This window comes from Bradyrhizobium sp. HKCCYLRH3073 (assembly GCF_051167995.1).
Classification (GTDB): Bacteria; Pseudomonadota; Alphaproteobacteria; order Rhizobiales; family Xanthobacteraceae; genus Bradyrhizobium.
Window position 1 is genome coordinate 283,523 of the sequence record NZ_JBNPUD010000006.1, and the last position, 57,671, is coordinate 341,193.

Genomic DNA, 57,671 nt, shown 5'->3' on the forward strand with positions numbered 1-57,671 from the left:
CGCGGGGCTCACCGCCGAGGGACCTCGCGCCCAGGTCTGCGCCGAGCTGCGCGACAGCGAGCTGCCGCGGATCCGGCAGTCGCCGGCCGATTTCGTCGTGATCGGGCAGGCATGGCAGTATTATCTCGATCTCGGTGATGGGCCGGCAGCGCGGACCCGCAACGCCGCGGTCGCCGGTCATCTCGCCGAGACCATCCGTCTGCTCGATCGGCCCGGCCGGCATTTCCTCGTCGTCGGCGGCCAGGTCCGTCCGGTGAATTGCGCCTTCGATCAGTTGCGCATGCTGCCGGGGCCGCGCTGGCACGCGCCCGCCAAGCCGTGCGATGCCGTGCCGAAGAGCGAGGCAATCGCGACCAACCGCGTCATCGACGCCGTCCTGTCGGAGGCGATCAGGCCGCTCGACAAGGTGACGCTGCTCAGGCCCTCGGAGGTCTATTGCGACCAGGATTGCCCGGTCGTCGAGGATGGCGTGTGGCTGTTCCAGGATGCCGGCCATTTCACCGTGGCCGGGGCCCAGCGCATGGGCGAGCGCGCCGCGCCGGTGTTCGCGAGGTTCCTGTCGGACGACTAGTTGGCGCTGTTCGCCGTCAGTTGCGGCGCGCTTGCGGCCGCGGCCAATGCAGGCGACGCCGCGACGATCCGTGGCCCTGCGAGCTCCGAACCCTGCGCCGTGAGATGGCCACCGTCCCAGGCGAGCGGCGCGCCGTCTGGGGTCTGGAGCGCGCAATCTCCGGCCGGGCACAGCAGCGCGAGCAGCGAGACGTAGTCGGTCCGCGCTGAATCCTTCAGCAGAACACGCATGAAGCCGTCGACCTCGCCGAGACCATCCAGCATGTGCCCGTCGGTCGAGACGCCGAAGCGCTTCGCGGCAATCAGCAGATGCGGCAGTGGGCGGTCGAACTGCGGGCTCGGCCCGACCACCACCACCTTGCTGCCGTTGTCCGTGATCGCCTTGATCGTGGCGAGCAGGCTCGCCTGTGCGGCCGGCGTCATCGCGGTGCGCGTCCAATTGCCCGAGAGAACGACGATGTCGGGTGTGAGCTCGCGCACCAGAAGTGGCAGCCGGCGGTTGAAATCCGCACAGGCGGCGGACTGGCCTGCTTCGGCGTGAGGAACGCATTGCGCGAGGCTGGCGCGCAGCAGCGAGGCCTGGGGCAGGGCTCGCTTCAGGCCAGGGATGAGGTGAGCAGCGTGGCTGTCGCCCCACACCAGGATGCGCGGGCGCGGGCCTTTGGCAAGGCACGACGGCTGCAACGCCTCGAAGGTCTGGCCCGGATCGAGGAAGCAGGTGCCGCTCTCATAGGCGGACTTATGATCGTAGCTGATGAATTGCGCCAGCATCCGCTCCTGCGGCGAGAAGCGGGCGGGAAATCCGGCAAGCCCGATGATCGCGAGTGAGGCCAGCAGCACGACCGATGCGCTCGCGACCAGCGCGCGCGCCGTGACCGGCGACTGCGCCTGCCTCGCCGGCTGCTCGATCAGATAGAAGCTCGTCAGCGCCATCGCGGTGCAGGCGCCGAGCAGCGCCAGCTTGTGCTGAATCGAGCTCGGCGGACCCCAGACCGCCGTCGCCAGCGAGACGACGGGCCAGTGCCAGAGATAGAGCGAGTAGGACCACAGCCCGACCGCGATCATCGGTTTGACCGCGGTCAGCACGGCCTTGCTCGGGGACGGGTTGGCCCAGATCACGGCGGCGGCGCCGAGGCACGGCAGCAGCGCGGCCGTGCCGGGATAGGGCGTGTGCGGCGAGAACAGGTTGACGGCGGCGCCGAGCGCGATCCAACCCAGTGCGGCCAAAGTGATCCTGAGCCACTGGCTGTGCGGCGCCGGCGGGGCTTCCATGGCCAGCAGCGCGCCCAGCGCGAGCTCCCAGACCCGGGCCGGCAACAGAAAGAACGCGGCGGCGGGCTGCAGCCGGGTCTGGATCACGCAGAGCAGGAACGAGGTCGCGCAGATCCCGGCGAAGCTCGCAAGCATCAGCGGCCGCCGCAGCGCGAAGGCGGCGAGCGCCAGCATGGGAAACAGCAGATAGTACTGCTCCTCGACCCCGAGCGACCAGGTGTGCAGCAGCGGCTTGGTGATGGCGGCGGCGTCGAAATAGCCCTGCTGCGACCACAGCAGGACGTTGGAGCAGAAGACGAGCACGGCCAGCGCCTGCTGCGCCACCGCCACCGCGTCCCCAGGCAACAGGATCACGCTGGCGGCGAGCAGGGTCACGCACAGCATCGCCAGGGCCGCCGGCAGGATGCGCCGGGCGCGGCGCCGGTAGAACGCCGCGAACGAGAACGTTCCGGTCTGCACCTCCGCATGAATGATCCGCGTGATCAGGAAGCCCGAGATGACGAAGAAGATGTCGACGCCGACATAGCCGCTGCGAAACGGCGAGATGTCGTAGTGGAACGCGATCACCGAGATCACTGCGAAGCCGCGCAGGCAGTCGATGTCGGGACGATAGCCGGTTGCGCTCAAGGGTTCTGTCCGGACGCTCGCATCTGGCGGCGGCCGTCAATTCCCGACGGTCACTGCACGCAGGCGACCCTGGTAGGCTCCGATTGCAACCGCATTGAGGGATTCCTGCGGCACCGTTGGTCGTGCAAACAGGACACAATGCCATCGAATTGAGATCGCAGCGGGAATCCGCGGCTTGCCTTCACAGACTTGCCTCAATGGCGTGATGGCCTTGCCGGAGTTCATGCGTCGAGCGAGCGTGTCATGCGTACATTGGGGCAGAAGGCCGGCCGGGCCGGATTGTTGTGCGGCGTTGTTCTATTTCAGGTTGTGGTTGGCGTTTCGCTTGCGCGAAGCGCCGAGCCCGGCGGCTCCTCACCACCCGCAGGCGAGGTGGCCAAGGATCAGGGCAAGGAGAGCGGGCCGTTCGGCGGATGCGAGCCGATCGGGTTGACGGCATCGGGCGAGCTGGTGTTCCCGCTGGACTGCAAGAAGCTGATCAAGAAGCCGGTCGAGGCGCCCGTCGCCGAGGACAAGACCCCAGCCGACGACAAGACCGCGTCGGTCGATCCCGCGCCATCCGTTCCGAGCCAGGCGGCCAGCGCCGACATTCCGGCCGGTCCCGAGGTCAAGCCTGCCGCGGCTGCGGAAGCGGTTGCGACGACACCCGCCGCGTCGGCTGAGCCGAAGCAGGCCGCAGTTACGGACAAGCAGGATGCGGTTCAGAAGGCTGCCGCAGCAGAGCCAGTCGCCGGCAAGCCTTCCCTGACCAAGCCGTCCGTGAAATCGCCATCGATGGCGGCGCCAGCGACCAAGCCGCCCTCTGCCAAGTCGTCCTCTGCCAAGCCGTCCTCTCCCAGAACGGCCGCGGCCAATCCGCCCGCGACGACGCCATCCCCAGCCGGGGCATCATCGGCCAAGCCGTCATCCGGCAAAGCGGCCCAGGCGCAGGCCGTTGTGGTGGCCGCCAGGGATGCTGCGGTCAAGGATGCCGGCAGGACATCGCGGATGGTCGCCAGCCGGCCGATGATCGTGATGGCAAGGCCTGGCACCGCAACCCCGGCCTCGGCCCGGCTGCAGGCGGAGGGCAGGCCGCGACTGCGCACGGCGGGACTGCCGGCCTGCGTCCAATTCCGCAGCTACAATCCGGCGACGCACAGCTATCGCGGCTTCGATGGCCACACCTATGCCTGCCGGTGAGCGCTGACGCTCGAGGGCCGGTGGGTCTGGAGGCCGGCGGCGAGTGACGTGACAGCCTGCCGCCCAAGGGCGGCAGCGAAGTCGGGCGGTGCGGCGCCAGAGCTGCTATAGAACGTGAGCCTTCATCTCCGTTCCTCGCTGCAGTTGCTTCCGATTCGACATGACAGAGCCTCAGTCCGACCTGTTCGAGATGCGCCGGCTGGAATCGCTCTCCAACACCATCTTCGGTGTTGCGATGACGCTTCTCGCCTACGACCTGCCGAAGCCCAATTTCGCGCATATGCCCGGTTGGATCGACCTGGTGCACACCTATTCCGGGCGGCTCGCCGGGCTGGTCCTCAGCTTCATCATCGCCGGCGTGTTCTGGATCAGCCACCACCGGCGGCTGGCCCGGCAGCCGTTCGCGGGCCGGCCCGTGGTCATCCTGAATCTGTTCTTCCTGTTGTCGATCGTGCTGCTGCCGGTGACCAACGGGCTCTACGGCGGCTACAGGCTGAGCAGCGCGGTGGCCGTCCTCTATGGCCTGCATCTGACGATCATTGCGTCGCTGAACGCCGCGCTGTGGTGGCTCGCGCTTCCCGGTGGCCGCCATGCCGAAATCGCCGGCGCGATCTTTCCCGTGATCGTGTTCGTGCCGGGCATCGTCATCGCGGCGATTGCCCCGGAGTACGTGCAGTATTTCTGGATGCTCGGCTTCGGCGGCTTCCTGGCGCGGCGGTTCGTCCGCAGCCCGCCGGCGGCGCTGGCCGGCGAGCAGGCGGAACTGCCGTAAAAAACGCGGCGGGCCGTGAGACCCGCCGCGCTTCCGTTCTTGAACTCGCTGGTCCAGGGCCGAGACCGCCCCGTTGCCGAGCCGCGATGGCGCTGAAACGCTGACGAATCACGCGCTCACACGTCGCTCATGAAGAGCCGCTCAGCGGGCGATCCCAGCGAGGTGACAGCGCTTGGTGAAAGACACTGGATCACCTCCTTTCGTTGTTGATGGTGACCGGAATATAGGATGGTCCGGGCCGCGAGGGTAGGGGGGCCGATTACGGAACCCACCAGCCGCCGCCGTCGTGCTGCGCTGCGGCTCGGGTCGCGGATTCCGCTCGATTCCGGCCGTTCCAACCGCGGATCCCGATGCATCCGCCTCCAGACCCCGTGGCGAAGAGGTTGAGAGCCGCCGCGGACCATGTTAGGGAACGCCCCGATGCGGGTGTAGCTCAATGGTAGAGCAGCAGCCTTCCAAGCTGAATACGAGGGTTCGATTCCCTTCACCCGCTCCAAGGCTTCCGCGGCCACTCCGTCATCCGACCAGAAGCGATCCTCGTCATGGGGCGCTCACGCGATGTCGCAGTCCCAATCTTCTGGGGACGTCGGTTTCCCTGGTCGTCGGTGCAGACTCCCCAGCCGGTCCGGCCGATCAGTCGCAAGCGACGCGATTGCCCATCCGCCGGCACGTCCTGCCGTCGCTGAAATAGGTCGTGTTTCCGATCGTATGCGCCGACGTGCCATCGCTGTAGTAGGTGTGATTGCCGATCTGCTGCGAGCTGCTGCCGTCGTTGTTGTAGGTGAAGCGCCCGATCTGCTGCGACGAGGAGCCGTCGTTCCAATAGGTATTGTTGCCGATCCGCTGCCCCGACGTCCCGTCGTCGCACTGGATCTGGTTGCCGATGAGCTGGCAGGTCTCGGCCTGAGCTGCTGTCGCCGCCCACAGGCCGAAAGCGATCGCGAGAACGTGGCGCATGAGATCGACTCCCGAAATTGCAACATCCAATCTCAACCCCTGTGCCAGCGCAACCGGAAACGATCCGTGATGATCGGCGCGGATCAACGTCCGGCGCCGCGTGTCCTGGTCTTGCCGGCGGCTCCGCCGACCCGGAACGCCCGCATCTGGCCGCTGAGAAAGCGCAGCAGATGGCTGGCGGCATGCGGCAGCTCGCGGCCGCGCCGGGTGATGACGCAGGCTTCGCTCGACGACAGCAGGCGGTTGTCGACCGGCACCGCGGCGAGCGAGCCGTCGGCAAGATCGGCGGCGATCGCGAAGGCGGGCAGGAGCGTCAGGCCGAGGCCGCCCTTGACGAAGTGGCGGAGCACGTTGATCGAGCTGGTGGTGAGCTTCGGCGACAGGGCGACGCGTTCGGCGGCCTCCGCCATCGCCACGACCTGACGCGTGCCGTAGCTCGGATGCATCAGTCCGAGCGGGTGGTCGGCGAGTTCGCGCAGGCGCAAGGGACGGCCGAGCCGCGCCAGCGCGTGATCCGGCGGCATGATCGCGCAGAGCGGCTGCCGGCTCGCCGTGGCCACGCGGATGCGCGGATCTGCTGATGGGTTGAACACCAGGCCGATGTGATAGCGATCCTCGGCGACCGCAAGGACGACCTCATTGGTGCCGGCGAGGTCGAACGACATGGTAAGGGCGGGATGGCGCTGCCAGAACCGGCCGAGCGGGCCGGACATCAGGTCACTCACAAAGCCCTCGCCGAGCACGATGTCGACATGGCCGCGCTTGAGCCCCTGCAATTCGCGCAGCTTGGCGACGGTGTCGGCCTGGTCGGCCTGCCATTGCCGGAAGCGCTCGACCAGCAGCGCGCCGGCCGCGGTGGCGCGGATGCCGCGGCTGAGGCGCTCGAGCAAAGTGAGGCCGAGCTCGTTCTCCAGCAGCGCGATCTGCCGGCTGATCACCGACGCGTTGACGTCGAGCGCTTCGGCGGCGGCGCGCACCGAGCCGAGGCGGATCGTCTCGTGCAGATAGTGCAGGCGGTGGTGATCGAGCAGGGCGGACATGGCCTCGGACAGTGTTGACTAGAGGTCAACACTAGCGGTGGAGGGCGCTGATGTCTGCCCCGGAATCGCGCGGTTACGCTGGCGGGGCAAATCGGGCAGGAGGCTTCGTGACCGCCGTTGGCATCATCGGACTTGGCAAGATGGGGCGCGGCATGGCGCTGACGCTGAAGGGCGCCGGCTTTGCCGTCACCGGCTACGACACGCTCGCCGCGACGCGCGCGGCGCTGGCGGCCGAGGGCATCACTGTTGCCGACGGCATCGGCGGCGTGATCGCCGCAGCCGACATCGTGATCCTGTCGCTGCCGACCGCCGGGATCGTCGCCGATGCCGTGGAAGGCCCCGGCGGCATCCTCGCGCATGCCAGGGCCGGCGTCGTCATCGTCGATACCTCGACCTCGCATCCCGAGACCTCGCGCCGGCTTGCGGCCGTTCTCAAGGCGCGCGGCATGGGCTTCGTCGATGCGCCCGTCAGCGGTGGCCCAAAGGGGGCGGCGACGGGCACCATGACCATGGTGATCGGGGCCGATGAGGACGACCTCGCGCGTGTGCTGCCGGTGCTGGAGCGGATGAGCGCCAAGCGCGTCCATGTCGGCGGCGTCGGCGCCGGCAACGTTGCCAAGATCGTCAACAATCTGCTCTGCGCCGCCCATCTGCTGACCGCCGCGGAGGCGCTGCGCATCGCTGATGCGGCGGGTGTCGATGCCGGGCGGCTGCTCGAAGGCCTGAATGCCGGCTCCGGCCGCTCCGGCGTCACGCTCGTCAACGTGCCCAATTGGATTCTCAACGGCGCCTTCGATTCCGGCTTCACCATGCAGTTGATGCGCAAGGACGTCAGGCTGGCGGCGCAGTTCATCGGTGAACTTGGACTGTCGCTGCCGATCGCAAGCGATACCGCGCGCATCTGGGCGGACAGCGCCGCGAGCATCGCCGACGCCGATGATTTCAACCGCATCGTCGAGCTGCAGCTCGGCCCGATGCCGAAGCCGTGAGCGTACCGCCATGACCCATTTCATCGATCCCCGCCTGCGCGCCGCAGCGCTGCCGTTATGGCCGGATCTGAAAGCCGTCGGCTCCCATGTCGGCGGCGACGTCATCGTCGGCGAAGGCGCGACGGTCTCGGTCAACGATCCCGCCACCGGCCGATTGCTGTTCACCTATGCCGATGCCGGCGCCGACGTCGCGGCCAAGGCGGCTTCTGCTGCCGTGGCGGGGCAGGCGGAATGGGCGAAGCTGACCGCCGCGGGCCGCGGCCGGGTGATGCAGGCGGTGGCGCGGGCGATCCTCGTCGCAGCCGAGCCGCTGGCGCATCTGGAAGCGCTGTCCGCCGGCAAGCCGATCCGCGACACCAAAGGCGAAGTCGCCAAGGTCGCGGAGATGTTCGAGTATTATGCGGGCTGGGCGGACAAATTCCACGGCGACGTCATCCCGGTGCCGTCGAGCCATCTCAACTACACGCGCCGCGAGCCGATGGGCGTGGTGCTGCAGATCACGCCGTGGAACGCGCCAGTCTTCACCGCGGGATGGCAGATCGCACCAGCGATCAGCATGGGCAACGCCGTGCTGCTCAAACCCTCGGAGCTGACGCCGCTGACGTCGCTGGCGCTCGCAAGCATTGCCGAACGCGCGGGCCTGCCGAAGGGCGTCGTCAACGTGCTCGCCGGTTTCGGCCACACCACCGGGCAGGCGGCGCTCGGCCAGCCCGCCGTGAAGAAGGTCGTGTTCGTCGGCTCGGTGCCGACCGGGCGGCTGATCGGTGAGGCCGCGGCGCGCAGGCTGCTGCCGTCGGTGCTCGAGCTCGGCGGCAAGTCCGCCAACATCGTGTTCGCCGATGCCGATCTCGAACGCGCCGCCGTCGGCGCGCAGGCCGCGATCTTCGGCGGCGCCGGCCAGAGCTGCGTCGCGGGCTCCAGGCTGTTGGTGCAGGGCGCGGTCTATGACCGCTTCGTCGATCTGGTCGCGCAAGGCGCGGCGAAGATCAGATGCGGCGATCCGCTGTCGGCGGACACTGAGATCGGGCCGATCAACAACGCCAGGCAATATGACCATGTGCTGTCATTGATCGCCGAAGGCGCAGCCGAGGGCGCGGAGATCGTCGCTGGCGCAGATGGCGTGGCGCAGGACGGCGGATATTTCGTCAAGCCGACCGTGCTCAAGAACGTCACCAACGCCATGGGCATCGCGCGCAAGGAGGTGTTCGGCCCGGTCGTCGCCGCGATCCGTTTCGACACCGAAGAAGAGGCGATCGCGATCGCCAATGACAGCGAGTTCGGCCTCGCTGGCGCGGTGTGGACCAGGGACGTCGCGCGCGCGCATCGCGTCGCAGCGCAGGTCAAGGCCGGCACGTTCTGGATCAACGCCTACAAGACCATCAACGTCGCCTCGCCGTTCGGCGGCTATAACAACAGTGGCCATGGCCGCTCCTCCGGCAGCGAGGCGCTGTACGAATACACGCAGGTGAAGAGCGTGTGGGTCGAGACCGCGGCCGAGCCGGCGGTGGCGTTCGGCTACGCGCCGGGCTTGCGCGACTGAGCAAGCATGGCATGATCGGTGCAAGAGCTGCGCGCCACGGAACGACCACTTAGTTCCGAAATAAGGAACGGAAACATGCCGCGCTTCGTCAACGTCGCCATTGGTCAGCTCGGCCCGATTGCCAAGAGCGAAACACGGACCGCGGTGGTTGCGCGACTGATGGCGTTGATGCGGCAGGCGCACGCCAATGGCTGCGACCTGATCGTCTATCCCGAGCTCGCGCTGACGACGTTCTTCCCGCGCTGGTACATGGCCGATCAGGCCGAGATCGATCAATATTTCGAGCGCGAGATGCCGGGGCCGGAGACGCAAGTCTTGTTCGCGCTCGCGAAGGATCTGCGCATCGGCTTCTGCTTAGGCTATGCCGAGCTCGCGGTCGAGGACGGCATCGTGCACCGCTACAACACCGCCATTCTTGTCGACAAGACGGGCACCGTCGTCTCGAAATACCGCAAGGTGCATCTGCCGGGACATGCCGAGCACGAACCGTGGCGCAAGTTCCAGCATCTGGAAAAGCGCTATTTCGAACCGGGCAAGAGCTTTGGCGTCGCCAACGCCTTTGGCGGCGTCATCGGCATGGCGATCTGCAACGACCGCCGCTGGCCCGAGACCTATCGCGTGATGGGCCTGCAGGGCGTCGAGATGGTGCTGATCGGCTACAACACGCCGGTGCATAATCCGCCGGCGCCGGAGCATGACGACCTTTCGCTGTTTCACAACCGCCTCGTGATGCAGTCGGGTGCCTATCAGAACGGCACCTGGGTGATTGGCGTCGCCAAGGGCGGCGTCGAGGAGGGCATCGACCACATCGCCGGCAGCTGCATCATCGCCCCTTCAGGCGAGATCGTCGCGGCCTGCGCCACCAAGGGCGACGAGATCGCGCTGGCACGCTGTGACCTCGATTTGTGCAGATCCTACAAGCAGACGGTCTTCAACTTCGACGTCCATCGCCAGCCGCACGCTTACGGCATGATCGTCGAGCGCAAGGGCGAGACGCTGATGGCCGACGGCTCGCCGGTGCGGAAGGCATGATGCGTTCGGCAATCGCGCGCAAGTCCGTAGCCCGCATGAGCGCAGCGACATGCGGGTTCACACGAGGAGTCTCGGAGAACCCGGGGTCGCTGCGCTCGCCCGGGCTTCGATAGGCTTGCGCCCCATGCCTCATTTGCGTTCAAATGAACGCGCTCCACACGCGTGGCATGGGCCTTGCTTACAATTTCGGCAATTGAACTTGGGCATGTTGCATCAGGAGAGAACATGGATCGCAGAACGGTATTGAAGGGATTGGCGGGCGCGGGTGGTCTGGCGCTGACGGGATTTGCGGCGCCGGCGATCGCCCAAGGCGCTGCCGCACGCACCTTGCGTTTTGTGCCACAGGCCAATCTCGCCAATTTCGATCCGATCTGGGGCACCCAATATGTCGTGCGCAACGCAGCCGCGATGGTGTGGGATACGCTGTACGGCATCGACGATCAGTTCGTGCCGCAGCGCCAGATGGTGGAATCGGAGGAGGTGTCCTCCGACGGCCTGACCTGGACCTTCAAGCTGCGTCCCGGCCTCAAATTCCACGACGGCGAGCCGGTGCTCGCCAAGGACGTCGTCGCGAGCCTCACGCGCTGGTCGGCGCGCGACCCGATGGGCCTGATGCTCAAGGCGATCCAGGGCGAGCTCACCGCGGTCGACGACAAGACCTTCAAATGGGTGCTGAAGCAGCCTTATCCGAAGATGCTGTTCGCGCTCGGCAAGGGCAACGCGCCGTGCGCCTTCATCATGCCCGAGCGCATCGCGCAGACCGATCCGTTCAAGCAGATGTCCGAATATATCGGCTCCGGCCCGTTCAAGTTCGTCAAGGGCGAATGGGTGCCAGGCGCCAAGGCGGTGTTCGAGAAGTTCACCGACTACGTGCCGCGCCAGGAGAAGCCGGTGTGGCTCGCCGGCGGCAAGCAGGTGCTGGTCGATCGCGTCGAATGGGTGATCATGCCGGACCCCGCGACCGCGGCTGCGGCGCTGCAGAACGGCGAGGTCGACTGGTGGGAGAACCCGATCACCGATCTCGTGCCGGTGCTGAAGGGCAACAAGAACATCGGCGTCGACATCGGCGATCCCCTCGGCAATGTCGGTGCGTTCCGCATCAACCATCTGTATCCGCCGTTCAACAACGTGAAGGCGCGCCAGGCCATCCTGATGGCGATGAGCCAGGAGGACTACATGCGCGCGCTGGTCGGCGACGACAATGCGCTGTGGAAGCCGCTGCCGGGCGTGTTCACACCCGGCACGCCGCTCTATACCGAGGAAGGCGGCGATATCCTGAAGGGCAAGCGCGACCTGGCCAAAGCCAAGAAGCTGCTGGAGGAAGCCGGCTACAAGGGCGAGCCGATCACCTGCCTCGTCGCGCAGGATCAGCCGATCACCAAGGCGTTCGGCGACGTCACCGCGGATCTGCTGAAGAAGCTCGGCATGAACGTCGATTTCGTCGCGACCGACTGGGGCACGGTCGGTGCCCGCCGCGCCTTGAAAACGCCGCCGGCGCAGGGCGGCTGGCACATGTTCCACACTTGGCACGCCGGCGCCGACTGCATCAATCCGGCTGCCTACAACGCGCTGCGCGCCAATGGCGACAAGGCCTGGTTCGGCTGGCCGAACAGCGAGCCGGTGGAGAAGGAGATCACCAACTGGTTCAACGCCAAGTCGCTCGATGAGGAGAAGGTCGTGGCCGGCCGCATCAACAAGGCTGCGATCGACGACGTCGTGTTCGCGCCGACCGGCTTCTTCCTCGGCTACACTGCGTGGCGCAAGACCGTCTCCGGCGTGACCAAGGGGCCGATCCCGCTGTTCTGGGGCGTGTCGAAGACCGCATAGGCACTGACATCCATGCTCGCTTATGCGCTCCGACGCGTGCTGTCGACCTTGCCGGTGATGGCGATCGTCGCGCTGTTCGTCTTCAGCCTGCTCTACATCGCGCCGGGCGATCCGGCCGTGGTGATCGCGGGCGACCAGGCGAGCCCGGCCGATGTCGAGCGCATCCGCGCCAATCTCGGACTGGACCAGCCCTTCCTGGTCCAGTTCGGAAGCTGGGTGTGGCGCCTGCTGCACTTCGATCTGGGCACCTCGATCTTCACCAATCTCCCGGTGGCTTCGATGATCGCCCAGCGCATCGAGCCGACCTTGTCGCTGATGATGGTGACGCTGTGTCTCACCATCGTCATCGCCGTGCCGCTCGGCGTCATCGCGGCGTGGAAGGCCGGCACCTGGATCGACCGGATCATCATGGCGTTCGCCGTGTTCGGCTTCTCGGTGCCGGTGTTCGTGGTCGGCTACATCCTCGCCTACGTCTTCGCGCTGAAGTTCGATTGGCTGCCGGTGCAGGGCTACACGCCCCTCGCCCAGGGATTCTGGCCGTGGCTGCAGAACCTGATCCTGCCGGCGGTCGCGCTCGGCTGCGTCTACATCGCGCTGATCGCGCGCATCACCCGCGCCGCAATGCTCGAAGTGCTGCAGCAGGACTACATCCGCACCGCGCGCGCCAAGGGCCTGGGGCAGGGCGGCATCCTGTTCATCCACGCGCTGAAGAACGCCGCTGTGCCGATCGTCACCGTGGTCGGCATCGGCATCGCGCTCCTGATCGGCGGCGCCGTCGTCACCGAGAGCGTGTTCGCGATCCCGGGCCTCGGCCGCCTCACCATCGATGCCATCCTGCGCCGTGACTATCCGGTGATCCAGGGCATCGTGCTGTTGTTCAGCTTCGTCTACGTGCTCGTCAATCTCCTGATCGACATCACCTACACCCTGGTCGACCCGAGGATCCGCTATTGACCGCCACGACCGCAACCTCTCCGCCACCGGGCCTCGTCGTCGCGCCTCGCCTGCCGGACCTGATGGCGGCGCCAAAGATCCGGCGCGGCGCCATCGGCTTCCTGCGCAACCATCCGACGGTCGCGATCGGCGGCGCGCTGCTGTTGCTGCTCGTCATCATCGGCGTGTTCGCGCCGTTCCTGTTCACCGTCGATCCGACCGCGATCGCGCCGGCCAAGCGCACGCGGTTGCCGTCGGCGGATTTCTGGTTCGGCACCGATGCGCTGGGACGCGACGTCTATTCGCGCGTGCTCTATGGCACGCGCGTCTCGCTCACGGTCGGGCTGTCGGTGGCTCTGGCGGCATCGCTGATCGGGCTTGCGATCGGCCTCGTGGCCGGCTTCCTGCGCTGGGCCGACGGCGTGCTGATGCGCTGCATGGACGGGCTGATGTCGATCCCGCCGATCCTGCTCGCGGTGGCGCTGATGGCGCTCACGCGCGGCAGCGTCGGCAATGTCATCCTCGCCATCACCATCGCCGAGATTCCGCGCGTCGCACGACTCGTGCGCGGCGTCGTGCTGTCCCTGCGCGAGCAGCCCTATGTCGACGGCGCGGTCGCGTCGGGCACGCGCACGCCGATGGTCATCCTGCGCCACATCCTGCCCAACACCATGGCGCCGATGCTGGTGCAGGCGACCTACATCTGCGCCAGCGCCATGATCACCGAGGCGATCCTGTCCTTCATCGGCGCCGGCACGCCGCCGACGATTCCCTCCTGGGGCAACATCATGGCCGAGGGCCGCGCGCTGTGGCAGGTCAAGCCCTACATCGTGTTCTTCCCCGCGGCGTTCCTCTCGGTCACCGTGCTCGCGGTGAATCTCGTCGGCGACGGCCTCCGTGACGCGCTCGACCCGCGCATGGCGAAGAGCCCATGAGCGGAGTGATGAGAAGCATGTTCGCCTGCGCCATCGCAGCACCCGCGCCAACGCTGCCCATGGCTCGCTCCACTCTCTCCGCCCGCCATTCCGGGGCAGCCCGTGGGGCTGAGCCCGGAATCCATAGCCACAAGCAGGTGTTGCGGGACAAGATCCCACCACGAGTGTGCCTCACACGTCGTCCCGTGGCTATGGGTTCCCCGACGCGCAATTGCGCATCGTGGCTCGCGCTGACGCGCGCCCCGGAAAGACTTGAGGAGAGAGCGGGGTTCGCTACTGAATTACTGAGACCTAGCAAGTTCATTTGCGGCCACGCATCCGCCGGCCAGGAGCACCCCTAATGCCGCTGCTCGAGGTCGAGAACCTCCAGGTCCATTTCCGTACGCCGACCGGCATCAACCGTGCCGTCGACGGCGTCTCCTTCCACGTCAACCCGGGCGAGACGCTCGCCATCGTCGGCGAATCCGGCTGCGGCAAGTCCGTCACCTCGATGTCGATGATGCGGCTGATTCCGGAGCCGCCGGGCAAGATCGCGGGCTCGATTCTGCTCGAGGGCCGGGACATCCTGACGCTGTCCGACCGCGAGATGCGTCAGCTCCGCGGCAACGACATCTCGATGATCTTCCAGGAGCCGATGACCAGCCTCAACCCGGTGCTGACCGTCGGCCGCCAGATCGGCGAGACTCTGCGGCTGCACCAGGGGCTCGACCAGGCGCAGGCCGAGGCGCGCGCGGTGGAGATGCTGACGCTGGTCGGAATCCCTGAGCCGGCACGGCGCGTGCGCGAATATCCGCACCAGCTGTCCGGCGGCATGCGCCAGCGCGTGATGATCGCGATGGCGCTGGCCTGCAATCCAAAGCTCCTGATCGCGGATGAGCCGACCACCGCGCTCGACGTCACCATCCAGGCGCAGATCCTCAAGCTGATGCTGGAGCTGAAGCAGCGCGTCGGCGCAGCCATCATCCTGATCACCCATGATCTCGGCGTCGTCGCCGAGGTCGCCGAGCGCGTGATGGTGATGTATGCCGGGCGCAAGGTCGAGGAGGCGCCGGTGAAAGAGCTGTTCCGCACCCCCCGCCACCCCTACACGCAGGGCCTGCTCGGCGCGCTGCCCAAGCTCGGCTCGTCGCTGTCGGGCGAGACGAAACGCCTCGCCGAGATTCCTGGCCAAGTGCCGGATTTGAAGCAGCGCATCGAAGGCTGCGTGTTCGCCGGCCGCTGCGCGCTCGCGACCGACCTGTGCCGTCAATATGCGCCGGGGCTGGAGCAGAAGGCCGCGCACCACATCGCCGCCTGTCATTTCGCCGCCAAGGAGCAGGCCGCCGCATGACCATGCCGCTGCTCCAGGTCAACGACCTCAAGAAGCACTTCCCGATCTCCGGCGGGCTGTTCGGCCGCAGCAAGAGCAAGGTGCATGCGGTCGACGGCGTGTCATTCGAGATCGCGCGCGGCGAGACGCTCTCCCTGGTCGGCGAATCCGGCTGCGGCAAGTCGACGGTCGGCCGCGCCATCCTGCGGCTGTTCGACGTCACCGCCGGCCAGATCGTGCTTGACGGCCAGCGCATCGACGATCTTCCCCCGGGCAGCCTGCGCGAGATGCGCCGCCGCGTCCAGGTCGTGTTCCAGGATCCGTTCTCCAGCCTCAATCCGCGGATGCGGATCCGCGACATCCTGGCCGAGCCGATCAACAATTTCGGCCTCGCGAAGACCGCCGCGGAGCGCGACGCGCGCATCGCCGAGCTGATGGAGATCGTCCGGCTGCCGCGCGACGCCGTGAACCGCCGGCCGCACGAATTCTCCGGCGGCCAGCGCCAGCGCATCGGCATTGCACGGGCGCTCGCCGCCAAGCCCGATCTCATCGTCTGCGACGAGGCGGTGTCCGCGCTCGACGTCTCCGTCAAGGCGCAGATCGTCAACCTGCTGCAGGATCTGCAGCGCGAGTTCGGCCTGGCGCTGCTGTTCATCAGCCACGACCTCGCGATCGTCGAGCACATGACGCACCGCGTGGCGGTGATGTATCTCGGCAAGATCGTCGAGATGGCGCCAAGGCGGCAGATCTTTGCCACACCGGGTCATCCCTACACCAAGGCGCTGCTGTCAGCCGTGCCCATTCCCGAACCCGGCGCCGAGCGCACACCGATCATCCTCAAGGGCGACGTTCCGAGCCCGGTCAACCCGCCCAAAGGCTGCCGCTTCAACACCCGCTGCCCCCTGGCCTTCGACCGCTGCCGCGTAGAGGCTCCCGAGCTGCGGCTGAAAGGCGAGGACCAGTGGGTGGCGTGCCATTTGGAGAATGTGTAGTTACGTCCTTGCGCAGGATTGGCAAAGCGGCCGCCGAAGGCGGCGGCGTGCCCACTATGCAGGTGCAATGACAGCTTGATGCACGACCGCCGCGCCAATCACGGAGGAGAGACGGTGCGTTTCTCATGCGGATCTCGGTGCGGCGCGTAGCCCGCATGAGCGACAGCCGGCCCGTGGGACACGTCGGCGCCAGCCGACGTGCGGGGCCTCACGTGTCGTGTCGGTAAACCGGGATGTCGCTGCGCCCATCCGCGCTACGTAGCGACTGAACGAAACTTCGATGGCACGCAACATCGCTGCGCCGCGCGCCGTCGCTGCCCATCATGTTTTGAGGAACGGTATCGCAGCCGCGCCCGGTTGCGACCAGGCATCGGCTCACCGGGTACGGCTCTCGCCAGCTTTAGGCTGCAAGCGACCGATTGAATCTCGTCCAACAGAACGTCGCAAAGCGCGATCTGCGACAACAGGTCGGCCTCTAGGGACTGGCACGACGTCGGCCGATCGAGGCGCAGCTTTGCTGTGCGGATTCTACTTAGCGATTTCAATACTGCAGGATTGGACAGGTCGCCGCCTCGAATATTGGTCATCTTTGCACCACGACTACACCAGATCCGCCGCGGCAGGACCGATTTGGTTCGATGCAATCGGTATGCCGCGAATTGGGGCGGGAGCGGACGACGCAACCTTGCGGTACCCTCCGGCGTCTGCAAAGCAGCGGCCAGGGACATCAATTGGCGGTTTACAGTCGTTTCCGAATTTGGAAATTGGCACGGTGTATGCTGGCCTCTGTACGGGTGCTTTGTTGTTGAGTTGACTCGTTGCTTGCCAGATCGGCAACTTATCGCCTTTGGTCGAGCGATTGGCGATCTGCTGATAACGTATTGCAGTGGTGCCAGATTGGAAGATGGTCGCTGTGCCCGGCGAGGGGATGGCATGGTGTACTGCCACTGAACTGGTAATGCCTACAAGATAAGTGATAGAATGCAACGTGACCGTCTTGATAAGCATGACAGAACTCACTCCATACCGACTCATATCGACAGGCGTGTGGACGTTGCCAGGTTCGCGTTGTGACGAAGTCATAAGTCCATCGTCTCGGTGACCTGCTTCGCAAGATCGGGTATCTCAAGCGCCCAGCGTCGACGGTTGGGTGGCGCTTGTCTTGCTCTGCTGATCCCATTGCGCCTCAAAGCCGTCGAGCAGGTGGCGAGCGAGACCGGCTTGAGCTTGAGAGCCAATCATGAGGACTGTGTCCCATGGGAAGTGTGTCAGTGTTCCGAACATCATCGTCTCCCAAAAGTGCCGCGGTTCTCAGCTTGTTCGGGTCACGTGCACCCTTGGCTGCCGCTGCCAGGATGCGCGCAGCGAGCTTTGACTTCATGGTGGAGTTCTGCTCGGCCTTTGCCGCCACGTTCGCCTCCTCGCTTGCCGCCGCATTCTGGAGAGACGGCCGCCTTGCCCCTCTCAACGAGATTGAAGCGCGTCGCGCGGCGATTCTGAAGTCATTCTCAAGTCCAAACTCTGCAAACATCGCTCAGGATTTGCTGCATCATTAGCCAATTACCGCCTTCAAAATAACATGCGATAAATCGGGGACGTGATCGAACTGTTGCGCCCGGCCGCCAGCCGCCCGACGGGAGCTTTTCCGATGTTGACTTGGATCAGTCCGGAAGACTTGCGCTCCAGTATTTTGACACGAGCCTTATAAGCGAGGACTGATCCTTCGATGGACTTGGAGCGATCCGTGAGCCCGCTGAGCCGCGCTCCCGTCATTCGTACAGACGATCCGGAGGCGATGGAGCACGCGTTGCGGACGGTCTACGGGGCAACCGGATTCGCAGTCACCAACGCAGATGAATTCCAGGGGGTTGGCAACTATCTTCAGCTCGGGAGCATCGGTCTCGGCTTTTGTGCATATAGCGGGGCAGGGTCGCTCGTCGAGTTCCCGGAGAGCGACTTCGCGCGCCTGCAAATCGGCCTCAAAGGCAGCGCTTTGACCGTTCTAAATCGCACGGCGATCGCAATAAACGAGCGGCAGTCCTGCATAGTTGCGCCGGGCGAAGCCAACAAGATTATGTTCGAACCAGGTTATGAGCAGCTCATTCTTCGAATAAGCGCGAGGGCGTTGGAGCAGACATTGACGATGCTGCTCGGTGCAAAGCCAGCCGGTGTTCTCAAGTTTGATCCCATTGCCGCAGCGGTTCAGCCGAACGCTCTGGTCTTGCGCGATCTGGCGATGTTCCTCGCTCATCAGTTGGATGCGGCGGCGACAGAGCTGCCACGCACGGTGCTCGTCGAACTGGAGCAGGCTCTCATCGTTTCCTTCCTGTCGGCTCACCGCCACAATTTCAGCGAGCTGTTGAAGAGAGGCGAAAGAGATGTCACCCCGCGGATCGTTCGACTGGCCGAGGAATATATCGAGGCCTCTTGGGACCGCGCCATCACGATCGAGGAGCTGGCTTCGCAGACAGGCGTCAGCGTCCGCGCGCTCTATGCTGCGTTCAGGAAGAGCCGCGGATATTCGCCGATGGCGTTTGCGAAGACGGTGCGATTGCGTCGGGCAAAACAGATGCTCTCGGGGCCAAATCAGCGTACCTCCGTCTCTGCAGTCGCCTTCAATTGCGGTTTCGGAAATCTCGGACACTTCGCAAGAGACTATCGCGACGTGTTCGGTGAGCTTCCATCCGAAACTCTGTCGCGCGCGCGGCGCGCCGCCTAGCTCGCCTGACAGACGCGTCGGCCACACCATTCTCAAGAGCGCTGGGGCGGCCTCAAAAGCTATATCGGCTTTCACGAAGATCGAGCTGCGACACCGCGCCGCTGACCGGGTTTTTCCCAGGTTTGAGTTCGGTCAATCTGAGATACTATCTTTGGATGAACCTGGACCGATCCGTAAGCCTGCTGAGCCGCGCTCCCGTCATTCGTACAGACGATCCGGAGGCGATGGAGCACGCGTTGCGTACGGTCTATGGGGCAACTGGCTTCGCAGTCACCAACGCAAATGAATTCCAGGGGGTAGGAAACTACCTTCAGCTTGCGAATATCGGCCTTGGCTTCTGTGCATATGGCGGGGGAAGGTCGGTCGTAAAGTTCCCGGAGAGCGACTTCGCGCGCCTGCAAATCGGCCTCAAAGGCAGCGCTTTGACCGTTCTAAATCGCACGGCGGTCGCGATAACCGAGCGGCAGTCCTGCATAGTTGCGCCGGGCGAAGCCAACAGGATTGTGTTCGAGCCAGGTTATGAGCAGCTCATTCTTCGAATAAGCGCGAGGGCGTTGGAGCAGACACTGACGACGCTGCTCGGTGCAAAGCCGGCCGGTGTTCTCAAGTTTGATCCGATTGCCGCGGCGTTGCAGCCGAACGCTCTGGTCCTGCGCGATCTGGCGATGTTCCTCGCTCATCAGTTGGATGCGACGGCGACAGAGCTGCCACGCGCGGTCCTCGTCGAACTGGAGCAGGCTCTCATCGTTTCCTTCCTGTCGGCTCACCGCCACAATTTCAGCGAGCTGTTGGAGAGAGCCGAAAAGGACGTCGTGCCGCGGATCGTTCGGCTGGCCGAGGAATATATCGAGGCCTCTTGGGACCGCGCCATCACGATCGAGGGGCTGGCTTCGCAGACAGGCGTCAGCGTCCGCGCGCTCTATGCTGCGTTCAAGAAGAGCCGCGGATATTCGCCGATGGCGTTTGCGAAAACGGTGCGATTGCGACAGGCAAAGCAGATGCTCGAGGGGCCCAATCAGCGTACCTCCGTCTCTGCAGTCGCCTTCAATTGCGGCTTCGGAAATCTCGGACACTTCGCAAGAGACTATCGCGACATGTTCGGTGAGCTTCCATCCGAAACTCTGTCGCGCGGGCGGCGCGCCGCCTAGCTCGCCTGTCAGAAGCGCCGGCCAGGACCATCCCAAGAGCGCAAGAGCAGTGAGGCAGCAACGCGCGGTAGGCAGGTTGTGCCTGGCGACGGGTGCTGACGATGTCCGCTATTCGCGGACAGGCTAAGCCTCCGTGCTGCGTCTGGAGGCAAAAGCGAACGAACTGCGACATTACAGGTGACGTGTCAGGGTCATTGCGCTCGGCGGCGGGCATGCTGCAGGACGGGGAAACGCGCGCATGCGACGATGTGGCGGGTAGCAGCACGCCATGGCGATTCACGGAACTCCGCTCGGCGATGCAGAAAGCCGGTACCCCGCTTGCTCGCCAGAGATTGGAGGCTTCTCAGCCTGCGACCGGCCCGCCACACCAACGCAGCCAATCGTCCATATGCCGTGCCGTCGCCGGGCGGGTGCATTGTCAGGAGCCCGTATGGCCATTAAAGATTCCGGCCCAAACCGCGTCGGGATCGCAAGCCTTCCCGCGCGGTCCCGCGTTTGATGAGGCCGCCATGCATCTCTCCCACGATCCGACAGCACCGGCGGCAGCAGGGATCGGCTTTGACCAGTTCCTGGCCGTCGACATCCGCGTCGGCACCATCGTCGCGGCCGAGCCCTATCCGGAGGCGAAGAAGCCGTCGCTGAAGCTGACGATCGATTTCGGGCCCGGTATCGGCACGAAGCGCTCCAGCGCGCAGATCGCGGCGCTGTATGATCCGGCCACCCTGGTCGGCCGCCAGGTCGCCGGCGTCGTCAACTTCCCGCCGCGTCAGATCGGCAAGTTCATGTCCGAGGTCCTGACGCTCGGCTTTCCCGATGAGCAGGGCAACGTCGTGCTGTTCCAGCCCGACAAGGCCGTGCCGAACGGCGCGCGGCTGTTCTGAGCGGAGGGCCGGCCGTGGATATGCTGCTCGAACCTGTTACGCTGCCGCCGTTTCCCGAAGGCCTACGGATATCGCTCAGGCAGATGCATCTTCTCCAGGCTCCGATGGGTGGCACCCTGGTGACCGGCGGCGCCACCTTCCGCGTGTTCGCGCCGCATGCCAAGGCGGTCTACGTCTCCGGCCCGTTCAACGACTGGGCGCAGGATGCGAACTGTCGTCTCGCGCCGATCGGCAACGGCCATTGGGCGATCTTCGTGCCGTCGCTCAAGGACGGCGACGCCTACATGTATTTCGTCGAGGGTGAGGGCTCGTCCGGCTACAAGCGCGATCCGCATGCGCGGCTGCTCACCGTCGATCCGGCGTTTCCCCAGGCGCACTCGGTGCTGCGCAATCCCGGCGCGTTTCCCTGGCACGACACCGACTTCACGCCGCCGCCCAACAATGAGCTTGTGATCTATCAGCTTCACGTCGGCACGTTCGACATGAAGGCGGGCAATCCCGACGGCTGCTTCTTCGATGTCATCGAGCGCGTGCCGCATCTGAAAAAGCTCGGCGTCAACGCCATCGAGCTGCTGCCGGTGCAGGAATTCCCGACCATGTTCAGCATGGGCTACAACGGCACCGACCTGTTCAGCCCGGAGACCGAATATGGCGAGCACGAGCAGGCGCATCTCGCGGCCTACTTCAAGCGAACCAACGAGATCCTCTCGGCGGCGGGCGCCATGCCTTACGCCGATGTCAGCGTGGTCAGGCATTGCGACGACCAGCTGCGCGCGCTGGTCGACGTCTGCCATGTCCATGGCATCGCCGTGCTGTTCGATGTCGTCTACAACCACGCCGGCGGCGGGTTCGACGAGAGCAGCGTCTGGTTCTTCGACCGCCAGGCCTATGGCGATCCCAACCGCAGCCTGTATTTCACCGACCAGGGCTGGGCCGGCGGCCAGGTGTTTGCCTATTGGAACGCCGACGTGCGGCAGTACCTCGTCGACAACGCCATCATGATCTATCGCGAGTATCACGCCGACGGCCTGCGCTTCGACGAGGTCAGCGTGATGGACCGCTTCGGCGGCTGGGCGACCTGCCAGCAGCTCACCGAGGCGCTGCGCGCCGAGAAGCCGGATGCGATCCAGATCGCCGAATACTGGCCTGTCAACCCGTGGGTGGTGCGGGACATCGCGCAGGGCGGCGCCGGCTTCGACGCGACCTGGAGCGACGGCCTGCGGTTGTCGGTGCGCGGCGCCATCGCGAGCGCGGCCGGCGGCGCGGGCGCTGTCGTCCCGATGCAGCCGATCGCCGCGGCGATCGCCGATCTCAGCCTCGACAAGCGCTGGCGCGCGGTCAACTCGATCGAGAACCACGACATCGTCTATGCCGGCCGCGAGCCGCGCATTCCGCGCCTCGCTGATCCCGTCGACAGTCGCTGCTGGTATGCGCGCAGCCGCAGCCGCGTCGCCACCGGCCTGTTGCTGACCGCGCCGGGCATCCCGATGCTGTTCATGGGCCAGGAACTGTTCGAGGACAGACCATGGAGCGACACGCCGAGCCTGGACACCACGATCCAGTGGTCGCTGCTCGACGGCGAGGACAAGATCACCGCGGATGCGATGCGCTTCACGTCAGAGCTGATCGCGATCCGCCGCACCCATCCGGCGCTGACCGCGGAGGGCTGCGCCATCGTCCACGTCCATGACGGCAACCGCGTGCTCGCCTTCCACCGCTGGGACGGCCAGGGCGACGACGTCATGGTGATCGTGAGCCTGAGCGAGACGCCATGGCGCGACTACGCCATCGGTTTTCCGGCAGGCGGCACCTGGCTCGAGGTGTTCAACAGCGACGTCTACGACAACTGGGTCAACCCGGGCGTCGTCGGCAACAATGGCTCCGTCACCGCCGGCGGCCCGCCGCTGCACGGCCAGCCGAGCTCGGCTGATGTGACGATCCCGGCGAACGGCGTGCTCGTGTTCGCGAGGAAATGAGGATCGTAGGGTGGGCAAAGCGGCCGCGGAAGGCGGCGGCGTGCCCACCATCCAGCAGCGAACTGCAGCGGCGTTCGGTATCGGTTCACACGATCAGCCGTCCCTGCCGCTCCGCAATCCCGATCACCGCTTCCGTTCCGGCATTGAAATCGAGATTGTCCGCCTCGATGCCGTCGGAGAAGATCACGCCGTTCTCGGGCATCAGCGAGCGCAGGCGCAAGGTTTCGGCACCGTTCAGCCCGCCGCAGACCAGGGAGGTCTGCGACGTCCTGCTCGGAAACGGCTCGCGCACGGCGAAGCGCAAGCTCCGGGCGTCCCAGGGCAGGGCGGTGTAGTCGCCGTCGCCGTGGCCGCCGTAACGGCCGGCTATGGCCAGCGCGCCGGTGACGATGCTCTTGAACCAGGCGGTCGAGCCGAGCCCGGTGGCGACGATCAGTCCGCTCGACGACTGCCGTTCCCGACCGTCGCGCGTTGCGATCTCATAGCGGGCGGAAACGTGGGTACGCGCGCCGATGAAGAGGTCGTTGACCGCATGGAGCACCTGGCCGTCGGCGAGACTCGCGCGCGCCATGGTCACGGCCTTGGCGGCGCGCTTGTCGGCGGCGACCTCGGGCAGCAGGCTCGCGAGATCGGTCGGCGCGAACGGCAGCAGCACGCCGTCATGGCGCTGAGCGTCGGGGTTCAGTCCGAGCAGCGGCTGGCCGTCGAGATATTTCATGGTGTTGGCGACGAGCCCGTCGGGGCCGAGCGCCGCGACGATGTCGGCGGGGCCGAAGATGAAGTTCGGCAGGAAGCCGCGGTCGACGATCTGGTAGCGGCCCCAGCGCTCCAGCGTCTGCGTCGCCGTGGCGCGCGCGGCCTGATAGGCCGCGTGCTCGCGCTCGTAGTCGGAGAAATCGGCGCCGAGATGCTCGACATAGAAGCGGGCCTGGTCCGCGGTGAGGAACCTTGCGATCAGCTCCTCGAGCCGCGTTCTCCTGACGACCAAGACCACCTTGCGGTCATTGCCGGACACGGGGCGCCTCCGCGGGCTTCTGCATCAGGCTGTTCAGCAGCTCCGGCGAGACGTTGAGCTGCCCGATCTTCTCGGCCTTTTCGGCGAGGCCCGAGAACGCCTGCGCGATCAACTGGCCCGGCTGCATGCCGGTCGCGGCCAGCGCCTGGATCACGCGGGTGTCGACGCCCTCGAAGATCTTCATCAGCGCGCCGACGCGATAGGCTTCGGCATCCGCCAAAGTGCGGGTGTTCGCCGCATTCAGCGACACGAAATCCTTGCGCTTGGCCTCGAGCCCGATATCGGCGACCATGCCGGCCTCGCGCAGCTCGTTCTTTTTTGCGGCGACGCTGGCCTCGGCATCCATCTGCGTCTCGCGGATAGAGCGCTTCTTCTGCTCGACCGCGATCTCCGTGTCGAGCTCGCTCTCGCGGATCGCCCGCTCGCGCTCGACGGCGAAATTGCGCCGCGCGAAGATGGCTTCGTCAGCGGTCTTCAGGATCGCCTCGCGCGCTTCGGCCTCCAGCGCCTTGGCAGTCTCCGGCGTCGGCTTCACCGCGCGCACGGCGACGCCGAGGATGTCCAGGCCCAGCGCATCGATGTCGGCGCGGCGCTTCAATCCGGCCGCGATCGCCTCGGCGATGCGGTCGGAGGCGCGCAGCGCTTCCTTCAGGGTCATGTCCTTGACCGCCTGCTGCGCCAGCACCTCGACCGCGCCGAGCACGCGCTGCGGCAGCTCCTCCGGGTCATCGGACTCGTAGGTCTTGCCGTCGCGCTTGAGCGTGAAGTTCAGCATCGCGGCCGCCTTCCTCGGCTCGCCGATGCGGTAGGTCACCTGGCCCTGGATCGTCAGCGTCTGAAAGTCGCGGGCGATCTGCTGGAAGATGAAGGCGGCATCGCGGCTGCCGATCGGGATCGCGACCAGCGAGGTCGCGGGCCCATAATAGAAGGTGGAGAGCCCGGCGCCTTCCTCGACCACGCTGCCGGCGCGGTACTTGAGGAGATAGGTGGTGGGTTGGGCCTTGATGAAGCGTAAGCCGAACATGGCGGCCTCCTGACGTTGAATGGCATAAGTGTGTCACGCCAACTTAGTAAGTTGGACAGTACAACTAAGTATGCTAGTGTCAAGGGACGAATTCGGGGGCGGGCGGTATGGCAACACGGCAGGGGCAGGGCGGCGGAGCGGCCGCGAGAGCGGGCGGACTGGATTTTCCGCGGCCGCTGACCACGGTGGACATCGTCATCTTCACGATCCGGCTGGAGGCGCTGCACGTGCTGCTGGTGCGGCGCGGCCACGGCGAGGGGGAGCCGTTCCCGGACGCCTTTGCATTACCAGGCGGCTTCGTCGACGTGGCCAAGGACGATGATCTCGAAGCTTGCGCGGGGCGGAAGCTCGCCGAGAAGACCGGCGTCCTCAGTCCCTATCTGGAGCAGCTCGGCAGCTGGGGCAGCGCGCACCGTGACCCGCGCGGCTGGTCGGCGACGCACGCCTATTTCGCGCTGATCCCGGCGTCAGCAGCGGAGGCCGGGCTCGCGGCCGATGCGCAATGGTTTCCGCTCGCGGGCATGAGCGTGAAGCCGAAGCTCGCCTTCGATCATGCCGAGATCCTGCAGGCCGCCGTGCGGCGGCTGCGCAACAAGGTCGAGTACACCTCGCTGCCGGCCTATCTGATGCCGGAGGAGTTCACTCTGCCCGAGCTGCAGCGGACCTACGAGATCGTGCTCGATCGTCCGCTGGAGAAGAGCGCCTTCCGCACCCGCATGCTCTCGGCCGACCTGATCGAGCCGGTCGCCAAGATGCGCAAGGGACCGAACCGGCCGGCCCAGCTCTACCGCCTCAAGGCGGCGGCCGCGCCGGTGTATTTTGCGCGGACATTCAACGCGCCGGAGTGAAGCCCCGTAGCCCGCATGAGCGTAGCGACATGCGGGGCTCACGCGCTGGCTGGGAGAACCCGGCTGCCTCGCAATGACCAGGATGGGAAGACGGTGCGCCACGAGACCGTGCGGACTACGCGGCGCGTCTTCGTTCGGTCACGCCGAGAAGTCCACCACCAGCGACTTGCTGGTCGAGCTCGACGAACTGGTGCCGCTGGCGCCGTAGGACGAGGTCGTGCTGCTGTTCGAGCTCTGCAGCGCCTCGAGCAGCTTCTTCAGGAGCTCCTCGACCTGGGACGAGGACGATGACGACGACGAGGTGCTTGAGGTGGTGTCGCTGCTGCTGTCGTCGCTCGGCGGCGGACCGGGTGGCGGGCCACCGGCACCACCCGCGCCGCCCGGGCCGCCGGAGAAGGCGTTGGCGAACACGTTCTTCAGCTCGCTTGCCTGGTCCGACGTCAGCTTGCCGCTGTCGACCTCGCTCTGGATGAGATCGTCGATCTTCGACTGCATCTCCTTGGGCGAGGGCGGTGTGCTGGAGGTCGATGACGAGGACGAGCTGCTGCTGCCGCTCTTCAACGCGGAATCGATGTCGTCGAGCGCCGACGACAAGGCGGTCTGGTCGGTCGAGCTGACCTTGCCGGCCGAGACTTCCTTGGTGAGCTCCTGCTTGAGCAGGTCGAGCGGGGAAAAGCCGCTCATCGAGGAGGCAGAGATCGACGTCATGGCGTGCTCCAGAGGGTAAGACATCAAACCTGCCTCCAGCTGTGGCTGTAACGCTTAACGGCTCCTTGTTCCCTGTGTCCGGATGTGTCTGGACTCCGGTCGCACACAAAATGAAGCAAGAAAGTGGCCGGCCGTCGCGAATCCGGCAATGTCCGCGCCGGAGCGGCCGTCTTGGAGCGGCGACGAGTTTCCACCGCCCAGGATTTGGGTCGCCCGGGGCGCGGTGCTCGGGGTGACGTCCTGTGCCGGGCAAGGCGGCATGCCGCCAGCGCAGTGCTCCGAGTCGCGAAATGGTGTATCGGCGGGTGACGGGCGGGGCCCTCGCCAGGGCATGTCCGCGCCAAGGAATAAGAACTCCCGGAGGAACTCCATGTCGGCCCTGCCGCTTTCTGGCATCAAGATTCTCGATCTGACCCGCGTCCTGGCCGGACCGCTGTCGGCGCAGATGCTGGCCGATCTCGGCGCCGAGGTGATCAAGATCGAGCGGCCCGGCACCGGCGACGACGCGCGCGCGTTCGGTCCGCCCTACCTCAGGGACCCCGACGGCAAGGCCAACAACAACAATTCCTTCTACATCTGCGCCAACCGCAACAAGAAGTCCGTCACGGTCAACATCGCCTCGCCGGAGGGGCAGGAGATCATCCGCGCGCTCGCCAAGGACTGCGACGTGTTCATGGAGAACTACAAGGTCGGCGATCTCAAGCGCTACGGCCTCGACTACGAGGCCATCAAGGCGATCAATCCCGACGTGATCTACTGTTCGGTGACCGGCTTCGGCCAGACCGGGCCGTATTCACCGCGCGCCGGCTATGATGCGATCTTCCAGGCCATGGGCGGGCTGATGAGCGTGACCGGCCACATGGACGGCGAACCGGGGGCGGGGCCGATGAAGGTCGGTCCCTCGATCGTCGACTACATGACCGGCATGAACACCTCGATCGGCATCCTTTCGGCGCTGTATCACCGCGACGTCAATGGCGGCGGCGGCCAGCACATCGACGTCTGCCTGTTCGACACCGTGATCGCGTCGCTGTCGCACTACGCCCAGATCTTCCTGGTCAACGGCAAGTCGCCGCCGCGCCGCGGCACCTGGGGCAATGGCGGCATGCCGGCCGGCGTGTTCCGCTGCACCGACGGCGAATTGATGCTGGTGGTCGGCAACGACGCGCAATTCGCGCGCACCTGCGCCGTGCTCGGCTCGCCCCAGCTCGCCACCGATCCGAAATTCGTCAGGAACAACGACCGCGTCGTCAACGGCAAGGAGATCATGGCGATCTTCGCCGGCCTGTTCCTGAAGAACTCGGTGGCGCATTGGCTGGAGGAGCTGGAGAAGGCCGGCGTGCCATGCGGGCCGGTCAACGATTTTGCGCACGTGTTCGCCGATCCGCATGTCCGCTCGCGCGGCATGGAGGTGAAGGTCGAGCACCCGTTCGAGCCGCAGCTGTCCCTGATCCGCAACGCGCTGACCTTCTCCGGCACCCCGATCACCGAATATCGCGCGCCGCCGCTGCTCGGCGAGCATACGCAGGACGTGCTGTCGGGGCTCGGCTATGACGAGGCGAAGATCGCGGCGTTGAAGCAGCAGGGCGTCGTGTAGGGCACCGCTAGTCGCGTCATTCTCCGGTGTCGTCCCGGCGAACGCCGGGACCCATAACCACCGGCCGGCGTGCTGACTCTCGATATCTCTCCGCGTGCCTCAAGACGGATCATGCGGTATGGGTCCCGGCGTTCGCCGGGACGACCCGTGGAGAGAGTTTGCTCCTAATTGTGGCTGTGATGACGGTGCCGCTTCGCCTTGTGCCGCGGCGCATGATAGCGCGGCTCTACAACGTACCGGGCGGGCGGTGGCGCGCCAAGCTGCTGCCGCGATTCCTGCAGGCGGCGCTGATAGCCCGGCGAGTTCATGATGCTGGCGGCGGCGCCGCGGGCCAGCACCGGCTCGCTGGCGGTGACCATCACGAGCGTGGACGCGACGAAGGCGAGTAACAGGTGCGGTCGGTACGTCACGAGTGGACTCCATGGTGGATGGTGGGATCCCGGCTACGGGCTGCGCGCTGCAATCTTGACCTTCGACTTTGCCGCCTGATCGCGCGCGGTCAAGCCGAGCACGGCGCCGCGCACCACCCGCGCGATCACATCCTCGACATCGTCGAGGTCGCATTGACCGTCGGAGAGCTTGGTGAGGCGCTCACTCTCGCGGATGGTGTGATGCGCCATGGCGAGCGCAAAATGCAGGCCCCAGAACAGATCGACCTCGGAGCTGTCGGGCAGGGCGCGCTGCATTGCGCTTGCGAACTTCCGCAGATGGTCGATTTCCTTGGTCTTGATACGGCGAATTGGCGGCACCGATTCGATCGAGGCGCGGATCATGAACTGCGCCACCGCCGAGCGCTGGTTCTCAGGGCCGAGGCAGCCGCGCAGGATCGGGCCGACGAGGGCGCGCAGGATGTCGGAGATGTCGGCGCGGCCGCCGCCGGCATCCTCGGCTTCACGCAATTCGCGCAGGCGCTCGCGGTTGAGCGCGATCGAGCGCGTCACGAACAGTTCGGCGATCAGCTCGTCCTTGGAGCCGAAATGATAGTTCACCGCGGCGAGATTGACGTTCGCCTCCGCCACGATGTCGCGCAAGGTTACGTCGGAGAAGCCGCGTTCGGCATAGAGCCGCTCGGCGGCGATCAGGATCGCAGTCCGGGTCTGGTCGGTCGCCATGCTCGTCCTCCCGAACGATGAAGCGGGGAGTTGCGTTTCAAACAATTGTATGAAACTATTGTTTGAGACGGCCGCAATGTCAATCACGGTTCTTCCGTGGGGCGACATTTCGGCGCTGCAGCGACGGTTCGCGCGGTCGTGTCGCGCAAGATCACACTTGCACGGACGCCGTGGGCGGGCCGACACTGCGGCCAAAATTTCAGAGGAAACACCCAAGGAGAGTCCCATGGACTTCACGATGTCGGCGAAGCAGCAGGAATGGCTGGAGCGTGTGCGCAGCTTCATGACCAAGCATGTCCGCCCGGCGGTGCCGATCTACAAGCAGCAGGACGCCGAGGGCGACCGCTGGAAGGTGATCCCGATCCTGGAGGACCTCAAGGCGAAGGCCAAGGCGGAAGGCCTCTGGAACATGTTCATGCCGCCGTCGCCACATGAGGACGACGAGTTCCGCGGCGCCGGTCTGTCCAATCTCGAATATGCGCTGCTGTCGGAGGAGATGGGCCGCATTTCGTGGGCCTCCGAGGTGTTCAACTGCTCGGCGCCCGACACCGGCAACATGGAAGTGTTCATCCGCTACGGCACCAAGGAGCAGAAGCGCAAATGGCTGCGCCCGCTGATGGACGGCGAGATCCGCTCGGCCTTCCTGATGACCGAGCCGGCCGTGGCCTCGTCGGATGCCACCAACATCGAGACGCGGATCGTGCGTGACGGCGATCATTACGTCATCAACGGCCGCAAATGGTGGTCGTCGGGCGTCGGCGATCCCCGCTGCAAGATCGCGATCCTGATGGGAAAGACCGATCCGTCGGCCGCCAAGCATCAGCAGCAGTCGCAGATCCTGGTGCCGCTCGACACCCCCGGCATCAAGGTCGAGAAGATGCTGCCGGTGTTCGGCTTCGACGACGCGCCGCACGGCCACGCCCAGGTGCTGCTCGAGAACGTCCGCGTGCCCGCGGAGAACATCCTGCTCGGCGAGGGCCGCGGCTTCGAGATCGCGCAGGGCCGCCTCGGCCCCGGCCGCATCCATCACTGCATGCGCACCATCGGCAAGGCCGAGGAGTCGCTGGAGAAGATGGTGCGCCGGCTGATGACGCGCCAGGCCTTCGGCAAGAAGATCATCGAGCATTCGGTGTGGGAGCAGCGCATCGGCGAGGCCCGGACCAACATCGAGATGTGCCGGCTGTTGTGCCTCAAGGCGGCCGACATGATGGACAAGGTCGGCAACAAGACCGCCCAGGGCGAGATCGCGATGATCAAGGTCGCCGCCCCGAACATGGCGCTGAAGATCATCGACGACGCCATCCAGGCGTTCGGCGGCGCCGGCGTGTCGGATGATGCGGGTCTCGCCAAGGACTACGCCAACATCCGCACGCTCCGTCTTGCCGACGGCCCCGACGAGGTGCACAACCGCGCCATCGCCCGGCTCGAAATGAAGAAATACGCCAACGAGCCGCGGCACTGAACTCGTAGGGTGGGCAAGGCCTCCGGCTGTGCGCAAAGCGCGCAGTCGGAGGCGTGCCCACCATTGTCGAGCGCGAAGCAAGAGGGTGGGCACGCTTCGCTTTGCCCACCCTACGTAACTGAGCCCTCTCACGGGCATTGCAGGCGGCGCTCGCAATGACGAAAAAAAACGAGCGACGGCAATCGCCGCGGCTCGTAGGATGAGACGTAACACCAAGGGAGTTCGTCGTGGCCGACGGCGTCAAGAAGGACGAAGAATTCTCCGGCACCAAGCCGGTCGAGGAGCGGCATCGCTTCGACGAGGCCAAGCTCGCGGCCTGGATGGCCGAGCATGTCGAAGGCTATCAGGGCCCGCTGACCGTGCTCCAGTTCAAGGGCGGCCAGTCGAACCCGACCTATCGCCTGAACACGCCGGCGCGTTCCTACGTGCTCAGGCGAAAGCCGTTCGGCAAGCTGCTGCCGTCGGCGCATGCAGTCGATCGCGAATTCCGCGTCATCGCAGCACTCGGCAAGCAGGGCTTTCCGGTCGCCAAGGCCTATGCGCTGTGCAACGACGACAGCGTCATCGGCGCGGCCTTCTACATCATGTCGATGGAGGAGGGCCGGGTGTTCTGGGATCCGACCCTGCCGCATGTCGCAGCGCCCGAGCGGCGCGCGATCTTCACCAGCAAGATCGAGACCTTGGCGAAGCTGCACAGCTATGATCCGGCGGCGATCGGCCTCGGCGAGTTCGGCAAGCCGGGCAACTACTTCGCCCGCCAGGTCGATCGCTGGACCAAGCAATATCGCGCCTCCGAGACCGAGCACCTGCCGGAAATGGAGAAGCTGATCGAGTGGTTGCCGCGCACCTTGCCGGTGCAGCAGCGCGTCTCGATCGTGCATGGCGACTACCGGCTCGACAACATGATCTTCCACGCATCAGAGCCGCGCGTCATCGCGGTGCTCGACTGGGAACTGTCGACGCTCGGCGATCCCATGGCCGATTTCACCTATCTCTTGATGCAGTGGATCATGCCGGGCCTCGACGGGGTCGACCTGAAGGCGCTGAACATCCCGACCATGGAGGAGGCGGCCGCGATCTATTGCGGCGTCACCGGCACCGAGCTGCCGGACCTCAACTGGTACTTCGCCTACAATCTGTTCCGGCTCGCCGGCATTTTGCAGGGCATCATCGGCCGCATCCGCGACGGCACCGCCGCCAACGACAAGGCCATCGAGTCCGTCAAGCGCATGGTGCCGATGACCAAGCAGGCCTGGGCCTACGCGCAAAAGGCCGGAGCGGCGTAGCTTGGCAGTCCGGATGAGCGGAAGCGACATCCGGGTTCTTCACCGGCAGAAGTGCTGAACCCGGATGTCGCTTCGCTCATCCGGGCTCCTCATCAGGCCCGCGTTGGCGCGGGCTCAGCGCCCACCGCCGCCGCCACCACCACCTCCGCCGCCACCACCGGCCGCGGTCAGCGCGTTGCTGTAGCGCGGATCGGTCTGCTTCATGTAGATCGGCGAGGTATCGCGGCTCTGGCGGCGCTGCGATTGCTGCACCTGTGCGTCGGTGCCGCAGGCCGTCCAGGAGACCAGCTCACAGCCCGGCCATTGGGTCTCGCGCGCGCTCGCGCTCGTCATGGCCGCGCCGGCCGCCAGGGCGCCCAAGGTGAGCAGGGCTAGTTTTGACAATCTCGACATCTGATCCATCCTTCGGTTTCGGCGAGGCCGGAATGGTCCGCTTGCGAAGTTCGACGGAGGCTCGAAGCAGGCGGTTCGAAGACGTGGGCTGAAAAAATCGCAGCGAGCGCCGATGCCTGCGCTTGAACCGGACCGCTGTCCGCTGCGACACGACGCGGTCGCGCCGGCAAAGAAAGTTTGCGAGCGTGATCAAGGTGATCGCCTCGTTCAGCCTGGGCAGGCGAAAGATTTTACTTTCGCTTTTTCGGAATTTGTGATTTGATGGCCGCCATCCCGCCTCACTCGGAAGGGGCGTTGCGCGCGATCGTCACGACACGCGAGGCGGGGAGCGATGGCCGCGATGGAGCCGCAGCGTGTCCTTCAAGGATGCGCGGACGAACGGCTCGGCGCGGACGTGAAGTCGCAGCGTGCTGACACCCCGACGCTGGTGTTACGTTCGCGACGGCGCTGACGCGCCGCGCGGATCATGGTGGCCAACAAGCCCGGCGCACCAGGCAGACTGCGTATAAGCGTGAAGACCGTCGCGCAGGGAAGGCCGGGTGTTCTCGGCTGCACCTGTGGTACCTGCCGCCTGCATTTTTTCGCAGGCGGGCCGCAGGCGTCAGCCGACGCCTGGCCTTCCCTGCGCCCTCTGTTTGAGGGCGGTGAATTTCGGGATCACTCGGGCGCGGATGCGTCGCGGGAATGAACGCGCATGTTTGGATATCGTCATTGCGGCCAAGCATCGACAGCGTGAACGCGCTGGCGGTGCGCAGAGCCGGGATCCATACGCCGCAGCAGATGTGTTGGGCCAAAAGCCAACCGTCAGCCTGCCTCAAACCGCTCCCTGGGGGTATGGGTCCCCGCGTTCGCGGGGACGACAGCGGTGGGGATGGCGGGCAATCGTGGTTTAGGGGCCGCAGTCGTGCGGCAACAACAGGTGTCGTCCCCGCGAACGCGGGGACCCATACCGCGTGATCCATCGAGGGATGTCGCTGTCAGTTACCTGCCTCACTCCGGCCGGTGGTTATGGGTCCCGGCGTTCGCCGGGACGACAGCGGAGAGCGAGGCAGCCATTCAATTAGATCGGCTTGCCCGCATACGGCATCGACGCGGTCAGCCCACCGTCCACCGGAAAGGCCTGGCCGTTGACGTAGGAGGCCTCGTCGCTGGCGAGGAACAGGGCCATGGCGGCGATCTCATGCGGCTGGCCGGCGCGCTTCAACGGATTGAGCTGGCCGATCTTGCCTTCGGTGCCGCGCTCCTTGGCGCCGTCGAAGATCGGCTTGGTCATGCCGGTCTCGATCAGGCCGGGACAGACCGCATTGATGCGCACGCCGGTGCCGGACAGCGAGTAGGCCGTGGTCTGCACCAGGCTGATGACGCCCGCCTTGCTCGCCGCATAGGGATGGCCCGAGGCGCCGGACTTCAGGCCCGCAACGGAGGCCGTGCAGACGATGGCGCCGCGCTGCTGCCGAACCATGTGCGGCATCGCGTATTTCACCGCGAGGAACGGGCCGATCAGATTGATGCGCAGGATCTCCTGCCAGTGCTCGACGGTCTGTTCGGCGATCGGGATCAAGCCGCCGGAGATGCCGGCATTGGCCCAGATGACGTCGAGCTTGCCGTAGGTCGCAACGGCGCGATCGATGAAGCCGCTCACGTCGGCTTCCGAACCGGCGTCGGCCATCACGGCCTCCGCGATGCCGCCCTGCTGCTTGACGAGTTCGACCGTCTCCTTGACGCCTTCGCTGCGATCGACCGCGATCAGCCGCGCGCCTTCCCTGGTGAACATCAGCGATGCGGCGCGGCCGATGCCGCTGCCGGCGCCGGTGATGATGACGGATTTGCCTTCGAGGCGGCCCATGTTTCCTCCTGCTTCAATTGTGGTCAGTTGCGTGCCGCGCAACGGAATTCAAACGCCGTTTCAAACGTGCTGAGATCGCCAAGCGGCTTGAGACGATCTGGGCCTTCACGTACAGCGAGAGACGAGCGGAGGGAAGGGTTGAGCGATGTTGGTTGATGGAACGAAACCTTCTGTCGTCATCACGCGCTGGTGGTGGGTGCGTCACGCGCCGGTGCGCAGCGACGGCGGCAATATCTACGGCCAGTCCGACATCGCCTGCGATATCTCCGATCGCGAGGTGTTCGAGGCGGTCGCAAAAATCCTACCGCGCAGTGCGGCGTGGTATGCGAGCAATCTGATGCGCACGCATCAGACCGCCGAGGCGATCTGGGCCGCCGGCTTCCCGCGTCCCGCAGCGATGGTCAGGGAGGCCGCTTTTGCCGAGCAGCATCTCGGACAATGGCAGGGCATGAACCGCGCCGCGTTCCTGGCCAGCCGTCCCGCGGGCAGCCACTGGTTCGCCGCCATCGATGAGCCGGCGCCGGGCGGCGAGAGCTACATGGATCTGTACACCCGCGTCACCGCGGCGATTGCTCGTATCACCGTTTCGGAAGCCGGCCGCGACGTCATCGCCGTCGGCCATGGCGGCACCATCAAGGCTGCGGTGGGCCTCGCGCTCGGCGGCCTGGTCGAGAAGGGGCTGGCTTTCGACATCGACAACTGCTCGGTGACCCGGCTCGACCACATCGTGGCTGGCGACATCAGCACTTGGCGGTTGCCGATGGTCAACCAGCAGCCATGGATCGCCGATGCCGCGCACCGCGCGATGCACCAGCCGGCCGGGCCGGAGGTGACGACGAGCAAGCTGGCGTAGTGAACTTCGTAGCCCGGACGAGCGCAGCGACATCCGGGTTCACCGTTGCAGCGCGTGAGACCCCGGATGTCGCTGCGCTCATCCGGGCTACGCGACCGAGCTCGCGGCTGCCATTCCGCAACTCATAACAACTCAACCCAGGAGGACTCCCCATGACCCTGTTCGACATGACCGGCAAGGTCGCCGTCATCACCGGATCGACCCGCGGCATCGGGCTCGCCATTGCCGAGCGCATGGCCGAGCATGGCGCCAAGGTGGTGATCTCGTCGCGCAAGGCCGATGTCTGCGATGCCGTCGCCAAGGAGCTCAATGACCGCTTCGGTGCAGGCACGGCGGCGGCCGTCGCCGCCAATATCTCCAGCAAGGAGAACCTGCAGAACCTGGTCGACGAGGCCAACCGCATCTACGGCAAGATCGACGTGCTGGTCTGCAACGCCGCCTCCAATCCCTATTACGGGCCGCTCGCCGGCATCTCCGACGATCAGTTCCGGAAGATCCTCGACAACAACATCGTCGCCAACAACTGGCTGATCAGCATGGTCGTGCCGCAGATGATCGCGCGCAAGGACGGCTCGATCATCATCGTGTCGTCGATCGGCGGCCTGAAGGGCTCGACCATCCTCGGCGCCTACGCGATCTCCAAGGCTGCCGACATGCAGCTCGCGCGCAACCTCGCCTGCGAATACGGCCCGCACAATGTGCGCGTGAACTGCATCGCGCCCGGCCTGATCAAGACCGATTTCGCCAAAGCCTTGTGGGACAATCCGGACAACCTCAAGGCCTCCACCGCGCGCTCGCCGCTGCTGCGCATCGGCATCCCCGACGAGATCGCCGGCGCGGCGGTTTTCCTCGGCTCCGCCGCCGGAAATTTCATGACGGGCCAGACCATGGTGATCGACGGCGGCGCGACGATCAGTTGAGGGGAACTATTCGCGTGGCCGGCGTTGCGGCCTCACCCAACAGTGTCGTCCCGGCGAACGCCGGGACCCACAACCACCGGCCGTCATGAGGCAGGCAACTGGCAGTGACATCCCACGACAGATCACACGGTATGGGTCCCGGCGTTCGCCGGGACGACAGTTGTGATTGTCGCTGCATCCGGGCAAACGTCATAGGCCCCGTAGCCCGCATGAGCGGAAGCGACATGCGGGTTCACACGAAGAGTACGGGAGATCCCGGATGTCGCTGCGCTCATCCGGGCTACAAACGCCCCCTCACTCCACCGCGGCATACACCACGTCGCGCACCAGCGTGCGCAGGTAGTCGCGCTGTCCGGGAGCCTGGGCCATGAACACGCAGAACAGCTCCTCCTTCGGATCGATCCAGAAGAACGTGCCGGCGATGCCGCTCCAGAAGAAGGTGCCGGGCGAGCCGGGGAAGGGGGCGATGCCGGCCTCGCGGCGCACGGCGAAGCCGAGGCCGAAACCGTGACCGGGCGACAGCAGGGTGCCCTGCGTCTTCACATGAGGCCCGAGATGGTCGGAGGCCATCAGCTCCAGCGTCTTTCGGCCGACCAGCCTGATGCCATCGAGGCTGCCGCGGTTGAGCAGCATGGCGCAGAACCGCGCGTAGTCCATGGTGGTCGCGACAAGGCCGCCGCCGCCGGATTCCATCAGAGGCTGCTCGGTCATCTTGAACAGGTTGACCGCCTCGCCGGTCCACGGGTCCTTGGCGAACGGCTCGGCGAGCCGGCCGGCATTGACCTCCGCGGTGAAGAAGGCGGTCTCGTTCATGCCGAGCGGCTTGAGGATGCGCGCGGCGAGGAAGGCGCCGAGCGATTGGCCCGAGACGACCTCGATGATGCGCCCGAGAATGTCGGTCGAGCGGCTGTAGTTGAACTCGGCGCCCGGCTGGCAGATCAGCGGCAGGCCGGCGACGATTGTCGCGTGCTCGGCATTGGTGATCTTGCGGCTGCGCACCCGCGACTGCTGGTAGAGCTGGTGCACCGGCCCGGTGCCGGTGTGCTCATAAGCGAGGCCCGAGGTGTGGCGCAGCAGGTCCTGGACCGTCATCGGCTGGGCGACCGGCACCAGCTCCAGCTGGCCGCCGGTCTCGACGCCCACTTTCTGCTCGCCGAATTCCGGGATGAACTTGGCGACCGGATCGGACAGCAACAACTCGCCGTCCTCGACCAGCATCATGATCCCGAGCGAGACGATCGGCTTGGTCATCGAGAAGATGCGGAAGATCGAATCCGGCCGCATCGGCGTGTCGGCGTCGGGCGTTTGCCGGCCGATGGCGTCGAACCAGCCGATCCGGCCGCGGCGGCCGACCAGCAGGGTGGCGCCGGGGATGGTTCCCTTGTCGGCCTCGCGCTTGAATGCATCGGAGGCCCGCTGCAGCCGAGCCTGGGACAGGCCCAGCGCCTCGGGGCGGTCATCCGGCAGCGGCGGCGTCAGCGAGCGGAGCGCGGAAAGGGGCACGCTGGATGCGGCAGTCGGCGGGGTCATGGGCTCTCCCTGAAGTCCTGTTGTCGGTTTGCATCAAGTCTGGCGCGGAAGTTGTGGTCTGACCAGTCGATTTGCCCCATTGCACCCTTGCATTCGGGGGGAGGTCTATGCTTCAAAGCGCGCGAACCGGCGACACTGTCCCGGCTCGCTAGGAGTGTAGCTCAATTGGTAGAGCACCGGTCTCCAAAACCGGGGGTTGGGAGTTCGAGCCTCTCCACTCCTGCCAGCGAGATCAAGCACTTAAGCCAAAAATCGACGAGACAGGTGAGGCCGGGGCCCGCGATGCGCGAGCCCCGAATGCGTTTCGGCGACCTCTTATTGCTTCACATAGGGACAGTTGCCGTCCTTCAGCGGCCGGAACACCTGGTCGCCGGGCACCTCCGCCAGCACCTTGTAATAGTCCCACGGGCCCTTCGATTCCTCCGGCTTCTTCACCTCGAACAGGAACATCGAGTGCACCATGCGGCCGTCCTCGCGCAGCACGCCGTTGTCCGTGAAGGCGTCGCGCACCGGAGTCTCGCGCATCTTCGCGAGCACCGGCCTGGTGTCGCGGGTGCCGGCGGCCTTCACGGCATTGAGATAGTGCAGGGTGGCGCTGTAGGTCGCGGCCTGGTTCATGGTCGGCATCCGCTTCATCCTGTCGAAGAACTTCTTGCCGAAGGCGCGGGTGCGGTCGTTGAGGTCCCAGTAATAGGCCTCCGTGATGATCAATCCCTGTGCGAGCTTCAGGCCGAGGCTGTGGATGTCGGAGATGAACATCACGATGCCGGCGAGGTTCTGGCCGCCAGCGACGATGCCGAACTCGGCGGCCTGCTTGATGGTGTTGATGGTGTCGCCACCGCCATTGGCCATGCCGATGATCTTGGCCTTGGAGGCCTGGGCCTGCAGCAGGAAGGACGAAAAGTCCTGGTTGTTGAGGGGATGGCGGGCGCTGCCGACCACCGTGCCGCCGGCGGCGCGCACGACGTCGCCGGTGTCGCGCTCGATCGAATGGCCGAACAGATAGTCGGCGGTGATGAAGAACCAGGTGTTGCCGCCGTTCTTGACGATGGCGCTGCCGACCGTGTGCGCATTGCCGTAGGTGTCGTAGGTCCAGTGCACGGTGTAGGGCGAGCAGGACTTGCCGGTGATGTCGGAGCTCGCGGCATCCGTCACGATCATCAGCTTCTCGAACTGCTTCGACATCTCCATGCCGGCGAGCGCGGTGGCCGAGGTCGGCATGTCGATGACCATGTCGACGGCCTCGTTCTCATACCATTTGCGCACGATCGCGGCGGCGATGTCGGCCTTGTTCTGCGGATCGGCGCTGATCACCTCGATCGGCTTGCCGAACATCGTGCCGCCGAATTCCTCGATGGCGAGCTTGGTCGCCTCGAGATTGCCCTGGCCGCCAATGTCCGAATAGACCGACGAGAAGTCGCTGAGCACGCCGATCTTGAGCGGCGCCTGGGCGCGGGCGGGGACGGCGGTGAGGACGAGAGTGGCAAGGCCGATGGCCGCAAGGCTCATTACGCCCTTCCGCGGGGCAGACATCATGGATTTCCTCCGGATCATTGTTCTTATGGGCTGCAGCATGCGGGCCCGAATCATCATGAGCAAGCGCGGGCTGCGCATGAACCACGGCATTTCGTCGCGGTGCTCCGCCGTTCTCCCATCGCGCGGAAAGACAGGGTCGGCAGCGGTAATCCGTGGCTAGTCTTCGAGGCCCGCGCGGCCGTTGAGCGAATGCTCGATGTCGGTCGGGCAGGCGCTGTTTTTTCCGTGCCGCGAACCCGGCAACACGGTAGGCTGCCGTTCAACCCTGCATTGAAGGCGCGAAAGAGGTTGGGAGCATGAGGAGTTTTGCTGCGCTGGCGGTCGGGAGCGGCATCGCACTGGCGCTCGGCTTGTTGTCGGTGCTGGCCTCACCCGCGATAGCGCAGACCAAGCCCGCGCAGGAGATCAAGCTGTCGTATTCCCCATGGGCGAAGGCCTGTACGCGCGAAGCAGATGTTGACGGCAAGCAGATCTGTTTCACCACCAAGACAGCGCGGTCCGCCGAGAACGAGCGAGTTGTCGTGGCCGTGCTCGTCGAGAGAGACGGGGAGGCCCGTAAGGTCTTAAGGGTGGTTCTCCCGCTCGGTCTGCAAACCGTTCACGGAACGCGGATCATCGTCGACGCGGAGAAGCCGATCCAGAGCACCTATTTGTTCTGCGGCGCAGACGGCTGCGTCTCGGACTACAATGCGACGCCTGAGCTGATCGAAATGCTGAAGAACGGCAAGAGCCTGGTCGTTCAAGCCATCAATGCGAATGGCGCACCGCTGTCGCTTCCGCTTCCGCTCGCCGATTTGGCCCAGGCGCTCGGTGCCAAGGCAGGCAACTGGAATGCTGTCGACGAGCAGCAAAGAAAGATGTTCGTGGCTCTGTTCAAGATCAGGAACAACAAGAGCCTCCCGATTTTGAAACCGAATCTCTCTGTCATGGCGCCCTGGACCAAGTTCTGCCTGAAGGGCAAGGACGCCGATGCCAAGTTGGTCTGCTTCACGGGCAAGGACGGCCGGATCGAAACGGGCCAACCCTTGCTCGCGGCCGTGGTCATCGAGCCCGAAGCCGACCCGAAGAGGCTGCTGCGGATCACGCTGCCGTTGGGCATGGATTTCGCCGAAGGCACCCGGTTGATGATCGACAGCGAGCGGAGTCTGCAGAAGCCGTTCATCATCTGCTTCAAGAACGGTTGTATGTCGGACTACGAGCTCACCCCGGAACTGTTGGGCAGCCTGCGCCGCGGTCAGACCATCAACGTTCAGGCCACGATGAATACCGGGCAGGTGGTTTCGATGAGCCTGCCCTTGCGTGACTTCAACAAGGCCTATGACGGGCCTCCGACGGACCCAAAAGCGTTCGAAGCCCAGCAGAAGAAGCTGCAGCAGGAGCTGGCGCAGCGCGCGAAGGGATCCAAGACGGGGCAGCAGGCCAACATCGCCGACGCCATCGGCGCCGACGCTGCGCCGCCCGCCCAGACCAAGCCGGCTGCCCTCGGTGCCGTTCTTGCTTCCGGCCACTCACCCGGCAAACGGATCGCTCTGGTGATCGGCAATTCGGCCTATCAGAACGTTCCGACGCTCCCCAATCCTGGCCGGGACGCCGCTCTGGTGGCGGACGCGCTACGCCGGGCGAATTTTCAGACCGTGATGCTGGAGAACGACCTGGGCAGAGATCAACTCGTCGGTGCGCTGCGCGAGTTTGCACGGCAGGCCGAGTCCGCCGACTGGGCCGTCGTCTATTACGCCGGACATGGCATGGAGGTCGCAGGAGTCAACTATCTCATCCCGGTCGATGCCAGGATCGCAAGCGATCGCGACATCAGCCTCGAAGCGGTCTCGATCGATCAGGTGCTCAACTCTGCGGAGCGGGCCAAGCAACTGCGCCTGGTGCTGCTGGATGCATGTCGCGACAATCCCTTCGCCAGTCAGATGAAGCGAACCATGACGGTGGCGTCCAGGTCCGTCAGCCGCGGTCTGGCGCAGATGGAGCCCGATCCCGGGACGCTGGTCGTGTTCGCCGCAAAGCATGGCGAGACCGCTCTCGACGGCGATACAGCGAACTCGCCGTTCGCCACGGCCTTCGTCAAGAACATGCAGGTTCCGGGTCTCGAGGTTCGCCGCCTGTTCGACAACGTGCGCGACGACGTGATGGACATGACCGAACGCCGGCAGCAGCCGTATACCTATGGCTCGGTGCCGGGGCGGGTCGACTTCTATTTTGCGACGCCGAAGTGAAACGCGTCGGCCGCACGCGCCTGGGGCAGATCCACCAACCGACCGGGCCGGAGGGCCGTAGGAGCGTCGTTCACCTCGGTACCTTGACCTTCGGCCGGGTCGACAGTAGATATCGAGGACCTGCAGCCGGCCCGCTACACGCGGATATCCGGCGCGGCTTTTCACTCCCCGAACAAGCGAGCCCGTGGATTCGGCTCATCTCTCCGACAAGAGGGTGGGCCACGGTCGGCTGTTCGGTTTTCCCAGTCAACTCTTCAATCGTCCGATGACGGACGAGGACCCCTGACGATGGCTACCAGCCCGTTCAAATTCCTGCAGGAAGTGCGCTCGGAGACCGCCAAGGTCTCGTGGCCGAGCCGTCGCGAGGTCACCATCACCACGATCATGGTGTTCGTGATGGTGGCGCTGGCCTCGATCTTCTTCTTCGCCGCCGATCAGATCATCCGTTATCTCATCACCCTCGTGCTGGGCATCCACTGATGGCAATCGCAACGCAAAGCTCCGACAAGCGCTGGTACATCGTCCACGCCTATTCGAACTTCGAGAAGAAGGTCGCGGAGTCGATCCGCGAGCAGGCCAAGCAGCGCAATCTCGAGGATCTGTTCGAGCAGGTGCTGGTGCCGATCGAGAACGTCACCGAGGTGCGCCGCGGCCGAAAGATCAACGCCGAGCGCAAGTTCTTCCCCGGCTACGTGCTGGTGAAGATGAAGCTGACCGACGAGGCGTTCCACCTGATCAAGAACACGCCCAAGGTGACCGGCTTCCTCGGTGCCGAGAACAAGCCGATGCCGATTTCCGAAGGCGAGGCGATGCGCATCCTGAACCAGATGCAGGAAGGCGTGGAGCGGCCGAAATCGTCGGTGTCGTTCGAGATCGGCGAGAACGTCCGCGTCGCCGACGGCCCGTTCGCCTCGTTCTCCGGCGTGGTCGAGGAAATCGATGAGGCCCGCTCGCGCCTCAAGGTCGCGGTGTCGATCTTCGGCCGCGCCACCCCGGTCGAACTCGAGTTCAACCAGGTCGAGAAGGTCGTCGGCTGAGGCCGGCGATCCACGCTTTCTCCGCCGTCAGAGCTGAGCCCGGAATCCATAGCCTCGATCGGGAATGGGACGGCGAAGTGCCAGCTCCAGCGTGCCTCACGCGGCACCCTGTGGCTATGGAGTCCGGGCTCGCCCTGCGGGCGCCCCGGAATGACGGGAGGAGGGAGCTTTGCCCTCAACCCTTTCCTTTTCGTCCGATCTCGTGTATCGGGCGCGCTTCGCTCCCCGGACGGGGGCGATTTCGTTCGTGGGAGGCGTGACCGGCTTTGCCAGCCGGGCCAAGCGCGCCGGACCACGGTCCCAAACCTCGCCTGACGGGTTTTGTCGCCCCAAGGCGTTGCGTTCGCATCAGGCAAGGTCGCGAGCGCATTGGAGAATCCCAATGGCAAAGAAAGTAACCGGCTACCTGAAGCTTCAGGTGCCGGCCGGCGCGGCCAACCCGTCGCCGCCAATCGGCCCGGCGCTCGGTCAGCGCGGTCTCAACATCATGGAGTTCTGCAAGGCGTTCAACGCGCAGACCCAGAAGGAAGAGAAGAACACCCCGATCCCGGTGGTCATCACCATCTACGCGGACCGGTCCTTCACCTTCGAGATGAAGACCCCCCCGATGTCCTACTTCCTCAAGCAGGCCGCCAAGATCCAGTCGGGCTCCAAGGCCCCGGGTCGCGACAAGGCCGGCAAGGTGACCAAGGCGCAGGTGCGCGAGATTGCCGAGAAGAAGATGAAGGACCTGAATTGCGACTCGATCGAGTCGGCCATGAAGATGGTCGAGGGCTCCGCCCGCTCGATGGGTCTGGAAGTTGCGGGGTAAGCGGCCATGGCACTCGGAAAGCGTTTGAAGAAGGCCCGCGAGGGTATCGACCGCACCAAGCTCTACCCGCTTGCTGACGCGATCAAGATGATCAAGGAGCGGGCCGTGTCGAAGTTCGACGAGACCATCGAGGTCTCGATCAACCTCGGCGTCGATCCGCGCCACGCCGACCAGATGGTCCGCGGCGTCGTCATGCTGCCGAACGGCACCGGCCGTACGCTGCGCGTGGGCGTGTTCGCCCGCGGCGCCAAGGCCGAGGAAGCCAAGGCCGCCGGTGCCGACGTGGTCGGCGCGGAGGACCTGGTCGAGAAGGTGCAGAACGGCAACATCGACTTCGACCGCTGTATCGCCACCCCCGACATGATGCCGCTGGTCGGCCGTCTCGGTAAGGTGCTCGGTCCGCGCGGCATGATGCCGAACCCGAAGATCGGCACCGTGACCATGGATGTCGCCGGTGCCGTCAAGGGCGCCAAGGGCGGCTCGGTCGAGTTCCGCGTCGAGAAGGCCGGCATCATCCAGGCTGGCGTCGGCAAGGCCTCGTTCGCCGAGGACAAGCTGGTCGAGAACATCAAGGCGCTGGCGGATGCGGTGGTGAAGGCCAAGCCGGCCGGCGCCAAGGGCACCTACGTCCAGCGCGTCGCGGTGTCCTCGACGATGGGCCCCGGCGTCAAGGTCGAGCCGGGCACCGTGCTCGCGTAAGCGGCCGGGCATAGGTTAGTTAGAAGGGCGGGATCGTTCATCGATCCCGCCCTTCGCATTTGGAGTGCCTGCCGCCATGCCCGACAAGGTCCTGATCTATTCCCGCCTGCCGAAGTCGCTGACCCAGCGCTTTGCCGACCGCTTCGAACTGCTCGACAGCGGCGGCAAGCCGGCGCACGAGGTTTTTCCGGCGGACGAGGTCGCGCGGATCCGGGCGCTGATCACGGCCGGCGGCACGCCGCTCGGCGCAGCCGACATGGACAGGCTCCCGGCGCTCGGAGCGATCGTCTGCTATGGCACCGGCTATGACGGGGTCGACCTGAAGGCGGCCGCGGCCCGTAACATCGCCGTCGCACATAGCCCGGGCGCCAATGCCGCGGCGGTCGCGGACGTCGCTGTGATGCTGATGCTGGCGAGCACGCGGCGGCTGATGGTGGCAGACGCTTACGTCCGCGACGGGGGCTGGGCGTCCGCAAAACCATCGCCGCTGATGAAGCCGCCGCCGAGCCTCGCCGGCTGCAAGGTCGGCGTCTACGGCATGGGCGAGATCGGCCGCAAGATCGCGGCCCGGGTCGTGGCGTTCGAGACCGAAATCGGCTATTTCAGCCGCACGCGCTACGACGACCTGCCGTATCAATATTTTCCGAGCCTCGAGGCGCTCGCCGAATGGTGCACCGTGCTGATGATCGCGGTCCGTGCCAGCGCCGAGACCACTCACGTCGTCAACGCCGGGCTCCTGAAGCGGCTGGGGCCCGACGGCCATGTCGTCAACATCTCGCGCGGCTCCGTCATCGACGAGCGCGCGCTGCTGGCGGCGCTACAGGACGGCACCATCGCCGGCGCCGGCCTCGACGTGTTCGAAACCGAGCCGCATGCGCCGGATGAGCTGACCATGCTGCCGAACGTGGTGGTGACCCCGCATATCGGCGGCAACACCAGGGAGGCGCACGTCGCCATGCAGGCCTGCGTGGTCGCCAATCTTACCGCGTTCTTTGCGGGCGAGACGTTGCCTCATCAGGTGAAGTAGCTGTCTAGCCTTGCGGACTGCGGCAGCGTCTTCGGAGCGATTCAACATCAGCCAGAGATCGTTCCGTCCTCGCGCAGAAATATTTTGATGCACTGCACGGCTCTGTGAATTGCGAGCCATTCTCGAATGCATCTAACTCGCGTTGTCGAACGAAAGACAGCGAGGGCGGCAATGGCGGCGTTCACATTGAAGATCAACGGGCGCGAGCATCAGGTCGATGTCGATCCCGGAACTCCCTTGCTCTGGGCCATCCGCGACAATGTCGGGTTGACCGGCACGAAGTATGGCTGTGGCGTCGCGCAGTGCGGCGCCTGCACCGTCTATGTCGATGGCCAGACCGTCCGCTCCTGCTCGTTGCCCGTCTCGGCGGTCGGAAAAAGCGAGGTGACCACGATCGAGGGGCTGACCTCCACTGAAGCCGTCGCCGTGCAGAAGGCCTGGGCCGCGCACGATGTGCCGCAATGCGGCTACTGCCAATCGGGGCAGGTCATGAGCGCGGCCGCGCTGCTCGGCCTCAATCCCAAGCCCACCGACCAGGACATCGACCTGGCGATGAACGGCAACATCTGCCGCTGCGCGACCTATGTCCGCATCCGCGCCGCGATCCATTCCGCCGCCAAGTCGCTGGAGGGCTGACGATGAATGCATATGTGAAGCCCGCTGCCTCAACCGCATTGTCCCGGCGTTCGCTCCTGAAAGCCGGCGCAGGCCTGGTGCTCGCCACCTATGTCGCCCGCAACGGTGTGGCTTACGCGCAGGATGGCGCCGCGGCCAAGTCCGTCAACATCGCGCCGAACACGTTTCTGGTGATCGGCCAGGACGACACCGTCACCGTTCTCTGCAAGCACATCGAGTTCGGACAGGGCCCGTTCACCGGCATGGCCACCCTGGTGGCCGAGGAGCTCGATGCCGATTGGTCGCAGATGCGCGCCGATCACGCGCCCTCGAATCCGGTGCTCTACAAGAATCTCTTGTTCGGGGTGCAGGGCACTGGTGGCTCGAGCGCGATCGCCAATTCCTACGAGCAGATGCGCAAGGTCGGCGCCGCCGCGCGCGCGATGCTGGTGGCTGCGGCCGCCGACGAATGGAAGGTGCCGGCTGAGGAGATCACGGTCGATAAAGGCATCGTCCGACATTCCTCCGGCAAGCAGAGCGGTTTCGGCGCGTTGGCCGCCAAGGCGATGCAGCAGCCGGTGCCGTCGGACCCGCAGCTCAAGGATCCCTCCGCCTTCAAGCTGATCGGCAAGGAAGGCGCCGTGACCCGGCTCGACAGCGTGGCGAAGTCGAACGGCTCGGCCGAGTATACGCTCGACATCAAGGATCCGGGGACCTTGACCGTGCTGGTGGCGCGCTCGCCGCGCTTCGGCGGCAAGGTGGCCTCGTTCGACGCATCAGCAGCGAAGGCCGTGCCTGGCGTCGTCGACGTCAAGGAGGTGCCAAATGGTGTCGCCGTCTATGCCGAGGGCTTCTGGCCGGCCAAGACCGCGCGCGACCTGCTCGAGATCTCCTGGGACGACAGCAAGGCGGAGACGCGCGGGACGGCGCAACTGCTGGAGGAGTTTCGCGCGCGCGCAAAGAAGCAGGGCGCGCTGGTGAAGCAGGAGGGCGACGTTGACGCCGAGATCGCCAGGGGCGGCAGGCTGATCGAGACCGAGTTCGTCTTCCCGTATCTGGCCCATGCGCCGATGGAGCCGATCAACGCCTTCATCCACTGGAAAGGCGACACCGCCTCGGCGCGCTATGGCAGCCAGTTTCCGACGCCTGATCACGCCGTGATCGCGCAGGTGCTTGGGCTCGACATCGCCAAGGTCGATCTCAAGACGATTCTCGCTGGTGGCAGCTTCGGCCGGCGGGCGCAGCAGTCGACCCACGTCGCCACAGAGCTGGCGCAGGTCGCCAAGGCGATCGGGCCGGGACGTCCGGTCAAGCTGGTGTGGACCCGCGAGGATGATATGCGCGGCGGCTACTACCGACCGTTCAGCCTGCACCGGATGCGTGGTGTGGTCCGCGACGGCAAGATCGTGGCGTGGTCGGATACGATCGTCGGGCAGTCGATCATGAAGGGCTCTCCGTTTGAGGCGATGACCATGAAGAACGGCCTCGATTCGACGGCCTATGAGGGCTCCAACGAGATCCCTTACCAGGTGCCGAATTTCCGCTGCGACCTGCATCAGGTCGATGTCGGCGTGCCCGTGCTGTGGTGGCGCTCGGTCGGCCACACCCATACCGGCTACGCCGTCGAGGCGTTTGTCGATCAGTTGCTCGAAGCCGCCGGCCAGGATCCTGTGGAGGGACGACTGGCGATGATGGCCGACAAGCCGCGTCACGCCGGTGTGCTCAAGGCGGTCGCCGAGCTCGCGGACTGGAAGGGAGCCAAGCTCGAAGCGGGCCGCGCCCGCGGCGTGGCCGTGGTCGAGAGCTTCAACACCTACGTCGCCCAGGTGGTCGAGCTGTCGATGGGCGCCGACGGACCGGTCGTGCATAAGGTCTGGTGCGCTGTCGACTGTGGCGTCGCAGTCAATCCCGACATCATCCGCGCCCAGATGGAGGGCGGCATCGGCTTTGCGCTAGGCCACATCCTCTATGCGCAGCAGCCGCTCGACGAGGGACGACCGGTGTCGGGCAATTTCGACACCTACCGCTCGCTGCGCATCCACGAGATGCCGCAGATCGAGGTTGCGATCGTGCCGTCGACCGAGAAACCCTCGGGAGTCGGCGAGCCCGGCGTGCCACCGCTGGGACCTGCCGTCGCCAACGCCATGGCCAGGCTAGGTCTGCCGCGGCCGACCCAACTGCCGATCCGGCCGGGAGACACCGCATGAGCCTGTTCAGAACGGCGACGATGGCGCTGCTCGCTGGCAGCCTGGCTGCGGTTGCGATCGTAGCCCTGCCGGCACTGCGGCGCGCCGATGCGGCGCCCGAGGCGACGCGCGTCGCCGGCGGGCTCAAGCCGGTGGCGGACTTCGCCAGGATCAAGAGCAAGGACGAGCGCGCCGTGGCGCTGTTCGAAGAGGCCGGAAAGGTGCTGCAGTCGCCGCGATGCATGAACTGCCATCCGGCCGGCGACCGGCCGACCCAGACCGACAGGATGATTCCGCATCAGCCGCTGGTGGTCCGCGGCGAGGCCGGCATGGGTGCGCCCGGCGGGCTCGCCTGCACGACCTGCCACCACGAGGCCAATTTCGACGCGGCGCGCGTGCCGGGTAATCCCAAATGGCAGCTGGCTCCGATCGAGATGGCTTGGCAGGGCAAGTCGCTCGGCCAGATCTGCGCACAGATCAAGGATCCAAATCGCAACGGCGGCAAGACCATGGCGCAGCTGATTCACCATATGGCTGAGGATGAGCTGGTCGGCTGGGGCTGGAATCCGGGAGCAGGGCGGACCCCGGCCCCGGGAACCCAGAAGCAGTTCGGCGAGCTGATCAAGGCCTGGGCCGACGCCGGAGCGGCCTGTCCGAAGGGCTGAGGCGGGATTGCGCCCTGCGCGCGCAATGCCCGGTGGCCCTGATGAGCGCAGCGACATCCGGGTTCTCCGGCAGGGCACGTGAGACCCCGCATGTCGCTATCGCCGAACGCGCGTCCCGCGCGCCGGCTGTCGCTCATCCGGGCGACGGGGCTCCTACCCTGCTCCACGGCATGGCCCAACTGGTGCGATTTTTGCTCTTGGGGTCTTGGCAAGTCGCGATCGAGCGGTTAAAGAACCGGCTTCCAGGCGGGCCGGCTGTTGCTGGCGCGCCTGTGCGCGCATTCCGAAAGTTGAGAGGAGCCAGCATTCCTTTTGAGGATATCCGTTTGGATTTCTCGGAAGGAAGAAGGATCTTTCTGCTCTCGAAAATGCCGCAGGGGAGGTCGGTCCGCCGATCACCCCGATCCTGTCCGAGACTGCAGGCGCCGGCGTGGAATCCAATTTCCTCAATGGCTTAATCATCCAGCCTGCATAGACGGGTGAAGACCGGATTTCGGCATGTCCACTGCCTTCGTCGTGGTGGCATGCAGGTTTGGTTCGAACCTCGACACTCCGCGAGCCTCCTAGGGATCCCTGGGGCTTTCGGAAGGGCAGGCTATTCATCGCCGTTTTGCCTTGCGTGTCCTCGGGTTCTTCCGTCCGGAGGTCAGGTTTGGTGGGACGGCGGGTGCAACCCGGCGGTCCCGCTTTCGGGCGAAGGCCGCCAACCGGAGAGAGCTTGCTGTGGAACGAGCGGCAAAAAAAGAGGCGGTCGAGCAGCTGCACGAGGTCTTCAAGACCACGGGCGTTGCCGTCGTCGCTCACTATTCCGGCCTCACCGTGGCCCAGATGCAGAAGCTGCGCATGCAGATGAAGCAGGCTGGCGCGTCGGTGAAGGTCTCGAAGAACCGTCTCGCCAAAATTGCTCTTGAAGGCACGGACGTCGTCGGCATCGGTTCCCTGTTGAAGGGGCCGACCGTGATCGCAACTTCGAACGATCCTGTCGCGGCGCCCAAGGTTGCCATCGAATTCGCCAAGGCGAACGAAAAGTTCGTCATCCTCGGCGGCTCGATGGGCTCAACCGTCCTGAATGTCGACAGCGTCAAGGCTCTGGCCTCGCTGCCGTCGCTGGACGAACTGCGCGGCAAGCTCGTCGGCCTGATCCAGGCTCCGGCGACCAAGCTCGCCCAGCTCGCCAATGCACCCGCGGCCAAGGTCGCGCGCGTCATTCAGGCTCATGCCTCAAAGGGCGAAGCGGCCTGACGCCCTTCGCAAACACTCACAACCTGGTTTCGAACCGAACCAAATCAAGGAACTACTTCAATGGCTGACCTGCAGAAGATCGTCGACGACCTCTCGGCCCTCACCGTTCTCGAGGCCGCTGAGCTCGCCAAGCTCCTGGAAGAGAAGTGGGGCGTGTCCGCCGCGGCCGCCGTGGCCGTCGCTGCTCCGGGTGCCGGTGGCGCCGCTGCCGCTCCGGCGGAAGAGAAGACCGAGTTCACCGTTGTCCTGGCTTCGGCCGGCGACAAGAAGATCGAGGTCATCAAGGAAGTCCGCGCCATCACCGGCCTGGGCCTGAAGGAAGCCAAGGACCTCGTCGAGGGCGCTCCGAAGCCGGTCAAGGAAGGCGTCAACAAGGACGAGGCCGAGAAGATCAAGGCTCAGCTCGAGAAGGCTGGCGCCAAGATCGAGCTCAAGTAATCGCTTCGATTACGAGAACGAAGTCCCCGGGCTGCCATGGGCAGTTCCGGGGCTTTCGAGAGATTATGATGGCCGGGTGGTAACATCGCCCGGTCATCATGTGGACAAGGAGTTTTGCAGGGGTATTGGGCGCGGCTCGGAATCACTGCAAAAGGCGTGCAACGGAACCGTCTGTTGTGGGCTGAACACGGAAAAGTGTGGAGATTTGGGGGCTTCGCTCTCGAATCTCGATTATTGTCAACCCATATTGGGTCGGCAGCACGAAAAGCCGGTTGATCGGTGGAGTGGCGTCTCCGTCCGTAAGCCGCTGGGAGATAGGCAATTTCGGGCTTTTGCAGTCCGTGACGAGATGGTTGTGACGAGCGGGTGCGTCCTCGCGCCTCGCGCGTCGTTTTGCGTTTTGCTGGTCTGAAGAACAGATCTGGGACGTTTCCGTTCCGGTTTTGAGCCTCAGATCCTCGAAATGGATCGAAATTCAACCCGAAGGGGCGGTGGCAGCCGCTGTTTCGGAAGGTTCGCCCCTCCGGGCGACGAAATGAGAGGCCACGATGGCGCAGCAGACATTCACCGGTCGCAAACGCGTTCGCAAGTTCTTTGGACACATCAAGGAAGTCGCGGAGATGCCGAACCTCATCGAGGTTCAGAAGGCGTCCTACGACCAGTTCCTGATGGTGGACGAGCCCACGGGCGGGCGGCCGGATGAGGGCCTGCAGGCGGTGTTCCGCTCGGTGTTCCCGATCTCCGACTTTTCCGGCACCTCGATGCTGGAGTTCGTCCGCTACGAATTCGAGCCGCCGAAATATGACGTCGACGAGTGCCGTCAGCGTGGCATGACCTTCGCTGCGCCGCTCAAGGTGACCTTGCGCCTCATCGTGTTCGATATCGACGAGGAGACCGGCGCGAAGTCGGTCAAGGACATCAAGGAGCAGGACGTGTACATGGGCGACATCCCGCTCATGACCATGAACGGCACCTTCATCGTGAACGGCACCGAGCGCGTCATCGTCTCGCAGATGCACCGTTCGCCGGGCGTGTTCTTCGACCACGACAAGGGCAAGACCCATTCGTCGGGCAAGCTGCTGTTCGCCGCCCGCGTCATCCCGTATCGCGGCTCCTGGCTCGACATCGAGTTCGACGCCAAGGACATCGTGTTCGCGCGCATCGACCGTCGCCGCAAGCTGCCGGTGACGTCGCTGATGTTCGCGCTCGGCCTCGACGGCGAGACCATCCTGTCGACCTTCTACAAGAAGCTGATCTACAAGCGCATCAAGGAAGGCTGGCGCGTTCCGTTCGACGCCAACCGCTTCCGCGGCTATTCGACCGTCAACGACCTGATCGACGCCGACACCGGCAAGGTCGTGCTCGAAGCCGGCAAGAAGCTCACCGTCCGCGCCGCCCGCCAGCTCCAGGAGAAGGGGCTGAAGGCGCTGCGCATGTCGGACGAGGAGCTGCTCGGCAACTACATCGCCGAGGATCTCGTCAACCCGAAGACCGGCGAAATCTACGCCGAGGCGGGCGAGGAGATCACCGACAAGCTGTTCAAGGTGCTGAACGAGCAGGGCTACAAGGACCTGCCGCTGCTCGACATCGACCACGTCAATGTCGGGCCCTACATCCGCAACACGCTGTCGGCGGACAAGAACATGACGCGTGAGGACGCGCTGTTCGACATCTACCGCGTGATGCGTCCGGGTGAGCCGCCGACGCTCGATTCCGCGCAGGCGATGTTCCAGTCGCTGTTCTTCGATGCCGAGCGCTACGACCTCTCCGCGGTCGGCCGCGTCAAGATGAACATGCGCCTCGAGCTCGATGCGCCGGACACCCAGCGCACGCTGCGCAAGGAAGACATCCTGGCGGTCATCAAGACCCTGGTCGACCTGCGCGACGGCAAGGGCGAGATCGACGACATCGACCATCTCGGCAACCGCCGCGTCCGCTCGGTCGGCGAGCTGATGGAGAACCAGTACCGCATCGGTCTCTTGCGCATGGAGCGCGCCATCAAGGAGCGCATGTCGAGCGTCGACATCGACACCGTGATGCCGCAGGACCTGATCAACGCCAAGCCGGCCGCGGCCGCGGTGCGCGAGTTCTTCGGATCGTCGCAGCTGTCGCAGTTCATGGACCAGACCAATCCGCTGTCGGAGATCACCCACAAGCGCCGCCTGTCGGCGCTTGGACCGGGCGGTCTGACCCGCGAGCGCGCCGGCTTCGAGGTGCGCGACGTGCATCCGACGCATTACGGCCGCATCTGCCCGATCGAGACGCCGGAAGGTCCGAACATCGGCCTGATCAACTCGCTGGCGACATTCGCCCGCGTCAACAAGTATGGCTTCGTCGAGACGCCGTACCGCAAGGTCAAGGACGGCCGCGTTACCGACGAGGTGGTGTATCTGTCCGCCATGGAGGAAGGGCGCTACCGCGTCGCGCAGGCCAACGTGCCGCTCGATGCCAAGGGCCGCTTCACCGAGGACCTCGTGGTCTGCCGTCATGCCGGCGAAGTCGTGCCGATGACGCCCGACAAGGTCGACTACATGGACGTGTCGCCGAAGCAGCTCGTTTCGGTGGCCGCGGCGCTGATCCCGTTCCTCGAGAACGACGACGCCAACCGCGCGCTGATGGGCTCGAACATGCAGCGCCAGGCGGTGCCGCTGGTTCGCGCCGAGGCGCCGTTCGTCGGCACTGGCATGGAAGGCGTGGTCGCCCGTGACTCGGGCGCCGCCATCGCGGCGCGCCGCTCGGGCGTGATCGACCAGATCGACGCCACCCGCGTCGTCATCCGCGCCACCGAGGATCTCGATCCGACCAAGTCGGGCGTCGATATCTATCGGCTGATGAAGTATCAGCGCTCGAACCAGTCGACCTGCATCAACCAGCGCCCGCTGGTGAAGGTGGGCGACATCGTCAAGAAGGGCGACATCATCGCTGACGGTCCGTCGACCGATCTCGGCGAGCTCGCGCTCGGCCGCAACGTGCTGGTCGCGTTCATGCCGTGGAACGGCTACAACTTCGAGGACTCCATCCTGCTCTCCGAGCGGATCGTGAAGGAGGACGTCTTCACCTCGATCCACATCGAGGAATTCGAGGTGATGGCCCGCGACACCAAGCTGGGTCCGGAGGAAATCACGCGCGACATTCCGAACGTGTCGGAGGAGGCGCTGAAGAACCTCGACGAAGCCGGCATCGTCTACATCGGCGCGGAAGTGCGCGCCGGCGACATCCTGGTCGGCAAGATCACGCCGAAGGGCGAGAGCCCGATGACGCCGGAAGAGAAGCTGCTGCGCGCCATCTTCGGCGAAAAGGCCTCGGACGTCCGCGACACGTCGCTGCGGGTGCCGCCGGGCGTGCAGGGCACGATCGTCGAAGTCCGCGTGTTCAACCGCCACGGCGTCGACAAGGACGAGCGTGCGCTGGCGATCGAGCGGGAAGAGATCGAGCGTCTGGCCAAGGACCGCGACGACGAGCAGGCGATCCTGGACCGCAACGTCTACAGCCGTCTCGCCGACATGCTGGATGGCCGCCAGGGCATTTCCGGTCCGAAGGGCTTCAAGAAGGACACCAAGATCACCCGCGCGGTGCTCGACGAGTATCCGAAGTCGCAGTGGTGGCTGTTCGCATCGCCGAACGACAAGCTGATGGCCGAGATCGAGGCCATGCGGAAGCAGTACGACGAGTCGAAGAAGGGGCTGGAACAGCGCTTCCTCGACAAGGTCGAGAAGCTGCAGCGTGGCGACGAGCTGCCGCCCGGCGTGATGAAGATGGTCAAGGTCTTCGTCGCCGTGAAGCGCAAGATCCAGCCGGGCGACAAGATGGCCGGCCGTCACGGCAACAAGGGCGTCGTGTCCAAGATCGTGCCGATCGAGGACATGCCGTTCCTCGAGGACGGCACCCATGCGGACATCGTGCTGAACCCGCTGGGCGTGCCCTCGCGCATGAACGTCGGGCAGATCCTCGAGACCCATCTGGGCTGGGCTTGCGCCGGCCTCGGTAAGCGTATCGCCCAGACGGTCGATGCCTACCTGTCGAAGCAGGACGTCAAGCCGCTGAAGGAGACCTTGAAGCGGATCTACGGCGACGACGAGACCATCAAGTCGCTCAACGACAACGAGTTGATCGAGCTTGGTCACAATCTGAGCCGCGGCGTGCCGATCGCCACGCCGGTGTTCGACGGCGCCAAGGAGGCCGACATCGAGGAGATGTTGAAGCTCGCCGGCCTCGACGCATCCGGTCAGTCGACGGTCTATGACGGCCGCACCGGCGATGCATTCGATCGCAAGGTGACGGTCGGCTACATCTACATGCTGAAGCTGCACCATCTCGTCGACGACAAGATCCATGCGCGCTCGATCGGCCCGTACTCGCTGGTCACCCAGCAGCCGCTGGGCGGCAAGGCCCAGTTCGGCGGCCAGCGTTTCGGCGAAATGGAGGTGTGGGCGCTCGAAGCCTACGGCGCGGCCTACACGCTGCAGGAGATGCTGACGGTGAAGTCGGACGACGTCGCCGGCCGCACCAAGGTCTACGAGGCGATCGTGCGCGGCGACGACACGTTCGAGGCCGGTATTCCGGAATCGTTCAACGTGCTGGTCAAGGAAATGCGCTCGCTCGGCCTCAACGTCGACCTGCACAACTCCAAGCTCGGACCGGCGCCGACGTCGGAAGCTGCCGAGTAGGTCAAGAGGTCAGGCCCGGCCGTCTCGGACGGCCGGGTGCCGGCGCCTTCCCCCGCGGGTCAGGACAAGGCGCCCGTTGAGAGATTTTCGAATTTGCGGCCGACCCCCGATCGGCCCGCGAGGAGAATACGATGAACCAAGAAATTATGAATCTCTTCAATCCGACGACGCCGGCTCAGGTCTTCGACCAGATCCGGATCTCGATTGCGTCTCCGGAGAAGATTCTGTCCTGGTCCTACGGCGAGATCAAGAAGCCGGAAACGATCAACTACCGTACCTTCAAGCCCGAGCGCGACGGCCTGTTCTGCGCCCGCATCTTCGGGCCGATCAAGGACTACGAGTGCTTGTGCGGCAAGTACAAGCGGATGAAGTACAAGGGCATCATCTGCGAGAAGTGCTCGGTCGAGGTGACCTTGTCGCGTGTCCGGCGCGAGCGCATGGGCCATATCGAGCTCGCCGCTCCGGTCGCGCACATCTGGTTCCTGAAGTCGCTGCCGTCGCGCATCGGCCTGCTGCTCGACATGACGCTGAAGGATCTCGAGCGGATCCTGTACTTCGAATACTACGTCGTCCTCGAGCCGGGTCTGACCGCGCTCAAGGACCGTCAGCTGCTGTCGGAGGACGAGTACCTCAAGGCGCAGGACGAATACGGCCAGGACAGCTTCACCGCCATGATCGGCGCCGAGGCCATCCGTGAGCTGCTGCGCGGCCTCGAGCTTGAGAAGCTCGAGCAGACGCTGCGGGCCGAGATGCAGGAGACCGACTCCGACATCAAGCACAAGAAGTTGGCCAAGCGCCTGAAGATCGTCGAGGCGTTCCGCCACTCCGGCAACAAGCCGGAATGGATGATCATGACCGTCGTTCCGGTGATCCCGCCGGATCTGCGGCCGCTGGTGCCGCTCGACGGCGGCCGCTTCGCGACCTCGGACCTCAACGACCTCTACCGTCGCGTCATCAACCGCAACAACCGCCTGAAGCGGCTGATGGAGCTGCGCGCGCCGGACATCATCATCCGCAACGAGAAGCGCATGCTTCAGGAGGCGGTGGATGCGCTGTTCGACAACGGCCGCCGCGGCCGCGTCATCACTGGCGCTAACAAGCGTCCGCTGAAGTCGCTCGCCGACATGCTGAAGGGCAAGCAGGGCCGCTTCCGTCAGAACCTGCTCGGCAAGCGCGTCGACTATTCCGGCCGCTCGGTCATCGTGGTCGGTCCCGAGCTGCGCCTGCATCAGTGCGGCCTGCCGAAGAAGATGGCGCTCGAGCTGTTCAAGCCGTTCATCTACTCGCGGCTCGACGCCAAGGGCCTCTCGACGACCGTCAAGCAGGCCAAGAAGCTGGTCGAGAAGGAGCGCCCCGAGGTCTGGGACATCCTGGACGAGGTCATCCGCGAGCATCCGGTGCTGCTGAACCGCGCCCCGACCCTGCATCGTCTCGGCATCCAGGCGTTCGAGCCGGTGCTGATCGAGGGCAAGGCGATCCAGCTGCATCCGCTGGTCTGCTCGGCGTTCAACGCCGACTTCGACGGCGACCAGATGGCCGTGCACGTTCCGCTGTCGCTCGAAGCGCAGCTGGAAGCGCGCGTCCTGATGATGTCGACCAACAACATCCTGCATCCGGCCAATGGTCAGCCGATCATCGTGCCGTCGCAGGACATCGTGCTCGGTCTCTACTACGTCTCGATCATGCGCGAAGGCATGCCCGGCCAGGGCATGGCGTTCGGCAACATGGCCGAGCTCGAGCATGCGCTGCACGCCAAGGCCATCCATCTCCACAGCAAGATCAAGTACCGCTGGGAGGGGATGAACGAGGAAGGCAAGATCGCCAAGCGCTGGATCGAGACCACTGCGGGCCGCGTGATGCTCGGCAACCTGCTGCCGAAGCATCCGCGCGTGACGTTCGAGGTCATCAACAAGCTGATGACCAAGCGCGAGATCTCGGGCGTGATCGATCAGGTCTATCGTCACTGCGGCCAGAAGGAGACGGTGATCTTCTGCGACCGCATCATGGCGCTCGGCTTCTACAACGCCTTCAAGGCGGGCATCTCGTTCGGCAAGGACGACATGGTCGTGCCGGCGGGCAAGTGGAAGATCGTCGACACCACCCGTACGCTGGCGAAGGATTTCGAGCAGCAGTACAATGACGGTCTGATCACCCATGGCGAGAAGTACAACAAGGTCGTCGACGCCTGGTCGAAGGCCTCGGAAGAGATCGCCAAGGAGATGATGAAGGAGATCTCCGTCACCAAGAAGACGGCGACGGGGGCGGATGCCGACATCAACTCGATCTACATGATGTCGCATTCCGGTGCCCGCGGTTCGCCGGCCCAGATGCGTCAGCTCGCCGGCATGCGCGGCCTGATGGCCAAGCCGTCGGGTGAGATCATCGAGACGCCGATCATCTCGAACTTCAAGGAAGGTCTCTCGGTTCTCGAGTACTTCAACTCAACCCACGGCGCCCGCAAGGGCCTCGCGGACACCGCGTTGAAGACCGCGAACTCGGGCTACCTGACCCGCCGTCTGGTCGACGTGGCGCAGGACTGCATCATCACGCAGGACGATTGCGGCACCCATCTCGGCATCAAGATGCGCGCCATCGTTGATGCCGGCACGGTCGTGGCCTCGCTCGGCTCGCGCATCCTGGGCCGCGTGCCCTGCGACGACGTGCGCGATCCCGCGACCAACGCGGTGCTGGTCAAGGCCGGCACCTTGATGGAGGAAAGCCACATCGACGCCATCCAGCAGGCTGGCGTGCAGGAGGTGAAGATCCGCTCGGCGCTGACCTGCGAGCTGGTCAACGGCATCTGCAAGATGTGCTACGGCCGCGATCTGGCGCGCGGCACGCCGGTCAACCACGGTGAGGCCGTCGGCGTCATCGCCGCGCAGTCGATCGGTGAGCCCGGCACCCAGCTGACGATGCGCACTTTCCACATCGGTGGTGCGGCGCAGCTGAACGAGCAGTCCTTCGTGGAATCGAACTTCGAAGGCAAGGTGGTCATCAAGAACAAGGCGATCGCCCGCAACAGCGAGGGTCACCTGATCGCGATGGTCCGCAACATGGTCGTGACGATCGTCGACCCCGACGGCACCGAGCGTGCGACGCACCGCATCCAGTACGGCGCGCGCATGCATGTCGACGACGGCGACATGATCAAGCGCGGCCAGCGCATCGCCGAGTGGGATCCTTATACCCGTCCGATCCTCACGGAAGCCGAGGGTACGATCGGGTTCGAGG

Annotated in this window: 48 protein-coding genes and 2 tRNA genes (2 of these 50 running past the window's edge); 37 read left to right on the forward strand and 13 right to left on the reverse strand. The window is 65.2% G+C overall.

Translation table 11 applies throughout. The features are described from left to right. Positions 1 to 571: the 3' portion of an acyltransferase family protein gene (locus ACQR1X_RS17050; RefSeq protein WP_434899254.1), read on the forward strand. 1,328 nt of this gene lie to the left of the window's left edge; 571 of the gene's 1,899 nt are visible here — the last part of the coding sequence; its start codon lies off the left edge, out of view; it ends in the stop codon at positions 569 to 571. Here the strand turns inward: ACQR1X_RS17050 and ACQR1X_RS17055 are convergent. After that, on the reverse strand, positions 568 to 2,469 hold the full coding sequence (locus ACQR1X_RS17055) for an acyltransferase family protein (protein ID WP_434899255.1): 1,902 nt from the start codon (positions 2,467 to 2,469) through the stop codon (positions 568 to 570). The genes ACQR1X_RS17050 and ACQR1X_RS17055 overlap by 4 nt on opposite strands. 372 nt (positions 2,470 to 2,841) lie before the next feature. Between ACQR1X_RS17055 and ACQR1X_RS17060 the strand changes: the two genes are divergently transcribed. The 3 genes from ACQR1X_RS17060 (at position 2,842) to ACQR1X_RS17070 (ending at position 4,916) form a co-directional block, all read left to right on the forward strand. Next, entirely contained in the window at positions 2,842 to 3,648 is an 807-nt protein-coding gene (locus ACQR1X_RS17060; protein WP_434899256.1) for a hypothetical protein, read from the forward strand. A 160-nt stretch (positions 3,649 to 3,808) separates the two neighbouring features. Then, positions 3,809 to 4,420: a TMEM175 family protein gene (locus tag ACQR1X_RS17065; protein WP_434899257.1), complete on the forward strand. Its 612-nt coding sequence runs from the start codon at positions 3,809 to 3,811 to the stop codon at positions 4,418 to 4,420. Positions 4,421 to 4,842: 422 nt separating this feature from the next. After that, a tRNA-Gly gene (locus tag ACQR1X_RS17070) sits at positions 4,843 to 4,916 on the forward strand. A gap of 137 nt (positions 4,917 to 5,053) precedes the next feature. Here the strand turns inward: ACQR1X_RS17070 and ACQR1X_RS17075 are convergent. Beyond that, positions 5,054 to 5,377: a hypothetical protein gene (locus ACQR1X_RS17075; protein WP_434899258.1), complete on the reverse strand. Its 324-nt coding sequence runs from the start codon at positions 5,375 to 5,377 to the stop codon at positions 5,054 to 5,056. Positions 5,378 to 5,460: 83 nt separating this feature from the next. After that, positions 5,461 to 6,417, reverse strand: coding sequence for a LysR family transcriptional regulator (locus tag ACQR1X_RS17080; RefSeq protein WP_434899259.1), 957 nt, complete (start codon positions 6,415 to 6,417; stop codon positions 5,461 to 5,463). A 107-nt stretch (positions 6,418 to 6,524) separates the two neighbouring features. On the opposite strand from ACQR1X_RS17080, the gene ACQR1X_RS17085 reads away from it, so the two are divergent. The 8 genes from ACQR1X_RS17085 (at position 6,525) to ACQR1X_RS17120 (ending at position 15,974) form a co-directional block, all read left to right on the forward strand. Next, positions 6,525 to 7,406, forward strand: coding sequence for an NAD(P)-dependent oxidoreductase (locus ACQR1X_RS17085; RefSeq protein ID WP_434892419.1), 882 nt, complete (start codon positions 6,525 to 6,527; stop codon positions 7,404 to 7,406). Between the two features lie 10 nt (positions 7,407 to 7,416). After that, positions 7,417 to 8,946 (forward strand): aldehyde dehydrogenase family protein, encoded by a 1,530-nt coding sequence (locus ACQR1X_RS17090; RefSeq protein WP_434892420.1) that lies wholly within the window; start codon positions 7,417 to 7,419, stop codon positions 8,944 to 8,946. 75 nt (positions 8,947 to 9,021) lie between these two features. Beyond that, on the forward strand, positions 9,022 to 9,978 hold the full coding sequence (locus ACQR1X_RS17095) for an N-carbamoyl-D-amino-acid hydrolase (protein ID WP_434892421.1): 957 nt from the start codon (positions 9,022 to 9,024) through the stop codon (positions 9,976 to 9,978). 225 nt (positions 9,979 to 10,203) lie between these two features. Beyond that, positions 10,204 to 11,805: an ABC transporter substrate-binding protein gene (locus ACQR1X_RS17100; RefSeq protein ID WP_434892422.1), complete on the forward strand. Its 1,602-nt coding sequence runs from the start codon at positions 10,204 to 10,206 to the stop codon at positions 11,803 to 11,805. Between the two features lie 12 nt (positions 11,806 to 11,817). Then, the gene (locus ACQR1X_RS17105) at positions 11,818 to 12,759 is read left to right on the forward strand and encodes an ABC transporter permease (protein ID WP_316237714.1); all 942 of its coding nucleotides are present in this window, start codon (positions 11,818 to 11,820) and stop codon (positions 12,757 to 12,759) included. Next, positions 12,756 to 13,673 (forward strand): ABC transporter permease, encoded by a 918-nt coding sequence (locus tag ACQR1X_RS17110; protein ID WP_434899260.1) that lies wholly within the window; start codon positions 12,756 to 12,758, stop codon positions 13,671 to 13,673. The genes ACQR1X_RS17105 and ACQR1X_RS17110 overlap by 4 nt, the downstream gene beginning before the upstream one ends. A gap of 340 nt (positions 13,674 to 14,013) precedes the next feature. After that, entirely contained in the window at positions 14,014 to 15,003 is a 990-nt protein-coding gene (locus tag ACQR1X_RS17115; protein ID WP_315801004.1) for an ABC transporter ATP-binding protein, read from the forward strand. Then, a complete protein-coding gene (locus ACQR1X_RS17120; RefSeq protein ID WP_316177074.1) occupies positions 15,000 to 15,974 on the forward strand; it encodes an ABC transporter ATP-binding protein in 975 nt (324 codons plus the stop codon). Before ACQR1X_RS17115 ends, ACQR1X_RS17120 begins: the two co-directional genes overlap by 4 nt. Positions 15,975 to 16,574: 600 nt before the next feature. Here ACQR1X_RS17120 and ACQR1X_RS17125 read toward each other — a convergent pair. Then, positions 16,575 to 16,982, reverse strand: coding sequence for a hypothetical protein (locus ACQR1X_RS17125; protein ID WP_434899261.1), 408 nt, complete (start codon positions 16,980 to 16,982; stop codon positions 16,575 to 16,577). A 329-nt stretch (positions 16,983 to 17,311) separates the two neighbouring features. On the opposite strand from ACQR1X_RS17125, the gene ACQR1X_RS17130 reads away from it, so the two are divergent. The 5 genes from ACQR1X_RS17130 to ACQR1X_RS17150 all read left to right on the forward strand — a co-directional run bounded on the left by ACQR1X_RS17130 (position 17,312) and on the right by ACQR1X_RS17150 (position 22,698). Next, positions 17,312 to 17,530 (forward strand): hypothetical protein, encoded by a 219-nt coding sequence (locus tag ACQR1X_RS17130; protein WP_315801001.1) that lies wholly within the window; start codon positions 17,312 to 17,314, stop codon positions 17,528 to 17,530. A gap of 188 nt (positions 17,531 to 17,718) precedes the next feature. Further along, a complete protein-coding gene (locus ACQR1X_RS17135; protein WP_434899262.1) occupies positions 17,719 to 18,693 on the forward strand; it encodes an AraC family transcriptional regulator in 975 nt (324 codons plus the stop codon). Positions 18,694 to 18,848: 155 nt separating this feature from the next. Next, the gene (locus ACQR1X_RS17140) at positions 18,849 to 19,841 is read left to right on the forward strand and encodes an AraC family transcriptional regulator (protein WP_434874287.1); all 993 of its coding nucleotides are present in this window, start codon (positions 18,849 to 18,851) and stop codon (positions 19,839 to 19,841) included. A 509-nt stretch (positions 19,842 to 20,350) separates the two neighbouring features. Then, a complete protein-coding gene (locus ACQR1X_RS17145) occupies positions 20,351 to 20,722 on the forward strand; it encodes a tRNA-binding protein (protein ID WP_315800998.1) in 372 nt (123 codons plus the stop codon). A gap of 20 nt (positions 20,723 to 20,742) precedes the next feature. Next, positions 20,743 to 22,698 carry an alpha amylase C-terminal domain-containing protein gene (locus ACQR1X_RS17150; protein WP_434899275.1) on the forward strand — a complete coding sequence of 652 codons (1,956 nt, stop codon included), beginning with the start codon at positions 20,743 to 20,745 and terminating at the stop codon, positions 22,696 to 22,698. 85 nt (positions 22,699 to 22,783) lie between these two features. Here ACQR1X_RS17150 and ACQR1X_RS17155 read toward each other — a convergent pair whose 3' ends face one another. Continuing rightward, positions 22,784 to 23,713, reverse strand: coding sequence for a sugar kinase (locus ACQR1X_RS17155; protein WP_315800997.1), 930 nt, complete (start codon positions 23,711 to 23,713; stop codon positions 22,784 to 22,786). Next, complete coding sequence (locus tag ACQR1X_RS17160) at positions 23,700 to 24,737, reverse strand: SPFH domain-containing protein (protein ID WP_315800996.1); 1,038 nt, start codon at positions 24,735 to 24,737, stop codon at positions 23,700 to 23,702. The genes ACQR1X_RS17155 and ACQR1X_RS17160 overlap by 14 nt, the downstream gene beginning before the upstream one ends. A 107-nt stretch (positions 24,738 to 24,844) precedes the next feature. Between ACQR1X_RS17160 and ACQR1X_RS17165 the strand changes: the two genes are divergently transcribed. Continuing rightward, positions 24,845 to 25,585, forward strand: a complete 741-nt coding sequence (locus tag ACQR1X_RS17165) for an NUDIX hydrolase (RefSeq protein WP_434838362.1) — start codon at positions 24,845 to 24,847, stop codon at positions 25,583 to 25,585. A 138-nt stretch (positions 25,586 to 25,723) separates the two neighbouring features. On the opposite strand, the gene ACQR1X_RS17170 is transcribed toward ACQR1X_RS17165, so the two are convergent. Further along, positions 25,724 to 26,293 (reverse strand): hypothetical protein, encoded by a 570-nt coding sequence (locus ACQR1X_RS17170; protein ID WP_434899263.1) that lies wholly within the window; start codon positions 26,291 to 26,293, stop codon positions 25,724 to 25,726. Positions 26,294 to 26,663: 370 nt separating this feature from the next. Between ACQR1X_RS17170 and ACQR1X_RS17175 the strand changes: the two genes are divergently transcribed. Continuing rightward, a complete protein-coding gene (locus ACQR1X_RS17175) occupies positions 26,664 to 27,890 on the forward strand; it encodes a CaiB/BaiF CoA transferase family protein (protein WP_315800993.1) in 1,227 nt (408 codons plus the stop codon). Between the two features lie 164 nt (positions 27,891 to 28,054). On the opposite strand, the gene ACQR1X_RS17180 is transcribed toward ACQR1X_RS17175, so the two are convergent. After that, positions 28,055 to 28,300: a hypothetical protein gene (locus ACQR1X_RS17180; protein ID WP_315800992.1), complete on the reverse strand. Its 246-nt coding sequence runs from the start codon at positions 28,298 to 28,300 to the stop codon at positions 28,055 to 28,057. A gap of 33 nt (positions 28,301 to 28,333) precedes the next feature. Then, the gene (locus ACQR1X_RS17185) at positions 28,334 to 29,002 is read right to left on the reverse strand and encodes a TetR/AcrR family transcriptional regulator (protein ID WP_315800991.1); all 669 of its coding nucleotides are present in this window, start codon (positions 29,000 to 29,002) and stop codon (positions 28,334 to 28,336) included. 226 nt (positions 29,003 to 29,228) lie between these two features. Here ACQR1X_RS17185 and ACQR1X_RS17190 point away from each other — a divergent pair, with 226 nt between their 5' ends. Next, positions 29,229 to 30,464 (forward strand): acyl-CoA dehydrogenase family protein, encoded by a 1,236-nt coding sequence (locus ACQR1X_RS17190; protein ID WP_315800990.1) that lies wholly within the window; start codon positions 29,229 to 29,231, stop codon positions 30,462 to 30,464. 227 nt (positions 30,465 to 30,691) lie between these two features. Then, positions 30,692 to 31,750 carry a phosphotransferase family protein gene (locus ACQR1X_RS17195; protein ID WP_315800989.1) on the forward strand — a complete coding sequence of 353 codons (1,059 nt, stop codon included), beginning with the start codon at positions 30,692 to 30,694 and terminating at the stop codon, positions 31,748 to 31,750. 114 nt (positions 31,751 to 31,864) lie between these two features. Here ACQR1X_RS17195 and ACQR1X_RS17200 read toward each other — a convergent pair whose 3' ends face one another. Together ACQR1X_RS17200 and ACQR1X_RS17205 are read right to left on the reverse strand one after the other, a co-directional pair. Beyond that, positions 31,865 to 32,143, reverse strand: coding sequence for a hypothetical protein (locus tag ACQR1X_RS17200; protein ID WP_315800988.1), 279 nt, complete (start codon positions 32,141 to 32,143; stop codon positions 31,865 to 31,867). A gap of 1,060 nt (positions 32,144 to 33,203) precedes the next feature. Next, a complete protein-coding gene (locus ACQR1X_RS17205) occupies positions 33,204 to 33,989 on the reverse strand; it encodes an SDR family NAD(P)-dependent oxidoreductase (RefSeq protein WP_315800987.1) in 786 nt (261 codons plus the stop codon). Positions 33,990 to 34,134: 145 nt separating this feature from the next. On the opposite strand from ACQR1X_RS17205, the gene ACQR1X_RS17210 reads away from it, so the two are divergent. Then, positions 34,135 to 34,842: a histidine phosphatase family protein gene (locus tag ACQR1X_RS17210; RefSeq protein WP_315800986.1), complete on the forward strand. Its 708-nt coding sequence runs from the start codon at positions 34,135 to 34,137 to the stop codon at positions 34,840 to 34,842. A 152-nt stretch (positions 34,843 to 34,994) separates the two neighbouring features. After that, positions 34,995 to 35,762, forward strand: coding sequence for an SDR family NAD(P)-dependent oxidoreductase (locus ACQR1X_RS17215; protein WP_315800985.1), 768 nt, complete (start codon positions 34,995 to 34,997; stop codon positions 35,760 to 35,762). Between the two features lie 294 nt (positions 35,763 to 36,056). On the opposite strand, the gene ACQR1X_RS17220 is transcribed toward ACQR1X_RS17215, so the two are convergent. Then, on the reverse strand, positions 36,057 to 37,292 hold the full coding sequence (locus ACQR1X_RS17220) for a serine hydrolase domain-containing protein (protein ID WP_315800984.1): 1,236 nt from the start codon (positions 37,290 to 37,292) through the stop codon (positions 36,057 to 36,059). Positions 37,293 to 37,442: 150 nt separating this feature from the next. Between ACQR1X_RS17220 and ACQR1X_RS17225 the strand changes: the two genes are divergently transcribed. Further along, positions 37,443 to 37,518 (forward strand) — tRNA-Trp (locus ACQR1X_RS17225). A gap of 89 nt (positions 37,519 to 37,607) precedes the next feature. Here the strand turns inward: ACQR1X_RS17225 and ACQR1X_RS17230 are convergent. Continuing rightward, positions 37,608 to 38,828 carry an ABC transporter substrate-binding protein gene (locus ACQR1X_RS17230; protein ID WP_316216034.1) on the reverse strand — a complete coding sequence of 407 codons (1,221 nt, stop codon included), beginning with the start codon at positions 38,826 to 38,828 and terminating at the stop codon, positions 37,608 to 37,610. Positions 38,829 to 39,187: 359 nt separating this feature from the next. Between ACQR1X_RS17230 and ACQR1X_RS17235 the strand changes: the two genes are divergently transcribed. The 13 genes from ACQR1X_RS17235 to rpoC form a co-directional block, all read left to right on the forward strand. Then, on the forward strand, positions 39,188 to 41,053 hold the full coding sequence (locus tag ACQR1X_RS17235; protein ID WP_315801371.1) for an invasion associated locus B family protein: 1,866 nt from the start codon (positions 39,188 to 39,190) through the stop codon (positions 41,051 to 41,053). A 288-nt stretch (positions 41,054 to 41,341) separates the two neighbouring features. Then, entirely contained in the window at positions 41,342 to 41,533 is a 192-nt protein-coding gene (gene secE, locus ACQR1X_RS17240) for a preprotein translocase subunit SecE (protein ID WP_315800982.1), read from the forward strand. Beyond that, positions 41,533 to 42,090, forward strand: coding sequence for a transcription termination/antitermination protein NusG (nusG, locus tag ACQR1X_RS17245; RefSeq protein WP_009031827.1), 558 nt, complete (start codon positions 41,533 to 41,535; stop codon positions 42,088 to 42,090). Before secE ends, nusG begins: the two co-directional genes overlap by 1 nt. Positions 42,091 to 42,472: 382 nt before the next feature. Continuing rightward, complete coding sequence (rplK, locus tag ACQR1X_RS17250) at positions 42,473 to 42,901, forward strand: 50S ribosomal protein L11 (protein ID WP_012045056.1); 429 nt, start codon at positions 42,473 to 42,475, stop codon at positions 42,899 to 42,901. Positions 42,902 to 42,907: 6 nt separating this feature from the next. Beyond that, positions 42,908 to 43,600, forward strand: coding sequence for a 50S ribosomal protein L1 (rplA, locus tag ACQR1X_RS17255; RefSeq protein WP_315754183.1), 693 nt, complete (start codon positions 42,908 to 42,910; stop codon positions 43,598 to 43,600). A gap of 76 nt (positions 43,601 to 43,676) precedes the next feature. Beyond that, positions 43,677 to 44,627, forward strand: a complete 951-nt coding sequence (locus tag ACQR1X_RS17260) for a 2-hydroxyacid dehydrogenase (RefSeq protein WP_434899264.1) — start codon at positions 43,677 to 43,679, stop codon at positions 44,625 to 44,627. Between the two features lie 171 nt (positions 44,628 to 44,798). Continuing rightward, a complete protein-coding gene (locus ACQR1X_RS17265; protein WP_315800980.1) occupies positions 44,799 to 45,263 on the forward strand; it encodes a (2Fe-2S)-binding protein in 465 nt (154 codons plus the stop codon). Positions 45,264 to 45,265: 2 nt separating this feature from the next. Next, entirely contained in the window at positions 45,266 to 47,449 is a 2,184-nt protein-coding gene (locus ACQR1X_RS17270) for a molybdopterin cofactor-binding domain-containing protein (protein WP_434899265.1), read from the forward strand. Further along, a complete protein-coding gene (locus ACQR1X_RS17275) occupies positions 47,446 to 48,093 on the forward strand; it encodes an Isoquinoline 1-oxidoreductase subunit (RefSeq protein ID WP_315800978.1) in 648 nt (215 codons plus the stop codon). Before ACQR1X_RS17270 ends, ACQR1X_RS17275 begins: the two co-directional genes overlap by 4 nt. A gap of 723 nt (positions 48,094 to 48,816) precedes the next feature. Continuing rightward, entirely contained in the window at positions 48,817 to 49,335 is a 519-nt protein-coding gene (gene rplJ / locus ACQR1X_RS17280; RefSeq protein ID WP_315801370.1) for a 50S ribosomal protein L10, read from the forward strand. A gap of 60 nt (positions 49,336 to 49,395) precedes the next feature. Continuing rightward, complete coding sequence (gene rplL, locus ACQR1X_RS17285) at positions 49,396 to 49,773, forward strand: 50S ribosomal protein L7/L12 (protein ID WP_172108050.1); 378 nt, start codon at positions 49,396 to 49,398, stop codon at positions 49,771 to 49,773. Positions 49,774 to 50,321: 548 nt separating this feature from the next. Beyond that, a complete protein-coding gene (gene rpoB / locus ACQR1X_RS17290; RefSeq protein WP_315800977.1) occupies positions 50,322 to 54,440 on the forward strand; it encodes a DNA-directed RNA polymerase subunit beta in 4,119 nt (1,372 codons plus the stop codon). Positions 54,441 to 54,571: 131 nt separating this feature from the next. Then, on the forward strand, positions 54,572 to 57,671 hold the 5' portion of the coding sequence (rpoC, locus tag ACQR1X_RS17295) for a DNA-directed RNA polymerase subunit beta' (protein WP_315800976.1). Its footprint extends 1,100 nt past the window's final position; 3,100 of the gene's 4,200 nt are visible here — the first part of the coding sequence; its start codon is at positions 54,572 to 54,574; its stop codon lies off the right edge, out of view.

Excerpts from the sequence above, each read along its gene's own strand:
- ACQR1X_RS17065 (WP_434899257.1), top strand. The coding sequence starts at position 3,809 with ATGACAGAGCCTCAGTCCGACCTGTTCGAGATGCGCCGGCTGGAATCG.
- ACQR1X_RS17075 (WP_434899258.1), bottom strand. The coding sequence starts at position 5,377 with ATGCGCCACGTTCTCGCGATCGCTTTCGGCCTGTGGGCGGCGACAGCA.
- ACQR1X_RS17080 (WP_434899259.1), bottom strand. The coding sequence starts at position 6,417 with ATGTCCGCCCTGCTCGATCACCACCGCCTGCACTATCTGCACGAGACG.
- ACQR1X_RS17090 (WP_434892420.1), top strand. The coding sequence starts at position 7,417 with ATGACCCATTTCATCGATCCCCGCCTGCGCGCCGCAGCGCTGCCGTTA.
- ACQR1X_RS17095 (WP_434892421.1), top strand. The coding sequence starts at position 9,022 with ATGCCGCGCTTCGTCAACGTCGCCATTGGTCAGCTCGGCCCGATTGCC.
- ACQR1X_RS17100 (WP_434892422.1), top strand. The coding sequence starts at position 10,204 with ATGGATCGCAGAACGGTATTGAAGGGATTGGCGGGCGCGGGTGGTCTG.
- ACQR1X_RS17105 (WP_316237714.1), top strand. The coding sequence starts at position 11,818 with ATGCTCGCTTATGCGCTCCGACGCGTGCTGTCGACCTTGCCGGTGATG.
- ACQR1X_RS17115 (WP_315801004.1), top strand. The coding sequence starts at position 14,014 with ATGCCGCTGCTCGAGGTCGAGAACCTCCAGGTCCATTTCCGTACGCCG.
- ACQR1X_RS17120 (WP_316177074.1), top strand. The coding sequence starts at position 15,000 with ATGACCATGCCGCTGCTCCAGGTCAACGACCTCAAGAAGCACTTCCCG.
- ACQR1X_RS17125 (WP_434899261.1), bottom strand. The coding sequence starts at position 16,982 with ATGCTTATCAAGACGGTCACGTTGCATTCTATCACTTATCTTGTAGGC.
- ACQR1X_RS17140 (WP_434874287.1), top strand. The coding sequence starts at position 18,849 with ATGAACCTGGACCGATCCGTAAGCCTGCTGAGCCGCGCTCCCGTCATT.
- ACQR1X_RS17145 (WP_315800998.1), top strand. The coding sequence starts at position 20,351 with ATGCATCTCTCCCACGATCCGACAGCACCGGCGGCAGCAGGGATCGGC.
- ACQR1X_RS17150 (WP_434899275.1), top strand. The coding sequence starts at position 20,743 with ATGCTGCTCGAACCTGTTACGCTGCCGCCGTTTCCCGAAGGCCTACGG.
- ACQR1X_RS17160 (WP_315800996.1), bottom strand. The coding sequence starts at position 24,737 with ATGTTCGGCTTACGCTTCATCAAGGCCCAACCCACCACCTATCTCCTC.
- ACQR1X_RS17165 (WP_434838362.1), top strand. The coding sequence starts at position 24,845 with ATGGCAACACGGCAGGGGCAGGGCGGCGGAGCGGCCGCGAGAGCGGGC.
- ACQR1X_RS17170 (WP_434899263.1), bottom strand. The coding sequence starts at position 26,293 with ATGACGTCGATCTCTGCCTCCTCGATGAGCGGCTTTTCCCCGCTCGAC.
- ACQR1X_RS17175 (WP_315800993.1), top strand. The coding sequence starts at position 26,664 with ATGTCGGCCCTGCCGCTTTCTGGCATCAAGATTCTCGATCTGACCCGC.
- ACQR1X_RS17185 (WP_315800991.1), bottom strand. The coding sequence starts at position 29,002 with ATGGCGACCGACCAGACCCGGACTGCGATCCTGATCGCCGCCGAGCGG.
- ACQR1X_RS17190 (WP_315800990.1), top strand. The coding sequence starts at position 29,229 with ATGGACTTCACGATGTCGGCGAAGCAGCAGGAATGGCTGGAGCGTGTG.
- ACQR1X_RS17200 (WP_315800988.1), bottom strand. The coding sequence starts at position 32,143 with ATGTCGAGATTGTCAAAACTAGCCCTGCTCACCTTGGGCGCCCTGGCG.
- ACQR1X_RS17205 (WP_315800987.1), bottom strand. The coding sequence starts at position 33,989 with ATGGGCCGCCTCGAAGGCAAATCCGTCATCATCACCGGCGCCGGCAGC.
- ACQR1X_RS17210 (WP_315800986.1), top strand. The coding sequence starts at position 34,135 with ATGTTGGTTGATGGAACGAAACCTTCTGTCGTCATCACGCGCTGGTGG.
- ACQR1X_RS17215 (WP_315800985.1), top strand. The coding sequence starts at position 34,995 with ATGACCCTGTTCGACATGACCGGCAAGGTCGCCGTCATCACCGGATCG.
- ACQR1X_RS17220 (WP_315800984.1), bottom strand. The coding sequence starts at position 37,292 with ATGACCCCGCCGACTGCCGCATCCAGCGTGCCCCTTTCCGCGCTCCGC.
- ACQR1X_RS17230 (WP_316216034.1), bottom strand. The coding sequence starts at position 38,828 with ATGATGTCTGCCCCGCGGAAGGGCGTAATGAGCCTTGCGGCCATCGGC.
- secE (WP_315800982.1), top strand. The coding sequence starts at position 41,342 with ATGGCTACCAGCCCGTTCAAATTCCTGCAGGAAGTGCGCTCGGAGACC.
- nusG (WP_009031827.1), top strand. The coding sequence starts at position 41,533 with ATGGCAATCGCAACGCAAAGCTCCGACAAGCGCTGGTACATCGTCCAC.
- rplK (WP_012045056.1), top strand. The coding sequence starts at position 42,473 with ATGGCAAAGAAAGTAACCGGCTACCTGAAGCTTCAGGTGCCGGCCGGC.
- rplA (WP_315754183.1), top strand. The coding sequence starts at position 42,908 with ATGGCACTCGGAAAGCGTTTGAAGAAGGCCCGCGAGGGTATCGACCGC.
- ACQR1X_RS17260 (WP_434899264.1), top strand. The coding sequence starts at position 43,677 with ATGCCCGACAAGGTCCTGATCTATTCCCGCCTGCCGAAGTCGCTGACC.
- ACQR1X_RS17265 (WP_315800980.1), top strand. The coding sequence starts at position 44,799 with ATGGCGGCGTTCACATTGAAGATCAACGGGCGCGAGCATCAGGTCGAT.
- ACQR1X_RS17270 (WP_434899265.1), top strand. The coding sequence starts at position 45,266 with ATGAATGCATATGTGAAGCCCGCTGCCTCAACCGCATTGTCCCGGCGT.
- ACQR1X_RS17275 (WP_315800978.1), top strand. The coding sequence starts at position 47,446 with ATGAGCCTGTTCAGAACGGCGACGATGGCGCTGCTCGCTGGCAGCCTG.
- rplL (WP_172108050.1), top strand. The coding sequence starts at position 49,396 with ATGGCTGACCTGCAGAAGATCGTCGACGACCTCTCGGCCCTCACCGTT.
- rpoB (WP_315800977.1), top strand. The coding sequence starts at position 50,322 with ATGGCGCAGCAGACATTCACCGGTCGCAAACGCGTTCGCAAGTTCTTT.